Origin of the sequence: Marivita hallyeonensis (assembly GCF_900129875.1) — a bacterium.
GTDB lineage: Bacteria > Pseudomonadota > Alphaproteobacteria > Rhodobacterales > Rhodobacteraceae > Marivita > Marivita hallyeonensis.
The window spans coordinates 113438-171108 of the sequence record NZ_FQXC01000003.1; the positions used below are offsets into that span (position 1 = coordinate 113438).

The following is a 57671-nucleotide window of genomic DNA, read 5'->3' on the forward strand; positions in this document are numbered from 1 at the left end:
CGCGCAGACGTTTGATGCGCGTGGCACCGGCGGCTTCGTCGCAATCGGCCTCGGACCGGCCGGAGATGATCGCCTCGATCTGCGCGCCCGACAGCAATTCATCGTCAAGCCGCGCCTCTGCCAGAATCGAGATGGTTTCCATCATCGCATCCGTCAGCTTGAAGCCCATGGTGTTCAGATAGACCGTGTTCTCTTCTCGGCTGACGATCAGGGAATTGACCTGAATGCCGGACCGTTCGATCTGTGCCATTCGGCGATTGAGCACGACCAGCATCACAAGAAACACAAGCGCTGCGATCAGCATGGCTGTCGCAAAGACCAGCAGCACGAAGATCGTCGTGCGGTAGCCCGCCAGCGTATCTGAAAACGCCGTGCCCGACTGGGCCAGGATTTCAAGAAGTTTCACCTCGGCCTGAGAGGTCAAGTTGTCATTTTCGACGAATATCTGCTCCACCCGCATATTGAATGCGTTTGCATCCGGCAGGGTCAGAACAAGCACCACACCCGCAATGGCCAGAAGCGCCACAATGGCCACGATGCCTGCCGCGACGATCCGGGTACCCGAGCGGCGCGCGTCAGTAACGGAGGAAGTGGGGTCCGGCACTCTCTTTCCTTTCGGCAAGTCCGTTTTCGTCGAAGACCGATACCACATTCAACAGCGTCCAACCCGCCTGTTGCAAGCGGGGCTGCAATTGCTGAGTGGCGGCCGGAACGGTGCAGGGTTCGCTGATCTGCGCAACGCCATAGTGCAGACGCAGAGGCGCGTCCTGCTTGGCCTTATAGTCGGCGTAGCAGGCGGCCTGAGCCGCCATCGGCGCGCTGAGCGCAGTCAAAACCGATAGGATGAGAGCATGTTTCATGGGATCACCCTGCGCGAGACCTTCCCGCAATTCAATAACATACGGCCTGCTATCCAATAGCAGGGACCCGTTATTGCCTGACTGTCCCACGCCGCCCGAAATGGATGTCACCGGCAGCGGCCAATTCGGCCCAGCCCCAAAACATCGCCACTTACGGCGTCACAAGATACGGGAAAGGAAAATCCTCATGTCACGCAAATTCATCGCCGCCGTTCTGGCCGTTTCCACCACACTGGCCGCGTTTTCCGCCGCACCGGCGCGCGCCGCCAGCGAGGACGACATCGCGCGTCTCCTTGGAGCGGCCGCAACCCTGTTCATCATCGGCAAGGCAATCGAGAGTTCGCGCGACAAGGACAAGAAGAAAAAGAAGGCGCACAAAGAATACAAAGCGCCAAAGGCAACACACAAACCCCACGTGCAGTACCACAATCAGAACCATAAACCTTTGCCGCAAGTCGTGCCGCGCGACCGTGCCTACAATCAGAACCGTGTTGCCGCCCTGCCCGCACGCTGTGTGCGCCAGATCACCGGTGGCCATGTGCGCCGAGTGGTGATGGATCGGTGCCTGCAGCGCCATTACACCAGCGCTCGTCCATTGCCCCGGGCTTGCCGGATGAATGTCGCAACCCAACGCGGTGAACGCCGTGCCTACGCGCTGCCGTGCTTGCGCCACCGTGGATATACGCTCGCGCGGAACTGATCGCGACGAGCCGACGGAAGAGCGTATGGTCCTTCGCTCTTCCGCACCTTGCGCGCATGGCTGCCCCAAGCCGTGCGCGCTTTTTATGTCTCTGAGGAGCGCGCAATGCGGTTTTTCTCGACCGAGTGGAGGAACTCATTTGCCCTACGAATCGTTCACCTGCTAAACTCAGAAAAACGCAGCGATGAGGCACGGGGCACATGATGCGATTGATCGGCACAGTCGTCGGTGCATCATTGATGATGTCCCCAGCCTTTTTATCGGCACAAGAGCTTGACCTACAGCTCACGCGTGGCAGCGATGAGCTTCGTGAGGAACTGACAGCCGCGTTGTCTGTTGCCAGCCTTCTCGAAACCGAAAACGCCACGCCGCAGTCACTTCTGGCGGCCGCGCAAGCCGACTATGCCCGTCTGCTGGCGGCCCTCTACGATGGCGGGCGGTTCGGACCGGTGATCTCGATCCAGGTAGACGGGCGTGAAGCGGCTGGAATTTCGCCGTTCGAGGCCCCTCAATCAATCGGCGTGATCCGAGTCACGGTCGACCCTGGCCCACGCTTCCGGTTCGGGCGCGCCGAAATCGGCCCCTTAGCAGATGGTACGGTGGTGCCAGAAACCTTTCAGACAGGCGAGCGCGCAGGCACGCGTCCCGTTCGCGAGGCCGCAACCGCTGGCGTATCGGGGTGGCGCGACGTGGGCCACGCGAAGGCACGGTTGGCCGATCAGGTGATACAGGCCGACCATCCCAACCGGGAGCTTGATGTCACGCTCGAATTGGCGCCCGGTCCACGCCTGCGCTTTGGCGAGATCGTGGTCACCGGTAATGACCGCGTGCGCCGCACCCGTATTCGGGAAATCGCCGGAATTCCGCAAGGCGCTGTTTTCACGCCAGAGGAGATCACCCAGGCCGAACGACGGCTGCGTCAGACAGGCGTGTTCAGTTCGGTCGCGATTTCGGAAGAAGATACGCCCAACGCCGACGGCACGCTGGACTTGAATCTGCAAGTTGCGGAACAAAAACCCCGACGGTTCGGCTTCGGGGCTGAACTGTCGTCGCAGGAAGGTGGGAAGCTCAGTGCATTTTGGCTGCATCGGAACCTGTTCCAGGGTGCAGAGCGGTTGCGCGTGGATGCCGAGATTGCGGGGATCGGGGCGACAGACAACGGTTTGGATTATTCCCTGAGCCTCAACTACGGACGCCCGGCGACCTTTACGCCGGACACGGAATTCTTTCTCACCGCTAGCATAGAACGGTTGGACGAACCGGGCTTCATCAGCGATCAGGCGAGCGTCGCCGCAGGTTTGGCACATCGGTTTTCGGACGAGCTGGAGGGTCGGTTCAGCCTTGGCTTTCGCTACATCGACACCGAAGACGCGTTTGGGGAGCGTGAGTTCACATTGCTCACCGCGTCCGTCGGCGCAATTTACGACACGCGCGACAACGATCTGAACCCCACTGAAGGGTTCTACATTTCGGCGACCGGAACGCCATTTCTTGGCCTTGACGGATCCGAGAGCGGGATACGGTTTACATCGGATGCGCGTGCCTATCGGGGGATCGGAGAAGCGGACCGCTTTGTTCTGGCCGGTCGTGCACAGTTGGGCACGATCTGGGGGCCAAGCCTGTCCGAAACGGTGCCTGACTACCTATTCTATTCCGGCGGCGGGGGCACTGTGCGGGGACACGAGTACCAGTCTCTTGGCTTCACCACGGCCTCTGGCGAGTTCACCGGAGGTCAAAGCTTTGCAGCGCTGTCCGCCGAACTGCGCGCCAATCTCCGCGGCCCCTTCGGCGTCGTTGGCTTCTACGACGCAGGGTACATCACGGACGACAGCGGTCTCTCGGGCGAGAGCGAATGGCACGCGGGTGCTGGCGTCGGCCTCAGATACGACACAGGGATCGGTCCGATCCGGTTTGACGTGGCAACACCGGTGAATGGGGACGATGCAGGACAATCGGTCGAGTTCTACATCGGCATTGGGCAGGCATTCTAAGGTGCGGGCATTTGCGATCCTCTTGACCTGGTTGCTGTTCCCGCTCGCGGCGGCGGCGCAGGATGACGATCCGGGCTACCTTGCCGGTCTATTGCAGGACGCCCTGTCAGGCGCGGGCCGGGATGTGCAAATCCGTGGCTTCCAAGGCGCTTTGTCGAGCGAGGCGTCGATTGCGCTTCTTTCAATCTCGGACGAGCAGGGCGAATGGTTCCGCGCCGAAAACGTGGTGCTGGAATGGACCCGGTCCGCCCTTCTGCGAGGCATTGTCGATGTCGACGCCTTCACTGCAGAGCGGATTGTCGTGTCGCGTGCACCGATCAGCGAGGCCGAGGTGCCAAGCGCCGAGGCGACCCCGTTTCAAATTCCGGAATTGCCGGTTTCCATCGACATTGAAGAGATCAATGCGCAATCCGTCATTCTTGGTGAGCCTCTGATCGGCGAAGAAGCGGAGTTCTCAATCACCGGTGCCGCGAGCCTTGATGGCGGCGGCGCGGATATTCAGTTTGATCTGAGCCGTATCGACGGAGAGGATGCACAAATTCGATTGGCGGCAAGCTTTGATCCGTCATCACGCGAGTTGTCGATCGATCTCGCCGCCGAAGAACAGGCCGAAGGTATTGTTGCGCGGCTCTTGGATATTCCGGGGCAACCGGCTCTGTCCCTGACGGTGCAGGGCGCGGGTAATCTGGAAGAATTCAACGCTGATCTGGCGCTCGCTACCGACGGAGAACCGCGCGTTACGGGTAATGTGATTATCCTTGCACCGGAAGGTGACGCGAGCTGGGATCTGCAAGTGGACATCACCGGTGACCCGACACCTGTGTTGCCGGTCAATATGCGGGATTTCTTCGGCAATAACATTGGCCTGCAGGCGCGTGTCCTGCGAGAATCCTCGGGCCGGATTGACCTGCCGCAATTCACGCTCAGTGCGCGCACCTTGTCTCTGACGGGATCCGGCGCTTTGGCGGCAAATGGTTGGCCAGAAGCACTGGACGTCGAAGGGCGACTTGAGAACCCCGAAGGCGGACCGGTGGTGTTGCCGGTCGGGGACGGTGAGACACGCGTGGGCGGCATTACCTTCGATGCGACCTACGATGATGTCCTGACTTTCGACGCGCAGATCGACACCTTCGAAAATCCGGCGGCCACTTTGGAGACCTTGTCACTAACGGGACGTGGCAATATCGCTCCTGCAGGACCCGACACCGAAGGTCGATTGGACTTCACGCTGTCGCTCGACGCGGACGGGATCGATATGGCTGATCCTGCACTAGCCGCTGCGGTGGGACCTCGGGTCACTGGCGACGCGCGCATCGACTATATTGCCGGGCAGCCGGTACGCATTACAGGCATTGATCTTGCCGGTGCCGACTACGGACTTACCGGTGCCACCACCTGGGACGCGGCGCAGACAATTCCGCTGCTTCTGGACCTACGCCTGGTGGCGCAGGACATTGTACGTTTCTCCGAACTCGCGGGTCGGGACCTGAGCGGTCGGGCGGAGATGCGCATTGACGGCGCTGTCGGGCCATTGTCCGGCATGGCCGATGTGGTGATTGATGCGACCACGCTGGACATCCAGGTCGGGCAGGACGTAGCCGACCGTGTACTGTCCGGGGTTGGGTCTGTCCGACTGGATGTACGGCGCGACGAGACGGGCACGACTGTCCGGTCCGCTCGGATCGCCACCTCGGCGGCCAATATCGAAGCCGCAGGCAAAATCACCAGTGAATCGACAGCCTTCCGTTTCGGTGGTGAGCTTCGCAGCCTTGATCGACTCTATCCCGGCGAGGCCCAAGGTCGCGCGGACCTGAGCGGAACGATCGCGTTGAGCGGCGTACAACTGCAGCGCATGGAAGTGAACGCAGAGCTGTCGAACCAAACGCAACGCGTTGCTCTTCCCTTTGATGGCGGTATGACACTGCGCTCTGCGATCGTGGATGTGATCGCCACGGGTGGACCAAACGGCTCTTGGACGACGCAGGTTCAGGCGCGAGACTTGCGGTCTGGCACGCTTGGTGCTGATCTGCTCGATCTGTCGGGATCTGGTCCGCTATCGCAGGGCGAGGACGGGATGCTCGTTTCGGTGGGAGGCGATCTGGCTGCCAATGCGGCCGGTCTTCGCATGACCGATGCTCGGCTTTCGCAGGCCCTTGGAGCCGCACCGTCTGTGGTGGCGGAGTTCAACTGGACGCAGGCCAGTGAGCGTCTTGAAATCGAAACCTTCGCGCTGGACACAGGCACTTTGGACGCGACCGGAACCGCTGTCGTCAACCAGACACTGACGGCGCCGGATGCGCAGTTTTCAGCAACCATCACGGCGGAAGACCTTTCGCCCTTGTCTGGGCTTGCCGGGCAACGCCTGCAAGGTCGCGGTACCATGGATGTGACTGGCGCTTACGCGCAGGGTGGACCTTTCGAGGTGTCTGTCACAGGCCAAGCGGCAGGGTTGGGTATCGGCAACCCGACGGTCAACCGATTGCTGGCCGGTGTGACACGCTTCGATCTGGGGGCGACAGGGTCAAACGGCACGCTATCCTCTGTGCGCGCCGACGTGTCAAACCCCGAGATCAGCGCACAAATCAGTGGGCCGCTCAGCAACCTGAGCATCGCGGCGCGGTTGCAGAACGTGGGTCTTGTCGCGCCCGACTTCCAAGGACCTTTGAGCGTTGACGGAACAGTGGGGCAGCAGAACGGCGGGTATCTCGTGGACGTCAACGTCACCGCGCCCGGCAACACGACCCTTGCCGTCGACGGGACGGTTGCATCGGGATCGTCCGCCAATCTGTCCATCGTCGGGTCAGCACCTTTGGGACTGGCCAACGCATTCATCGAGCCGCGCCGGGTGAACGGGCGGGCACAACTTGACCTTGCGCTGCGGGGTCCACTCGCGCTGACCAGCCTTTCCGGCACCGTGACCCCGGTTGGCGCAGAGTTGAGTGCCCCGACATTGGGGATCGTGCTCAGCCCGATCGACGGACAGATCCAGATGCAGAACGGGGCCGCGCAGATTGGATTGACTGGCGTTGGCAACAATGGCGGATCGATCGACGTGAACGGGCGGCTTGCGCTACAGGGTTTCGATGCGAACCTCACGGCGACACTGAACCGCTTCGGCGTCCGCGATCCCGAACTCTACGATACCTCGGTTGATGGCACCGTGAGCCTCACCGGCGGGATTGGTCGCAATCTGCTGGTAAGCGGCGACCTGAGGTTGAACGAGACGGAGATCCGCGTTCCCTCCTCAGGCGCGTTCGCGTTGGGGGATATCCCGAACATAGAACATCTTGGCGCGACGCGGCCCGTCATGCGGACCATTGAAAGCGCCGGTCTGACCAACGAGGGTGAAACGCGACCCGAACCGCGACAGGCAACGACACGGCTTAATCTGACATTGAGCGCACCCAATCAGGTTTTTGTGCGAGGCCGAGGGCTGGACGCTGAACTGGGTGGGAGCCTGACGCTCACCGGGCCGACGACGGACATCATTCCGCAAGGCGGGTTCGAACTGGTGCGCGGTCGACTGGATGTACTCAACCAACGCTTCGTGCTGGATGAAGGGCGCATTCAGATGAGCGGCAGTTTCGTGCCGGTTCTTCGGTTCGTCGCGTCGACAGAAGCGAACGGCATCGTCGTGAACGTCATACTCGACGGCCCTGCGTCGTCGCCAGATATCTCGTTCACTTCTACGCCAGAACTGCCCGAGGACGAAGTGCTGGCACAGCTTCTTTTCGGGCGCAACCTGTCGAACCTGTCAGCCCTGCAAGCGCTTGAGTTGGCGAATGCGGTGGCTACGCTGGCCGGGGGCGGTTCCGGGGGCCTGTTGTCGAACCTGCGGGACGGCTTCGGGCTGGACGATCTCGATGTATCGCAAACCGCGGACGGCAACACGGCGGTACGCGCCGGGGCCTACATCTCGGAAAACATCTATACAGATGTGGTGGTCGAGGGCGGCGGCCGGACAGAAATCAATCTAAACCTTGATATCACCTCCGACATCACCGCCCGCGGCAGCGTTTCGAATGACGGCAATTCGTCATTGGGGATTTTCTTTGAGCGCGATTACTGAAGGCATGTGACAAAGCGGTCGGTCATGTCCCGCAAAAGTGCAGGATAGAATTCCGGGCCAAGCGGAATGTCCGCGCCGAGCGGGTCCAGCTCGGCCGTTTTGGCGTCGGTGCCGTCGATCACGGTCTGAACCAGACGATCGCTGAACTGTGGTTCGGAGAACACGCAAACGACGCCTTTTTCCCGGATGTCCGCCTGAACGCGCGCGACCTGTGCCGGGCTGGGCGGAACCGCATCGCTGAGGGACAGAGCACCGACGGTTTCGAGCCCGAACTGATCTTCGAAATAATGGTAGGCGTCGTGGAAGACGACGAAAGGCATGTCGGTGACAGCAGACAGCCGATTTTGTGCGGCCGCGATTTCCTTGGCGATAGCGTCGCGGGCGGCTGCGGCGTTGGCGGCGTAGGTCTCGGCATTGGCCGGATCGCGCGTGGAAAGCGTGTCGGCAATGTGGGTCAGCCAAACCTGCGCATTCTCCGGGCTGAGCCACGCATGCGGATCGGTGCCAGAATGGTCATGTGCGTGGTCGTGATCATGATCGTCGTGAGCATGATCTTCTTCATGCGCGTGCTCCTCGTCGTGCGCGTGGTCTTCAGCATGATCGTGATCGTGGCCGTGATCGTCGTGCGCATGATCGTCATGCCCGTGATCCTCTGCTCCGAAGGCATCGGTGTCCCGGAAGGCAAGCGTGGTGATGCCGTCCACACTCAAAAGGGCACTGTGCACGGCATCTTCGGACAGGGTTTCGATCGGGTTCTCGAGCCACGGGGACAGCTCTTCGCCGACCCAGAACACGATGTCGGCTTCTTGCAGCGCGGCGGCGGCCGAAGGGCGCATTGCATTGGTGTGGGGGCTGGCTGTCGGCTCGATGAGAAGCGCGGGCTCGGTGACGCCTTCGGTCACCATCGACACAAGACCATGGATTGGCGCGATGTCGGTGACGATCTTGGGCGCATCAGCGCTGGCGATTTGGGCAGTGGAGGCAAGCAGAAGCGCAATCGTCGTGGTACGGAACATGTGACACCTTTTCGAATCGAAACTGACAGATTGCCTTTTGCTATGTAATATCATAACACTTTCGTCAAACGGAGATATGAATGACCGATCTTGCCTTCGGCGATCATGACCACGCCGCCTGTATTCAAGGCACGGTGCGCGACGTGGAAGCGCGCTGCGCCGAGGAACGGTTGCAACTGACGCCAGTGCGTCGGCGCGTGCTGGAGATCTTGCTGGAACGGCACAAGGCGCTGGGGGCCTACGAAATTCTCGACGTACTACGGGCCGAGGGATTGGGTTCTCAGCCACCGGTGGTCTACCGGGCCTTGGATTTCCTGGTGACGCACGGCTTCGCGCACAAGATCGAAAAGCTGAACGCTTTTGTTGCCTGCACGCATCCCGGCGAGGACCACGCGCCTGCTTTTCTGATCTGCCGAGGCTGCAATGGCGTGGCAGAGGCGCAAGGCGCGCGGGTGGCTTTGGGCGACGAGGCGCGGGCGTCGGGGTTTGCGGTGGAAACCATGGTGATCGAATGCGAAGGTCTGTGCCCGGCCTGTCAGGAGGCGGCGTGAGCCTGATTTCCTGTCACGATTTGACCGTGCGACTTGGGGGGTCGGTGATCCTGAGCCATGTTTCGCTTTCCATCAATGAGGGCGAGATCGTCACCATTGTCGGACCAAACGGATCCGGTAAGTCGACTTTGCTCAAGACACTGCTTGGAGCAGTGACACCGGCGAAGGGGCGGGTCGAGACGGCGGATGGGCTGCGCGTCGGGTACGTGCCGCAGAAGTTGCACATCGACCCGACGCTGCCTCTGCCGGTGTTGCGGTTTCTCGGGTTGCCCAAGCCGGTCGCGCGTGATGCGGCGATGGCGGCTTTGGAACGGACCGGAGTCGCGGCTTTGGCCGGTCGACAGGCTGCGGATCTGTCAGGAGGTCAGATGCAGCGGGTACTGCTCGCACGGGCGATCCTGAACGCTCCACAGCTTCTAGTGCTGGATGAGCCGACGCAGGGGCTGGACCAACCCGGATCGGCGGATTTCTATCGGTTGATCGAAGATTTGCGGGCAGAGCTTGGCTGTGCGGTCCTGATGGTCAGTCACGAGTTGCACGTGGTCATGGCCGCGTCGGACCGGGTGATTTGTTTGAATGGCCATGTCTGCTGCGAAGGCGCGCCCGCGCACGTGGCGACGGCACCGGAGTATCGAGCGCTGTTCGGGACCGGCACGGGCGGGGCGTTGGCGCTTTACCGGCACGAGCACAATCATTCCCACGACCATGACCATGACCATGCGCACGAGGCAGCGGAGTGATGCTTGACAGTTTCCTGACCCGCGCGGCGCTGGCCGGGGTTGGTGTGGCCGTGGCAGCGGCACCTTTGGGCTGTTTCGTCGTCTGGCGGCGAATGGCGTATTTCGGTGACGCGACCGCGCATGCAGCGATTCTGGGGGTCGCACTGGCACTGTCGTTTCAGGTGCCGATATTTCTGGGTGCGCTGATCGTCGCTTTGGCCATGGCGTCGCTGGTGACATCTTTGTCCGGACGGAACGTGGCGGTGGATACTCTTTTGGGGGTGATGTCCCATTCCGCTTTGGCCGTAGGGATCGTGGCGGTGTCGTTCCTCGAAAATGTGCGGATCGATCTGATGGCGTTTCTATTCGGAGACATTCTGGCGGTGAACCGGATGGACCTGCTGGTCATCTGGGGCGGGGCCGCTGTTGTTGTCGGGCTTTTGTCGTGGCGCTGGTCGGCGCTTTTGACGGCGACATTGAACGAAGACCTTGCGCGGGCGTCAGGGATCGACCCGCAGCGTGAGAAGCTAATCTTGACGGTGACGCTGGCGCTTGTGGTGGCGGTGTCGATCAAGGTGGTGGGTGTGCTGCTGATTGCAGCGATGCTGATTGTGCCACCGGCTGCGGCACGGGTGTTTGCCCGGTCGCCCGAGCAGATGGCGGTGTTGGCAGGGTTGATCGGGGCCGCGTCAGCGCTGGGGGGTCTGGCGGCGTCGTGGCAGTTCGATACGCCCACCGGGCCGACAATTGTGTCGGTGGCGGCCGCGGCGTTCGTCGTGTGTACGGTGATTGGTCTAGTGCGACAGGTGACGGCGCGGGGGTGAGTGCAGAGCATTGGTGGGCCGCGGTGCGGCGATCTGATCAGACTTCATGAGCGCTTTATTTCAGCCAAATTCTTTCATTGGGGGGATCGGCGCAGATTGGCCTGCCATATCGCCGTGCCGGGGGGCGGCCCGGCGATGCGCGGCGGCCTTCGGCTTGAATCCGGACGACTAGGCGTTGAGACAATACCCCTTGCAGACTCACCGACCCCTCCGTATATGACGCTCAACAGCGGCGTGTTGGCCTCGGTCGGCACCCACCGAAACGTTCAACGGGCCGCGCGCCCGTTTTTTTGTGTTTGGAGCACTGCACGACATGTCTGACCTGATCGCGAAAGCTGCGATTGATCGACGTCTTGCCGAGATCGTGACCCCAGTCATCGAGGACATGGGGTTCGAACTGGTGCGCATCCGGCTCATGAGCGGGAAGAACACCACGTTGCAGATCATGGCCGAACGTCCCGAGGGCGGGATCGAGGTGGATGACTGCGCCGAAATCAGCACGGCGGTGAGCGCGACTTTGGATGTCGAAGACCCGATTCTGGATGCCTATACGTTGGAAGTGTCATCGCCCGGGATCGACCGGCCGCTGACACGCCTGAAGGATTTCGAGACCTTCGAGGGCTACGAGGCGAAGATCGAGACCTCGGACATGATCGACGGGCGCAAGCGCTTCAAGGGCGTGTTGGCCGGGGTCGAGGGCGACGAAGTGCTGATCAATATCGAGGAAGGCACCGTCGGCCTGAAGTTCGACTGGCTGATCGATGCCAAACTGGTCCTGACCGATGACCTGATCAAGGAAATGCTGAAAGCCCGCAAGGCGCAGGGCTTTGACGAGACAAAATTTGACGACGTGATTGAGGCCCGCGGGCCGGAAGAGGAGTAAGCCGATGGCAATCACATCCGCCAACCAGTTGGAACTGTTGCAGACCGCAGAGGCGGTCGCGCGCGAGAAGATGATCGACCCCGCACTGGTCGTTGAGGCGATGGAGGAAAGCCTCGCCCGCGCCGCGAAGTCGCGTTACGGGTCCGAGATGGACATCCAGGTGTCGATCGACCGCAAGACGGGCCGCGCGACGTTTACCCGCGTGCGTACGGTGGTCGAGGATGAAGAGCTTGAGAATTATCAGGCGGAGTTGACGGTCGAGACGGCGAAGCCTTATTTCGAAGCGCCCAAGCCGAACCAGAACGCTGTCTGGCTGCGCGACGGGCAGCCACTGACGGATTTCTCGGGCGCGCCACAGGTCGGCGACCAGTTCACGGAAGAAGTACCGCCGGTGGAAATGGGCCGGATCGCGGCGCAATCGGCTAAGCAGGTGATCCTACAGAAGGTCCGCGAAGCCGAGCGCGATCGTCAGTTTGAAGAGTTCAAGGACCGCGCTGGCACGATCATCAACGGTGTCGTCAAACGCGAAGAATACGGCAACGTCATTGTCGATATTGGACGGGGCGAGGGCATTCTACGCCGGAACGAGAAGATCGGCCGCGAAAGCTACCGCAATGGCGACCGCATCCGCTGCTACATCAAGGATGTGCGCCGCGAGACGCGCGGGCCGCAGATTTTCCTGTCGCGAACTGCGCCGGAATTCATGGCGGAACTGTTCAAGATGGAAGTGCCGGAAATCTATGATGGCATCATCGAGATCAAGGCGGTGGCGCGTGATCCGGGAAGCCGCGCAAAGATCGCGGTGATTTCCTATGACGGCTCGATTGACCCGGTGGGTGCCTGTGTGGGTATGCGTGGCTCCCGCGTGCAAGCGGTGGTCAATGAGCTTCAGGGCGAAAAGATCGACATTATCCCCTGGAACGAGGACATGCCGACCTTCCTCGTGAACGCATTGCAGCCTGCCGAGGTGAGCAAGGTGGTTCTGGACGAGGATGCCGAGCGGATCGAAGTGGTGGTACCGGACGAGCAGCTGTCTCTTGCTATCGGCCGTCGCGGTCAGAACGTGCGTCTGGCGTCACAGCTGACTGGGCTCGACATCGACATCATGACCGAGGAAGAGGAATCGGCGCGGCGCCAGAAAGAGTTCGAAGAGCGCACGCAACTGTTCATGGACACGCTCGATCTGGACGAGTTCTTTGCTCAGCTTCTGGTGGCCGAAGGATTCACCACGCTTGAGGAAGTGGCCTATGTCGAAGTGGACGAGCTTCTGGTGATCGACGGTGTAGACGAAGACACCGCGGCAGAACTTCAAACCCGTGCGCGGGAGTTCCTTGATGAACAGGCTCGCAAGGCGCTCGACAATGCGCGCGAACTGGGGGCCGAAGACAGCCTGATCGAATTCGAAGGCTTGACACCTCAGATGATCGAAGTGCTGGCGAAAGACGGCGTGAAAACGCTGGAAGACTTCGCAACTTGTGCCGACTGGGAACTGGCCGGAGGCTGGACAACCGTGGACGGAGAGCGCGTGAAGGATGACGGACTTCTCGAGCCGTTCGATATGTCCCTCGAAGAAGCGCAGCATCTCGTGATGACGGCGCGCGTGCTTCTGGGATGGGTCGATCCGACTGAACTTGAGGCGGAAGCCGAGGGTGAAGAAGCGGTCGAGGCCGAGGAAGAACAGGCCTGAGCACACGATGGGAGTGGCGTCTGAAATGACACGCGGCGGACGGACGAAAAACCGGGAGAGCGGACCCGAGCGCAAGTGCATTGCGACCGGTGAGGTGCGCCCGAAATCCGAGCTGATCCGCTTTGTCGTGGGGCCGGACGCCACCCTTGTTCCCGATCTTGCCGGCAAGCTGCCGGGTCGGGGTATCTGGATCACCGCCAGCAAGACGGCCCTTGAAACCGCGATGAAAAAGAACATCTTTCATCGAGCGGCCAAAACGCAGGTCAGCGTCTCTCCTACCCTTGTCAGCGACATCGAGCAGCAGCTTGCGCGCAGGGTTGTCGATCTGATAAGCCTCAGCCGGAAGTCGGGTCAGGCCGTGTCAGGCTACGAAAAAGTCAAAGACGTCCTGTTCAAGGAAACCGCAGAAGTGCTCATTCAGGCCGAAGACGGGTCGAGCCGCGGGAAATCGAAACTCAGCACACCGCATTATGGCCACTACATAGGCTGGCTGACGGCGGATGAGCTTGGAATGGCCTTCGGGCGACAAACTGTGATCCATGCAGCGCTTGGTGCTGGTGGACTCACGCAACGTGTTGTAGAGGAAGCCCAAAGATTGAAGGGCTTTCGCGTCAGACCGACTGATGCAAAGACGGTGGCAGCGGCCGCCGGGAAGGAAAAAAGAGCTAGATGAGCGATAACGACGGCAAAAAGACATTGGGTTTGCGCGGGGGTCCCCGTTCGGGGAACGTGAAGCAGAGCTTCAGCCACGGGCGCACCAAGAACGTCGTGGTGGAAACCAAGCGCAAGCGCGTTGTGGTTCCGAAACCGGGTGCCGCGAAACCGGCTGCGGGTGCAACATCCGGCACGGGTGGACCAGCCGCGGCGAGCAAACGGCCCGCTGGAATATCCGATGCGGAAATGGAGCGCCGGCTGAAGGCGTTGCAGGCGGCCAAGGCACGCGAAAGCGAAGAAGCCGCGCAGCGTGAAGCCGAGGAGAAAGCCCGCGCCGAAGAGCGTGAGCGGATGCGCGCCGAGAAAGAGGCCAAAGAGCGCGAACAGCGCGAAGCCGAAGAGCGGGCGCGGAAGAAAGCCGAAGAAGACGAACGCAAGGCGCGCGAAGCGGCCGAGGCAGCAAAAACTGCCGCAGCGGCACCAGAGGTGCAACCAGCGTCGCGTCAGCCTTCTGGCGGACCGAAGCCGTCGCAGACGCCCGCACGCAAAACCGAACGCGAGCGCGAGGATCGTGGTCGCCGCAAGGTCGATGACGGCGGTCGCCGGTCAGGCAAGTTGACGCTGAACCAGGCCCTTGGCGGAGATTCCGGCCGTCAGAAATCGCTCGCTGCGATGAAGCGCAAGCAGGAACGCCAGCGCCAAAAGGCGATGGGCGGTCAGGTTGCGCGCGAAAAGGTCGTCCGCGACGTTCAGCTTCCCGAAGCGATCACGGTTGCCGAATTGGCAAACCGGATGACCGAGAAAGTCGGCGATGTCGTGAAGGCCTTGATGACCAATGGCATCATGGCAACGCAGAACCAAACGATCGACGCGGACACGGCGGAACTCATCATCGAGGAATTCGGCCACAAGGTCACACGCGTCTCGGACGCGGACGTGGAAGACGTCATCAAAGAGGTCGAGGACTCGGAAGAAGATCTCCAGTCGCGCCCACCGGTCATCACGATCATGGGTCACGTGGACCACGGCAAGACATCTCTCTTGGACGCCATTCGCGAAACGAATGTCACCTCGGGCGAAGCTGGCGGGATCACGCAACACATCGGTGCCTACCAGGTCACGACGAAGGACGGGACAGTTCTGTCCTTCCTCGACACACCAGGCCACGCGGCGTTTACGTCGATGCGGTCGCGCGGTGCTCAGGTCACGGATATCGTTGTTCTGGTGGTCGCCGCCGACGACGCGGTGATGCCGCAGACTGTCGAAGCGATCAACCACGCGAAGGCAGCCAACGTGCCGATGATCGTGGCGATCAACAAGGTCGACAAACCCGATGCAAATCCGACCAAGGTGCGTACCGACCTTCTTCAACACGAAGTGATCGTTGAGGAAATGTCCGGTGAAGTGCAGGATGTCGAGGTGTCGGCCATCAGCGGTCAGGGATTGCCGGAACTGCTTGAGGCAATCGCACTCCAGGCCGAAATCCTTGAACTGAAAGCCAATCCCAACCGTGCAGCGCAAGGTGCAGTGATCGAAGCGCAGCTTGACGTGGGCCGCGGGCCCGTTGCCACGGTTCTGGTTCAGAACGGGACGTTGCGCCAAGGCGATATCTTTGTCGTGGGTGAGCAGTACGGTAAGGTCCGTGCGCTGATCAACGACAAGGGTGAACGCGTCAAGGAAGCTGGTCCGTCAGTTCCTGTCGAAGTTCTTGGCCTGAACGGCACGCCCGAAGCGGGTGACGTCCTGAACGTGACGGAAACCGAGGCACAGGCGCGCGAGATCGCGGAATACCGTGCCAATGTCGCGAAAGAGAAGCGCGCGGCGGCCGGTGCGGCGACGACGCTGGAACAACTTATGCAGAAGGCGAAAGACGACGAGAGCGTCTCAGAGCTTCCTGTGTTGGTAAAGGCGGACGTCCAAGGCTCTGCGGAAGCGATCGTTCAGGCTTTGGAGAAGGTGGGCAACGACGAGGTGCGCGTCCGCGTGCTGCACTCCGGTGTGGGCGCAATCACCGAGACGGATGTGGGCCTTGCCGAAGCTTCGGGTTGCCCGGTCATCGGCTTTAACGTGCGTGCCAATGCCTCTGCCCGGAACACTGCGAACCAGAAGGGCGTGGAAATCCGGTACTACAGCGTGATCTACGACCTTGTGGACGATGTAAAAGCAGCGGCCTCTGGCCTGCTGAGTGCGGAGATCAAGGAGACCTTTATCGGCTACGCCGAAATCCGGGAGGTCTTCAAGGTGTCCAATGTCGGCAAAGTGGCTGGCTGTCTGGTCACCGAAGGCGTGGCGCGGCGCAGCGCCGGTGTGCGCCTTCTGCGCGACAACGTCGTGATCCATGAAGGTACGCTGAAAACGCTCAAGCGCTTCAAGGATGAAGTGCCCGAGGTTCAGTCTGGTCAGGAATGCGGCATGGCGTTCGAGAACTACGACGACATCCGTCCGGGCGACGTTATCGAGATTTTCGAGCGCGAGGAAATCGAGCGTCAGCTCGACTAATCAGCGGCACCAAATGAACACGAAAAAGGGCAGCGAAACCGCTGCCCTTTTTTCGTTATTCCCGATGGTTGGCTACGCGGTTTGAAGAACGGGTAAACCTGTGAAGATCCGGTTGCCGACGCGAACGGCGATGCGGCCGTCCGGAAGCGTTTTTTCCAGAATGCCTTGCACAGACATACAGCTGCCGATGATGATTGTTCTGAGCATGCCAAATCTCCCCCAAGTTTTGACACACCTTAGGTAGAACGACGGATGCCACTTCGCCAGAAGAAATTATGCCCGTTTGCCTAATCTTTGGTCGAAAGTCGTATACACCTACACCCAATCGCGCAAAATCGGAACGAGCGGGATGTCGGCCGGGGGCATCGGATAGTCCCTAAGCTGGTTCGATCGCACCCATTTCAGCGCCTGCCCCTCTTTCGATTCGGGCGTCCCTTGCCATTTCCGACAGGCGAAAAGCGGCATCAGAAGGTGAAACGTCTCATAGGTATGAGAGGCAAAGGTCAGCGGCGCAAGGCAGCTTTCCCAAGTGTCGATCCCCAGTTCCTCTTGCAATTCGCGGATAAGGGCGGTTTCAGGTGTCTCATGGGGTTCGACCTTGCCACCCGGAAACTCCCAAAGCCCGGCCAGTGATTTGCCCTCGGGACGCTGCGCGAGGAGGATGCGACCGTCCGCGTCGATCAGCGCAACCGCCGAAACAAGGACGATTTTCACGAACGATAGTCCGCGTTGATCGTGATGTACCCGTGGGTCAGGTCGCAGGTCCAGACGGTCGCGGTGCCCTGCCCCATGCCAAGATCGACCGTCATATCGATCTCTTGTTGCTTCATGACGGCCGCGCCCTGTTCCTCGCGATAGCCAGGGTCGACCCAACCGTTTGTCGCGACACGCACGTCCCCGAAACGGATGCTGAGCGTGTCACGGTCGGCAGGCGCGCCCGATTTACCGATCGCCATCACGACGCGGCCCCAATTCGGGTCTTCGCCTGCAATGGCCGTTTTCACTAGCGGCGAGTTGGCAACCGAAAGCGCGTGGGTTTTCGCATCCTGATCGTTCAGTGCACCGGTTACGGTGATCTGCACGAATTTCGTGGCACCTTCGCCATCACGAACGACCTGATGCGCGAGATCCTTCATCACGCTGTGCAGCGCGTCCTCAAAAGCAGGCAGATTGCCATCGACACCGGACGCGCCCGTCGCCGCGACGAGCAAGGTGTCGGAGGTCGATGTGTCGCTGTCGACGGTGATGCAGTTGAATGTCTTGTCGTTCAGGCGTGTCACCATCGCCTGAAGATCGGCCTGCGCAAGTTTCGCATCGGTGAAGATGTAGACCAACATCGTCGCCATGTCGGGGGCAATCATGCCCGACCCCTTGGCGATGCCCGCAATGCGCACCTGACCGCCGGGAAGGTCGGCAGTGGCGGTTGCACCTTTTGGAAAGGTGTCGGTTGTCATGATGGCGCGGGCGGCGTTGGAGATTGCCGTCTCATCCAGCGCTCCGTGCAACTCTGCAATCTTGGCGGTGATACGGTCATGCGGAAGGCGTTCGCCGATGACGCCGGTCGAACTAGTGAAGACGCGGGTCGCAGGGATACCCGCGACGCTGGCCACTTCCTCGCAGATCGCTTTGACCGACTCGTCTCCGGCGCGACCAGTAAAGGCATTGGAGTTGCCCGAGTTCACAATGATCGCTGCACCAGCCTCGTCGCTCAATCCGATCTTCGCCTGGCAATCAAGCACGTTTGCAGACCGCGTTGCAGAACGGGTGAACGCGCCGGCAACCACCGATCCGGGATCAAGTATTGCAAGCATCACATCCGTTCGATCCTTGTACTTTACGCTCGCCTGCGCAGTGGCAAAGCGCGCGCCCTGAATGACGGGCAGGTCCGGAAACCGCTCTGGTGCCAGCGGCGATACAGAAGTGATCTTGGCCACGGTTTATTCCTCAAGCAGATCGATATTGCTAAGCACGGAGGTGTCGATGTCCTCTTTCACGGTCCGCGTGATGGTGGCGCTTTCCGTCAGGGTGCTGATGCGCTCTGACACGGCCAACTGGCTCAGCTGGTTTTCGATCTCGCCCCGCACGGTCTCAAGCGCAGGTGCCTCTTGGTTGCGTTTCTCATTCAGGATGATCACGTGCCAGCCAAACTGCGTCTGGACCGGAGCAGAGATCTCACCAACCTCAAGCGTTTCGACGGCGGCCTGGAATTCCGGAACCATCATGCCTGGACCGAACCAGCCCAGCTGACCACCGTTCGGACCAGACGGGCCAGTTGATTTCTCGCGCGCGACTTCTGCGAAATCCGCGCCGTTGTCCAACTCGTCGACGATGGCCACGGCGTCTTCCTGAGTTTCGACAAGGATGTGCGAAGCGTTGAACTCTTCAGTGGGCTCGCTTTGAACGAAGTTTTCTTCGTAGAACGCTTCAACGGTTTCGTCGGTCACTGTCTCACCCACGATGTCTTCGATGACCTCCGCCGCGGTCAAGGCACGACGTTCGTTTTCCATGGCAAGCGCGATGCGGCGGCTTTCCTCACCCTCGCTTTGTTGGCTCAGCACGGTTTGCTGCACAATCTGATCAAGGATACCGTCCCAAAGAACGTCATCCGGCAAACTCTGATACTGCTCGGGCAAAGACGCACGCACCATCAGCATGTGACCAAGAGTGATCTCGGTTCCGTTCACGGTCGCCACGACGCTGTCAACGGCCAGCTGATCCTGCGCCTGTGCGGGCAAAGCCAACATCAGCGCGAACGCCCCTGCAGACAGTTTGGTGATGAGTTTCGACATCCTTTGTTCCTTCCCGTGTCCCCCTTGCGCAAGGGCGACGTTGACACTGTATTTCGCGGACCTTACATCGCCCTATGGCTCTGCGAGGCCGGTCGTTCCCTTGTGACATATGGGCTGTGTGCGAGGCGGGCAAGCAGATGCCGCACACGAAGATGTCAAAGCTGAAAGAGAGTGCATGCTGGGATTAGGAAAAGTCGCGCGAAAGGTGTTCGGAACGCCGAACGACCGAAAGATCAAGACGACCCGCCCAATGGTTGACAAGATCAACGCTCTCGAACCGGAATACGAAAAGCTGTCGGACGCGCAGCTGATCGAAAAAACCGCCGAGCTCAAAGCGCGCCATGCAAACGGCGAAACCCTGGAAGATCTGTTGCCAGAGGCATTTGCAAACTGTCGCGAAGCAGCGAAGCGCGCGCTCGGCCTGCGGGCATTTGATGTGCAGCTGATGGGCGGCATTTTTCTGCATCAGGGCAACATATCGGAAATGAAAACCGGCGAGGGCAAGACACTCGTCGCGACTTTCCCGGCCTATCTCAATGCGCTGACAGGGCGCGGCGTGCACATCGTGACGGTGAACGACTACCTCGCCCGGCGTGACGCAGAGTGGATGAGCAAGGTCTACAGCGCACTTGGTCTGAGCACCGGTGTCGTTTATCCGCGCCAGCCGGATGCCGAAAAGCAGGCGGCGTATGCCAGCGACATCACCTATGCCACCAACAATGAGCTTGGCTTCGACTACCTGCGCGACAACATGAAATCCGAGCTGAGCCAGATGTACCAGCGCGATCACTACATGGCGATCGTCGACGAAGTTGACTCCATTCTCATCGACGAGGCGCGGACGCCGCTTATCATCTCCGGACCCGCACAGGACCGAAGCGAATTGTACGTGTCGATCGACAAGGTGATCCCGTCACTGGCCGAAGAGCACTTCACGATCGACGAAAAGACCCGGAACGTCACTTTCACGGACGACGGCAACGAGTTCCTCGAAGAGTTGCTGCACGAGCAGGGTATCCTTCCCGAGGATCAGTCGCTCTATGATCCGGAAAGCACAACCGTGGTTCACCACGTCAACCAGGGACTGCGTGCTCACAAGCTGTTCCAGCGTGACAAAGACTATATTGTGCGCGATGGCGAAGTGATCCTGATCGACGAATTCACCGGGCGGATGATGCCGGGTCGGCGGCTGTCAGAGGGTCTGCACCAAGCCATTGAAGCCAAGGAAAGCTGTGAAATTCGGCCCGAAAACGTGACACTCGCCAGCGTCACCTTCCAGAACTACTTCCGTCTTTACGAAAAACTGGCTGGCATGACCGGCACAGCGCTGACCGAGGCGGACGAATTCGCCGAGATCTATGGCCTTGGCGTGGTGGAGGTTCCGACCAACCGCGAAATCGCGCGGATCGACGAAGACGACAAGGTCTATCGCACGACGCAGGAAAAGTACGACGCCATCGTGCAGGAAATCAAAGACGCGCACGAGAAAGGCCAACCGGTCCTCGTGGGCACGACGTCTATCGAGAAGTCCGAATTGCTGAGCCAGCTGCTGACGAAAGCCGGTTTGACGCACAATGTCCTCAACGCGCGCCAGCACGAGCAAGAAGCCCAAATTGTGGCAGACGCCGGTAAGCTTGGCGCAATCACGATTGCCACCAACATGGCGGGCCGCGGTACCGACATCAAACTGGGCGGCAATGTCGAGTTCAAGATCATGGAAGCGATTGCCGCCGATCCGGAAGGCGACCCCGAAGAGATCCGGCAGCGGATCGAGGAGGGCCACGCCGCCGACGAACAAGCGGTGAAGGATGCGGGCGGTCTCTTTGTTCTCGCCACGGAACGGCACGAAAGCCGCCGCATCGACAACCAGTTGCGCGGGCGGTCCGGCCGACAGGGTGACCCGGGACGCTCATCATTCTTCCTGTCGCTGGACGACGACCTGATGCGCATTTTCGGCTCTGAACGGCTTGAGAAAGTGCTGTCGACTCTGGGTATGAAAGACGGCGAAGCGATCGAACACCCGTGGGTGAACAAATCGCTCGAACGCGCTCAGGCAAAAGTCGAAGGGCGTAACTTCGACATCCGCAAACAGCTTCTCAAGTTCGACGACGTGATGAACGATCAGCGTAAGGTGATCTTCAGCCAGCGTCGCGAAATCATGGAAGCGCAGGACCTTTCCGAGATTGCGCAAGATATGCGCCACCAGGTGATCGACGACCTTGTCGACATCTACATCCCGCCGAAATCTTATGCAGATCAATGGGATACCCAGGGCTTGCACGACGCAGTCAAAGAAAAGTTGGGTTTCGAGGCCGACACAGTTGCCTGGGGCGACGAAGAAGGCGTGGACGCCGATGTGATCCGCGAACGGTTAGAAGAGGCGTCCGATCAAGTGATGGCCGAAAAGGCTGAAGCCTTCGGTCCGGACACCATGCGCCAGATCGAGAAGCAGGTTCTGTTGCAGACCATCGACAGCAAATGGCGCGAGCATCTTCTGACGCTGGAACACCTGCGCTCTGTGGTCGGTTTCCGGGGATACGCGCAGCGTGACCCGCTGAATGAATACAAATCCGAAGCGTTTCAGCTGTTCGAGTCGATGCTCGACGGCCTGCGCGAAGACGTAAGCAAACAGCTCGGCCAAGTCCGCCCAATGACCGAGGAAGAGCAGAAGGCGATGATGGAGCAACTTGCCGCGCAGCAAGCCGCGATGGCAAAGGCAGCCGAAGCCGCCAATCCTCAGGTCGATGCAACACCCGCTGGAAACCCGGAAAATGCGGTCGAGGGCTTCGACGAAACCGATCCATCGACTTGGGGCAATCCTGGCCGGAATGCGCCCTGCCCTTGCGGATCGGGGAAGAAATTCAAGCAGTGCCACGGGCGCCTAGTGTAAATGCTGACGTAAACCTGTCGCAAAGTCTCCGCAATCGGGCCTTAGGCATACCAAATTCGTCGTGCAGACAGGCTGATGCAGTCAACGCATCGGGAGTCTGCAATGGACCGCAAGTATTCAATGCTCATCGCCATCGGCACGGTGGCTACAGCGCTTGGGATTGGCGCGGCCATGCAGCTTTGGCCGCTCGGTCAAACCGCGGCCAACGGCGACGCACCGTTACCGGTTTCTGACGTTCAAGAGGTATCCTCGACCCCGAAGTCTTCGCTGCCAACCGACGCGGCGATGAATGCGTTCCTGCCGGTCTCGGTCGTCTCGAACTCTGTCAAACCCGAAGACGCTCCGAAGATCGAACTTCCACAATCAACCGAAGACGCCGGATTTGACTGTACCGTCGACATGACGGCCGAACCGGCAGCTGGCGCGATGATTGCAGTCACGCTGTCCGCGCCCTGCTACGGCAGCGAGCGTGTGACGATGCACCACAATGGCATGATGTTCACCGAATTGGTGCAGCCGGACGGCACGCTATCGCTGAATATCCCCGCCCTTGCGGAAAGGGCGCTCGTGATCGCGTCGTTCCTTGATGGTGCGGGCGCGGTGGCGCATGCAGAGGTCACGTCCGTTCCCTTCTACGAACGCGTCGTTCTACAGTGGCGCGGCGACGCAGGACTGCAATTGCACGCGCGCGAATTTGACGCCGAATACTTTTCGGACGGTCACATCTGGCAAGGGTCAGAAAGCGACGCGTCGCGGGCGGCCACGGGCGAAGGCGGCTTCCTTGTGTCACTCGGGAATGCAGATGCGCCGGATGCCCTCATGGCCGAGGTCTATACCTTTCCCACGGGTATGACCGACACCTCGGGAACAGTGGCACTCACCATCGAAGCAGAGATCAGTGACGCGAACTGTAACGCCGTGGTCGAAGCCCAAACACTCGAGATGCGCAACGGCAACGGCCTGCGCGCGAAAGAAGTCACCATCGACGTGCCAAGTTGCGACACGGTCGGTGACTTCTTGTTGTTGAAAAACATCGTCGAAGACCTGACAATCGCTCTCAACTAAACGGGCGGTTCGAGGCGACCTTCATGATCAATTCGCGTGCGGCTTTGGCAGCCGCACTTTTTCTGTTCTGTGCACCGCTGATGTCGTGGGCGGAAGACGTGACCTTGCGGTCGCGCGATGGCGCCATTGAGCTTTCGGGCACACTTCTTGGGTTCGATGGCCAGTTTTATCGCGTCGAAACGCAATATGGAGAGCTGACTGTCGACGGTTCCGGTGTTCTTTGTGAAGGGCCGGGCTGTCCGTCGCTCACGGATTTCGTAGCTCAGTTGTCGATCTCTGGGTCATCGACCATTGGCGAGGTTTTGCTGCCGGCCCTCGTCGAAGGCTTCGCCCTCCAGAACGGCATGAAAGCGCAGCGAATTACTGAGGACGACACGCATTTCTCATATGAGATCCGTTCGGGCGAAACCGAGGCGCTGATCGGCCGGTTCCGATTTCGCGTATCGAGCACCGACGAAGGGTTTGCCGACCTACTGGCGGACGAGGCTGACCTCGTGATGGCGCTGCGCGAGATCAGGCCGGGGGAACTTGACTTGGCGCAAGAGGCCGGGCTGGGGTCGCTGGACGATGTGAACCGAAGCCGGGTGATCGCTTTGGATGCCATGACGGTCATCGTGTCACCCGTAAACCCGATCACCGCGATATCGGTTTCTGATCTCGCCCGGGTCCTGTCCGGCGAGATTGACAACTGGCGCACATTGGGCGGACCAGACGCGCCTATCTCGATCCATATGAGGGACGCGCAATCCGGGATATCACAAGCCGTGGAAGACCGGGTTTTGCGCCGGGCGTCGGTTTCTCTTGTCGAGACTGTCGTCCGACATGACACAAACACGGAACTCGCGAACGCGGTGGCCTCCGACCAATTGGCCATTGGCCTGGCGAGCTTTTCAGAAGTCGGAAACAGCAAGGCGCTCGCCCTGACCGGGACCTGTGGTTTTTCGCTGCGCGCCAGTCGGCTGACCATCAAAACCGAAGACTATCCTCTCACAGCGCCGATGTTCTTGTACGTGCCCGCGCGGCGGTTGCCGAAACTGGCGCGTGAGTTCCTCGCCTACACGCGCACCGCGCCTGCACAAATCATCGCGCGCCGCGCGGGCTTCGTTGACCAGTCCCCGGAAGAGATCAGGCTGAATGCGCAAGGTGATCGCTTGGCGAACGCCGTCCGGGTCGCGTCCGGGGAGGAGGGGCTTGCCGATTTGAAACGTCTGATCGACACGCTCTCGCCTTTACGGCGCTTGTCTACGTCCTTCCGTTTTGAACCCGGTCAGACACGTTTGGACGCGCAGTCACGGTCAAATGTGCAGCAGTTGGCACAGGCCATCGAAACCGGGGTTTACGATGGTCGGCGCCTGGTTTTCATCGGATTTTCAGACGGCGAAGGGCCAGCCGAGATCAACCTCAGGCTCGCGCGGGAGCGCGCGCAAGCGGTGAAGGATGCCATCGAGGCAGAAGTCGAGGGGTCGCACCTGTCTCAGGTGGTGATGTCCACCGATGCATTCGGAGAGGCGATGCCTATGGCATGTGACGACACAAGCTGGGGCCGCCAGGTGAACCGGCGGGTCGAGGTTTGGGTAAGATAGGTCGGACATTTCAGATCGGCCTAAAGGTAGCCCTCTGATTTGAAACTGGTTTCGCTCGCTTTCCCGATGATCAGATGATCATGGACGGTAATGCCGACCGCATCGCAGGCGGCGACGATGTCCTGTGTCATGGTGATGTCGGCCTGCGACGGCGTGGGATCCCCAGAGGGATGATTGTGCACCAATATCAGCGCAGACGCGTTGAGGGCAAACGCCCGTTTGATGATCTCGCGCGGGTAGACGGGCACGTGATCCACCGTGCCCTTGGACTGCATTTCGTCCGCAATCAGCACATTCTTGCGATCGAGAAAGAAGATGCGGAATTGCTCGGTGTCGCGATGGGACATCGACGCGCGGCAGTAATTTAGAAGCGCAGGCCAGCTTGAGATCACTTCCCGCTTGAGAACTTTTGTCTGGGTCATGCGATGCGCGGCCGCTTCGATGATTTTCAGATCGATAGCAACCTGCTCCCCGACCCCTTTCACTTCGGTCAATCGGTCGATTGGGGCGGAAAGCACCCCGTTAAAGTCGCCAAACGTTTCGATGAGACGGTGCGCAATCGGCTTAACGTCCCCATTGCCAAGCGTGCGAAAGAGCAGGAGTTCAAGAAGTTCATAATCCGGCAATGGCTCCGCACCGCCGATCAGGAAGCGCTTGCGCAGGCGTTTGCGATGATCTTTGAGATACGAGGGGGTTTTGGCACGCGGCTTTGGCGGTTTTTCTACCGTGGGGACGATCCGCGGCGGAGGCGCGGTCGTCTCAAAAAGCGAAAGCTGAGCGGTTGAAACACGTCGCGGCATGGAGCCGACTTTGTTGGCACGATGCTTAAGAAAATGCTAACGGCCCCAAACCGGGGCCGCTTGCCTCAACCTTTCATCGAGTCCCAAAAGCCCTTGACCGATTTGAAAAAGCTCTTGGATTCCGGGTTGTTGTCTTCGCTCAGCTCTTCGAACTCGCGCAGAAGTTCTTTCTGTCGTGAGGTCAGATTCACCGGCGTTTCAACGGCCAATTCGATGAACATGTCACCCTGCCCGGACCCGCGCAGCGCGGGCATCCCCTTGGCGCGCAGACGCATCTGACGACCCGATTGGCTTCCCTGCGGGATCGACACGCGGCTGCGACCGCCGTCGATGGTCGGCACTTCGATATTTCCGCCGAGTGCGGCCACCGTCATCGACACGGGCACACGACAGTGCAGGTGTACGCCGTCGCGCTCGAAGAGGTCGTGCTTGGCAACTTCGATAAAGATGTACAAGTCGCCCGGAGGTCCGCCACGCAGGCCTGCTTCCCCCTCGCCAGCGAGGCGAATGCGGGTGCCGGTTTCCACACCTTTCGGAATGTTCACCGACAACGCCCGGTCCTTCTGCACACGGCCCGCGCCGCTGCAATTCTTGCAGGGATTTTTGATCGTCTGACCAAGACCCGAACAGGTCGGACAGGTGCGTTCAACCGTGAAGAACCCTTGGGTCGCGCGGACCTTGCCCATGCCCGAACATGTCGGGCAGGTGGTGGGTTCCGCCCCACCTTCGGCACCGGAACCGTTACACTCGCCGCATTGAACGGAAGTGGGCACCTGGATGGTCTTCTGCATCCCCTGATAGGCGTCTTCGAGCGTGACGCGCAGGTTGTAGCGCAGGTCAGCCCCACGCGACGCGCGCTGACGTCCACCGCCACCACGTTGGCCACCCATAAAATCGCCAAACAGGTCGTCGAATACGTCTGAGAACGCACTGGCGAAATCACCCTGCCCGCCGCCGAAGCCGCCACCGGGACGACCACCGCCGCCCATGCCGCCTTCAAAAGCCGCATGACCGTAGCGATCGTAAGCCGCCTTCTTGTCCGCGTCCTTCAGGACCTCGTACGCCTCGTTGGCTTCCTTGAACTGTTCTTCGGCCTTCGGATTGTCCGCATTGCGGTCCGGGTGCAGCTCTTTCGCCTTTTGGCGATAGGCTTTCTTGATCTCGTCGGCTGACGCGCCTTTCTTGAGGCCGAGCACATCGTAATAGTCGCGTTTGGACATCATGCCCTCCTTTGCCGGAACGTCAGAGGCCGGCCCGGTATCCGGACCGGCCTCGTGATTGTTCCGCCTGAGACAAGCTTAGGCGCGCTTGTTGTCGTCGAGATCTTCGAAGTCGGCGTCGACGATCGTGTCGTCGTCGCTTGGCTCATCGGCAGCCGCCGGGGCATCGTCGCCCTCATCGGCTTGCGCCTTGTAGATCGCCTCGCCCAGCTTCATCGCAGCCTCGGTGACGTTCTGGATGCCGGACTTGATCTTGTCCGCAGTGACCTTTTCGTCTTCCAGATCATCCTTAAGCGCCGCAATGGCAAGTTCGATCGCCTCGACCGTGGTCGGGTCGACCTTGTCACCATGCTCTTCCAGCGACTTTTCGGTCGAGTGGATAAGGCTTTCGGCCTGGTTGCGGCTTTCGACCAATTCGCGACGTTCCTTGTCGGCTTCGGCGTTCTGCTCGGCATCCTGGACCATCTTTTCGATGTCCTCGTCCGACAGGCCACCGGAGGCCTGAATGGTGATCTTCTGCTCTTTGCCGGTGCCTTTGTCCTTGGCGGACACGGACACGATGCCGTTGGCGTCGATGTCGAACGTCACCTCGATCTGCGGCATCCCACGCGGTGCCGGCGGGATGTCTTCAAGGTTGAACTGACCGAGCATCTTGTTGTCGGCCGCCATTTCACGCTCACCCTGGAACACGCGGATGGTCACCGCATTCTGGTTGTCTTCGGCAGTCGAGAAGATCTGCGACTTCTTCGTCGGGATCGTCGTGTTGCGGTCGATAAGACGAGTGAAGACACCACCCAGCGTTTCGATGCCCAAGGACAATGGCGTCACGTCGAGCAAGACCACGTCTTTCACATCGCCCTGGAGAACGCCTGCCTGAATGGCGGCGCCCATCGCAACGACCTCGTCCGGGTTCACACCCTTGTGCGGCTCTTTGCCAAAGAACTTGGTCACTTCTTCCATGACCTTCGGCATCCGGGTCATACCACCGACGAGCACAACCTCGTCGATGTCACCGGTGCTCAGGCCCGCATCTTTGAGCGCAGCTTGGCACGGCTTGAGCGACGCCTTGATGAGGTCACCAACAAGGCTTTCCAGCTTGGCGCGGGTCAGCTTGAGAACAAGGTGCAGCGGCTGACCGGTCTTTCCGTCCATCGAGATGAAGGGCTGGTTGATCTCTGTCTGGCTAGACGAGCTGAGTTCGATCTTGGCTTTTTCCGCCGCTTCCTTGAGGCGCTGAAGCGCCATCTTGTCTTGCGTCAGGTCAACGCCGTTCTCTTTTTTGAACTCGTCCGCGAGGTAGTTGACGATCCGCATGTCGAAGTCTTCACCACCGAGGAACGTGTCACCGTTGGTGGATTTCACTTCGAACAGGCCATCGTCGATTTCGAGGATCGTCACGTCGAATGTACCGCCGCCAAGGTCATACACCGCGATGGTGCGGGATTCTTTCTTGTCGAGACCATAGGCCAGCGCCGCGGCTGTCGGTTCATTGATGATCCGAAGAACCTCGAGGCCCGCGATCTTGCCGGCGTCTTTGGTCGCCTGGCGCTGCGCGTCGTTGAAGTATGCCGGAACTGTGATGACGGCTTGCGTCACCTCTTCACCAAGGTACGACTCGGCGGTTTCCTTCATCTTCTGCAGAATAAAGGCGGAAATCTGGGAAGGGGAGTACTTCTCGCCCTTGGCTTCGACCCAAGCGTCGCCATTGCCACCGTCAATAACGGCGAACGGCATGTTCTTGCGGTCTTTCTGGAGATCGGCATCGTCGTTGCGGCGTCCGATGAGGCGCTTGACACCGAAGATCGTGTTCTCGGGGTTGGTGACCGCCTGGCGTTTGGCCGGCTGGCCGACAAGGCGTTCGTCGTCTGTAAACGCGACGATGGATGGGGTGGTGCGTGCACCCTCGGAGTTTTCAATCACGCGCGGCTGCGATCCGTCCATGATCGCGACGCAGCTGTTGGTGGTTCCGAGGTCAATACCAATGACTTTGGCCATGTTGTTCGATCCCTTCATTCTTCAAGGCGATGTCACGAGACGAAGACCCATTTCGGCATCCCGCCCCGCATTTCAGTCCACTGACACAAACGTGTTCAGCAGGTCGCTGGGTATATAAGGAGGCGGTTGAACACCTGCAAGCATTCGAAGCCTGTGGAAATCTCGAAAATTTTGCATGCCGCGCGGTCAGGATGCGCTTAGATTGTGCGCCATGCCTTTGAATGTGCGCGGTTTCGAAATCTATTCCGGTTACTTCGATGTGTCCGAACAGACGTTTCTGGTGGAGGAGATCCGTAGCTGCCTTCGCGCCGCACCGCTCTTTCAACCCGTGACCCCACGCGGAAACCCCATGTCGGTTCGCATGAGTTCTGCCGGACAGTTTGGGTGGGTCAGCGACCGCCAAGGCTATCGCTATGAACCAAAGCACCCCTCGGGCGTGGCGTGGCCCGCGATCCCCGAACGGTTGCTCGAAACGTGGCGTGATCTTCTTCCCACAGCACGTCCGCCAGAATGCTGTTTGATCAACTGGTACGCGTCAGACGCCAAGATGGGCATGCATCAGGACAAGGACGAAGCTGACATGGACCAGCCAGTGGTTTCGGTATCCCTGGGGGACGAGGCCCTGTTTCGCATGGGGAACCAGACGAAAGGCGGCAAGACCGAGTCGATCTGGCTCCGATCCGGTGATGTGGTCGTAATGAACGGTCCAGCGCGACGCGCTTTCCACGGGATCGATAGGGTCCGTGCAAACAGTTCGACTCTTCTGCCAAACGGGGGCCGTATCAATCTGACCCTTCGCGTTGTGACCTGATCAGCGCCGCGCGGCCCACGACACGGATGCATGTCGCCGCGTGTAGAATTCACCCATCAAACCGATCATCAAGAGAGCGAGCGTGAGATACGCAACGTACTCCCAGTTGGTGTTGCGCGGCACGTAGTTGATGAATGCGTATCCGCGCGCCTGATCGATGGTGTGGAACAACGGGTTCCAGTCGAAAAAGGCAATCATGGACCCCGGCAGCGAATTGGCGACAAACATCTTGCCCGACGCGATCATGTTTGCACGGCGGTAAATCTGAGACGCCATGCTGACGAAGACCGGGAACCAAGGCTGCAGAGCGAAAAACACCAAGCCAACAGCGCCACCCGAAACCCAGGACAAAAGAAACATGCCAATCACTGGCATCGGATCGATCACTTCGGTCAAAACGTACGGATTCACCGCCACGTCGTACACGAAGAGGATGATAATGACCGACAGGGTCTGGATATAAAGTATACCCAGCATGCTCGACACGATGGAGATGAAGGTGTTCATCGGTGCGTGCTGCATCATGGCAGATGTCGGACCTTCGGCACCCAAAACAGCGGCAACAGCCTTGTTGTGGGTCATGAACATGAAGATCCCGGTCAGCAGAAAGATGACGAAATCACCGCGCAGCGCGATGCCTTTGAGACCGAGGATAGAGAACATGACATAGAAAAAGGTCACGAACAAAAGGGATTGCAGAACGCTAATGAAGATCGAAAGAAATGCGTTTCCGTGCTTCTTGCGGATAGAGCGTACGGTCGAGTGATAGATCAACTCGAGAATATTGACGGCACCCGAGGCCCGCGTTCGTGGTGCGGTGTTTCCGAACATCGTAAATCTGCCTCTGCCTCAGCCCGCGTTTCGACGTCAGTTGATCCGACTGTTGTTGCGGACAATCGTTAACGCGATGATAAGGGACGCGTGCTTTCAAATCAATCAAGACGGGGTCCGATGACTGTTGACTATGATGCATTGATGCAAACCTTGCGCCGCCTCGCGTTGGAAGCGGGTGACCGGATCATGGAGATCTATGACTCCGACGATTTCGAAGTCCGCTCAAAGTCTGACAGCAGCCCCGTGACAGAAGCCGACGAAGCGGCGGATGCACTGATTTCGGCCGGCCTTCGTCGCGCGTTTCCCGAGATCGCTCTGGTAACGGAAGAGCAATCGGAAACCCACGACCTCGACGTACGGGATTTTCTGATTGTCGATCCTCTGGATGGCACAAAGGAATTCATCAACCGTCGTGGCGATTTCACCGTCAATATCGCGCTGGTGGAGGATGGTGTGCCGACATTTGGCGTGGTCTATGCGCCTGCGAAGCAACGGCTTTTCTACACCAATGGCGCTGGCGGCAGTGTTGAGGAAGCCGGGCCGTTTGCCAAGGACACTATTGGAGTCGCAAAACCGATCCGCGTATCGACGCCTGACACGTCGGCACTGATGGTGGTGGCGTCAAAGTCGCACCGGGATCAGGCGACCGACGACTACATCAAAAAGTACACCGTCAAAGACAGCAAAAGCGCGGGGTCGTCCCTGAAGTTTTGCCTTGTTGCGACCGGCGAGGCCGACTTCTACCCACGGCTGGGCCGGACCATGGAGTGGGATACAGCGGCCGGGCACGCCGTTCTTGCCGGAGCCGGCGGTCGCGTCCTCCGCTTGGACGATCTAACACCTCTGGTCTACGGCAAGCCGACCTTTGCCAATCCGTTCTTCGTCGCCACCGCGCCGGGGGTAGACCTTATTCCCGTGTGACCGGGCAATGACACACCGTCTGGTCAGCGTGGTCGTTGTCAGTTGGGACAGGCCCGACTGGTTGCGACGCTGTCTTTTGGCAGTTGGCCAGATGGATCACCCAAGTTTCGAGGTCGTCGTCGTCGCATGCGCCTCTGGTGTGAAGGTGGCCGAGTTGGTGCGACTGCCGGTTGCCAAAGCCATCATTCCAATCGACAAACCCAATATTTCTGTTGCGCGCAACTTGGGCATTGGCGCAGCACATGGGGAGGTCGTCGCATTCATTGACGACGACGCGGTGCCGGAACCCACATGGGTCTCGCATTTGGTGGCTGCCTTTGATGACCCGTCCGTTGTGCAGGCAGGTGGTGTCACCTTGGGTCGTAACGGCATTTCGGTACAGCACGCGGCCGCGCGGGTCTCGCTGTCAGGCGTCTCCGAGGACGTGCCAATTGAAACCGAAGCGCCTTCGGTCCTGTCTCCGTCAGCCAAAGCCTGGCCACGGCTGCACGGCACAAACATGGCGATCCGGCGAAGCGCTCTTGTGGAGCATGGAGGCTTCGACGAACGCTTTTCCTTCTACCTCGATGAGACCGACCTCACGATGCGCATCGCACAAGCGGGCGGTACGACGATGCATGTTCCGAAGGCGATCGTGCATCATGCGAGCGGGCCAAGCCGGTTTCGAAGCGCAAATCGCGTTCCTCTGCGCCTGTTCGAGATCGGGAGATCAGCCGCGGTCTTTCACGCAAAGCACGTGGCTGAAAACAACCGTTACGCGGCACGTGCAGACTTCCTGCAGGAACGAAAGTGCTGGCTATTGCGGCACATGCAAGGCGGGACACTGACGCCGGACGATGTCTTCAGTCTGATGCGCGAGCTTACGAAAGGTTATGCGCTTGGAACGACACTGACGAAAAAGACACCCTCGTTCTCGGACAAGGTGAATGTGGATTACGTCGCTCCGGAAGCGGCTTCGCCTTCCGGTGACGTGTCCTTGGTCGTTCAGAGCACCAACCGAAGGCAAATCCTCGAGAAAGCCGCACAGGTGGTGCGAGAGGGCACGCGCGTGACCGTTTTCGATTTCACTGCCACGGCGCAATACCACCGGGTGTCGTTTTCTGACGAAGGTTACTGGCATCACACTGGCGGTATCTTCGGACGCATGCGCAGAGACGAGCCGCTCATTAAATGGGCGACCCGCGCACAGCGCGTCAGCGACTCACTCGCGTCACTTGACGGGGTGCGATCCGCCGGTCCTTTGTTTGCGGAAACAGAACAATAACCCGGAAACGACCGCATTTATTCCCAAGTTATGTCATACCCCGCGTCAGATAAGTGTGCCATAATGATCACCGCGCTTTAAGACGCGAAAGACAAAGATAAGGAGCAGCCACGATGCGTAGAAAAGTGACAAAGGCCGTATTTCCCGTAGCCGGCCTTGGCACTCGGTTTTTGCCGGCAACGAAATCCGTGCCGAAGGAAATCATGACGCTGGTTGACCGTCCTCTGGTCCAATACGCGATTGACGAGGCGCGCGCCGCCGGGATCAAGGAATTCATTTTCATCACCTCGCGCGGCAAGAGCGCGCTTGAGGATTACTTTGACGAGGCACCCGTTCTTGAACGCGAGCTGCGCAAAAAGGGCAAGACAGAGCTTCTTGAGACGCTGAAGAACACCAACATGGAAAGCGGCGCGATTGCTTACATGCGCCAGCACAAGGCGCTGGGGCTTGGACATGCCGTGTGGTGCGCGCGCCGTTTGATTGGGGACGAACCCTTTGCCGTGATGCTGCCGGATGATGTCATCTCGGCCGAAAAACCCTGTCTGCAACAGATGGTCGAAGCTTACGAGGAAACCGGCGGAAACATGGTCGCCGCGATGGAAGTCCCGCATGAAAAGACATCGAGCTACGGCATTCTGGATGTGAAAGAAGACATGGGCGCAATGGTGTCCGTGCAGAACATGGTCGAAAAGCCGAACATCGACGAAGCCCCCTCGAACCTTGCAGTCATCGGGCGTTACATTCTGGATCCTGCCGTCCTGAGGAACCTGAACAAAAAGAAAACCGGCGCGGGTGGCGAGATCCAACTGACAGACGCCATCGCGCAGGAAATCGACGGCACAGGTGTTTACGGCTACCGCTTCCGTGGGCAGCGCTTCGATTGCGGGTCGAAGGCGGGATTCCTGCAGGCGACAGTTGCGTTTGGCCTCGCTCGTGACGACCTGAAAGACGATTTGCGTGGCTTCCTCGAGTCAGTCATGCAAATCGACAACGCAGCCGAGTAACGCTTCGATGAAGATCCTCGTGACGGGCGGTGCTGGCTATATCGGATCGCACGCCTGCAAGGCACTGGCGCGGTCCGGCTTCACACCCATCACGTTCGACAACTTTTCCACCGGATGGCGTGAAGCTGTGCGGTTCGGTCCGTACGTTGAGGGCGACCTTACGGACAAAGGGACGGTCGAGAACGCATTCAAAAAGCACCAGCCGGACGCCGTTCTGCATTTCGCGGCGTTAAGCCGGGTGGATGAAGCGATGGCCAATCCGGGGCTCTACTGGCGCAACAATGTGCTTGGATCTTTGAACCTTGTCGAAACGGCGGTAGAGCACGGTTGCCTCGATTTCGTGTTTTCATCGACCTGCGCCACCTACGGTGATCAGGATGGCGTCGTCCTCGACGAAGACACGGTTCAAGCCCCCCTGAACGCATATGGCGCCTCCAAACAGGCGGTTGAGCGAATCCTGCACGATTTCAGCACGACGCATGGACTGCGGCACGTCATCTTCCGCTACTTCAACGTGGCAGGGGCAGATCCCGATGCGGAAGTCGGCGAATTCCACAGACCCGAAACGCACCTTATACCGATCGTCCTCGATGCCGTTGCCGGCGCGCGCGATCAGGTGACGATCTACGGGACGGACTATCCGACCGAGGACGGAACCTGTGTGCGCGATTACGTGCATGTCTCTGACCTTGTCGATGCGCATATTCTTGGATTGCGCTGGTTATTGGACGGCAAGGAAAACCGGGTGTTCAATCTTGGCACAGGGTCGGGCTTTTCGGTGCGGGAAGTGATAGACGCAGCCCGCCGCGTAACGAACCGCGAAGTCCCGACAGAGATCGGTGACCGGCGACCGGGGGACGCAATCAAGCTTGTTTCAGGGTCAAGCCGGGCAGAGGAAGAGCTGAACTGGCAACCCACCAAATCGACCATGCCACAGATGATCGAAGACGCGTGGCGCTGGCATCAAGTTGCCGATTACAAGGAATAGCCCCGCTGCGGCACATCTTCTTGATGTGACGCGAACTGTGCGCCGCGCGGGATATCGTCCAACGGGCATAGACAGGGCGGAGCGCGCTTACATCGCTCATCTTGTGGCATGTCCAACTCCACTTTTCGGCTTGGTGCGGACCAAGCTGGGATATCTACTGCTGGACAAAAAGGGATGCGCCGCGCTGCTTGCGCACTGCGACACGCCCAAATGGCAGAACGCCGATCTTCTTTCAAAACTCAGCGGTAGCTCCGACACACCGCGGGCCGCGACGGAAAGCGGGTTGCGAAAGATCGCGGTGGACCGTGCGACAGCCGCCAGGTTGCGTCCGCTGCTGCAAAGGCATCTCCCAAGCGGAGCGGTTTATCTCAACGTCGGCCAGACGAACTTCAACGATCGTCTGATCCATGCGCTCCGCGCCTGCGACACGCTTCGGATTGCCGTGTACCTTCACGATACGATCCCGTTGGATTGGCCAGATCTGCAAACGCAAAAGTCGCGGTTAAAATTCAAACGCCTGTTCGACCGTGTCGACAGGCACGCGGATCTCGTCTTGTGCAACTCTCAGGACACCAAGATGACCGCCCTCCGACACGCGCGTGGGCTAACGGAAGACAAAGTGCATGTGATCTGGCCGGGCCTGCCCGAGATCGACCCAGGACATCCACCAAAGGGGCCTTGGACGGACAAGCCATATTTCATGGCCATCGGCACCATCGAACCTCGCAAGAACATCGGCTTCCTTCTCGATATGTGGGAAGACTTCAGAGAACCCGACAGTCCACACCTGCTGATTTGCGGACGGCGTGGATGGCTGAGCGAAGATGTTTTTGCTCGACTGGACAACCAACCAGGACATGTTCACGAACTTCCCGATCTGCCAGACCCGGCGATGTGGGCACTCTTGAAAAACAGTTGCGGCTTGTTGTTCCCGAGCATCGTCGAAGGGTTCGGCTATCCAGCGATGGAAGCGGCACATCTGGGGGTGCCAGTCATCTGCAATGCGTTACCCAGCGTCAAAGAAGTGCTGGATGATTACCCTATTTACGCAGACTCCTCCGACAGCTACCTTTGGATGCATAATATCAAGCAACTGGCGCAAGGACGTCGGGGTCAAAGTGGTGAGCAGTTGAGTACTGAAGTAGTTGAGACGCCGGATTGGCAGGCGCATTTCAATCGGCTGTTTACCATCCTTTGATACCGCGCGTTACGAGCGACCACTGGCAGAGAAAGCTGTTCATTGGGCTTGGTGCAAAGATATGGGCTCAGGCTCCAGCGCAAGCGCTGGCGCATACGCGCGTTTCGTAAACGCCGCGAACTGAAGCCTGTTGCCAATCGCACCGATCAAATCCGCAAGAGCGATATTCTGCTGTTCTGCACGTCTCGGAACGAAGGTGTCCGACTACCGTATTTCCTGAAGTACTACCGCGACATGGGCGTGTCGCATTTTCTGTTCGTCGACAACGACAGCACCGATGGCAGCCTGGAGATGCTGTCCGAACAACCGGACGTGTCCGTCTGGCACACACGCAAAAGCTACAAGCGGTCGCGCTTTGGCATGGACTGGATGAACTGGCTTTTGCGTCGTTATGGACACGATCACTGGTGTCTGACCGTCGACCCGGATGAGCTATTCGTTTATCCGTTTTGTGACTCGCGACCACTGCCCGCGTTGACGGATTGGCTGGAAGCGTCATCCATCCGCTCGTTCAGCGCGATGCTTCTGGATATGTATCCGAAGGGCCGGATCGATGCGGTTCCCTATCAGGCAGGTCAGAACCCTTTGGACATCGCCTGCTGGTTCGACTCCGGTAACTACACTCTGAAGCGCAACCACCTTTTGGGGAACCTGTGGATTCAGGGCGGCCCTAGGGCGCGCATCTTTTTCCCGGACAAACCGGAACAAGCCCCGGCATTAAACAAGATCCCGCTGGTGAAGTGGCATCACCGCTATGCCTACGCGAGTTCGACCCACATGCTTCTGCCGCGGGGCCTGAACTACGTCTATGACGAATGGGGTGGAGAAAAAGCCTCGGGCGCGCTTTTGCACACCAAATTCCTGAGCACCTTTAGCGAAAAAGCTGTGGAAGAGCTGAAGCGTCGGGAGCACTACGCCGGCAGTCAGGAATACGTGGCCTACGCAAGCGCGCTTCAGGACAATCCCGAGCTGTGGTGCAAATGGTCAGAAAAGTACATCAACTGGCGCCAGCTTGAGATCCTCGGTCTCATGTCCATGGGCAACTGGGCATGAGCATCGGGATCGTCATGCTGACCCACACCGCGCTGCATCGGGCAGAGCAAGTGGCGCGGCATTGGACAAAGGCGGGATGCCCTGTTGTCATTCACGTCGACCAGATCGTGTCCAACAAGCGCTACAAGGTTTTCAAGGAGCGGTTGAGCGACGATCCTCTGATCCGCTTCTCAAAGCGTCACCGATGCGATTGGGGCACATGGGGTCTTGTCGCGGCAAGTCAGGACGCAAGCGAATTGATGCTCGCCGAGTTCGAAGAAGTGAGCCATGTCTACCTTGCCTCGGGGTCTTGCCTGCCGCTGCGCCCTGTGCAGGAGCTGATCGACTATCTCAAGGCAAGACCGCGCACAGACCACATCGAAAGCGCAACCACGGCGGATGTGCCGTGGACCATCGGTGGTCTTGACGAAGAACGCTTCACGATGCGCTTTCCGTTTTCCTGGCGGCGCAACCGCTACTTGTTCGACCGCTTTGTCGAGTTCCAGCGCAAGTTCGGGTACAAGCGCAAGGTTCCCGATGGCCTTACACCTCACATGGGCAGCCAGTGGTGGTGCCTGACGCGGCAGACCTTGTCTTCGATACTGCAAGACCCGAAACGCAAGGAATACGATCGATACTTCCGACATGTCTGGATTCCCGATGAGAGCTATTTTCAAACGCTCTCACGGTTGTATTCGACCAATATCGTCAGCCGGTCCCTGACCCTGTCGAAGTTCGATTTTCAGGGCAAGCCACACATCTTCTATGACGATCACCTACAGCTTTTGCGGCGGTCGGATTGTTTTGTCGCGCGCAAAATCTGGCCAAATGCCGAACGTCTGTACGAAACCTTTTTGAACCCCAAACCCGGGGAATTGAACCTTCAGGAACCTAACCCGGGGAAAATTGACCGGATTTTCGCCAAGGCCGTGGATCGCAGAACGCGCGGGCGACCGGGCCTTTACATGCAAAGCCGGTTTCCGAACGAGGATTGGGAAAACGGCGTAACCGCGGCCAAGTACTCGGTGTTTCAGGGGTTTACCGAACTGTTCACAAATTTCGAACATTGGCTGTCCACGGTGACCGGAGCGCAGGTGCACGGACATCTGTTCGCACCTGACCGTGCACATTTCGCTGATGGTCAAACTGTGATGAACGGTGCGCTGTCCGACAACGCCACACTACGGGACTATGATCCAAAGATGTTCCTGACGAACCTGCTTTGGAACACGCGGGGCGAACGCCAGTGTTTTCAACTAGGTCCGAACAGCACGCGGCATGTGATCTGGGACATCTGCAAGGATGCAAATGCGCAGGTGTCAGTTATCAGCGGGGCCTGGGCGATCCCGCTGTTCCAGTCGAACCGGACCTTTGCGGAACTGCGCCGCGAGGCGGCCCATCTTCAGAAAATTGAAACTGAAATGCTCGACGCTTTGCGGTCGCCCTATTCCAAGTGCCGCAGGCGTATCTGGACCATGGCGGAATTCATTGAAAGCCCGATGGAAGCAACACAGGTCATCGTGGATGAAATCGGTGTCCTTCCGAACCGCCGTCTGACCGAAGCCCCGAAGATGGTTGATCTCACTGGCTTTGGGCAGTTCCTGCAGAACCTCAAGAACCAGGGCATGCACCCCTATCTCATGGGGGACTTCCCTGCAGATCCGGTTGTGCAGACACCACGGCGCCATACGCCACCGCGTCCCTATCTGGTGAAAAAGTAAAGCATGGACCGTTTTGACCACTTCGTCGTTTTCGCTGAGATGCGAACCGGGTCGAACCTGCTTGAGGATTACATCAATCAGGTAGACGGCCTGCTCTGCCATGGCGAGGCGTTCAACCCAAATTTTATCGGCTACCCGAACCGAACCGACATTCTCGGCGTCAGCCAGGCACAGCGCGAAGACAACCCCGAGCGGCTTTTGAAAGCGATCAAATCCGGGACAGATTGGCTGGGCGGGTTCCGGTATTTCCACGATCACGACCCGCGTATCCTGCCCGCGATCCTTTCCGATCCCCGCTGCGCGAAAATCATTCTCACGCGGAACCCACTGGACAGTTACATCAGCCTCAAAATCGCGCGGGCGACAGACCAGTGGAAACTGACAAACGTGCGCAACCGCAAAGACGCGAAGGCGTATTTCGATTTGCACGAGTTCGAGAGCCATCTGGCACAGACACAAGGCTTTCAGCTGCAAATCCTGCGCGCTCTGCAGGTGACCGGCCAGACGGCGTACTACATCGGCTACGACGACCTGCATAATCCGGAAGTGCTCAGTGGACTTGCAACATGGCTTGGTGCCAAGGCGATGCCGGACAGCTTTGAAAGCAATCTGAAGCCGCAAAACCCGCAATCTCTGTCAGAGAAGGTGGCGAATTTTGACCAGATGGATGTGGCGTTGCGCGGATTGGATCGGTTTGATCTGACACGGACGCCGAACTTCGAACCAAGACGTGGTCCGGTGGTGCCGGCATACATGGCTTGCAACTCGGTGCCGCTTTTGTTCATGCCTATCCGATCCGGGCCTGAACATCAGGTGACCGAATGGATGCAACAACTTGACGGGACCGGAAAAGGTTTGGTCGCCAAGTTCAACCAGAAGTCCCTGCGACAGTGGATGCAGGACAATCCGGGTCATCAGCGTTTCACGGTATTGCGGCACCCGCTGGCCCGCGCCCACGCTGCGTTCTGCGATTTCATCCTGAATACAGGACCGGGCAGCTTTGCCATGATCCGCAATCAATTGATGCGGTTCTACGATCTGGAACTGCCGGACGACATGGCCGACGCCGGATACGACGACCGGGCGCATGCACGCGCGTTCGACGGCTTTCTTGGATTCCTCAAGGCCAATCTCAACGGGCAGACGAGTGTTCGTGTCGACGCTAACTGGGCAAGCCAGGTCACCTGTCTTCAAGGCATGTCTGAATTCTGCCTGCCCGATCAGGTGGTTCGGGAAGATGAAATTGCGACAGCACTACCAACGTTGGCTCAAAAGCTTGGCGTGACCAATCTATCCCAACCTCCTCGATCTGGTCACGAACAGCAAGACAGGCTTTTCCGCATCTACACCCCGCAGCTCGAGAAGCTGTGCCGAGATGTGTACCCGCGCGATTACATGATGTTTGGATTTGGTGATCTGGACATGAAAAACCCCGCCTGAGCGGGGCTTGATCAGGCTGCCTGGGTCGCCGCGGATTCCGTTATGATCGTGTGCAGAGTGTTCGCATCACGATTTGCCCGCAGCTTGCTGCAAAAATTCGCATCCCGGAGCGTCCGCGACACCAAGGCGAGCGCTTTCAGATGTTCGACACCGGCATCGACCGGCGCCAGCAAAGCGAAAATGATATCCACCGGCTGGCGATCGATCGAATCAAAGTCGATGGGTTTTTCAAGACGAATGAAAACGCCCACAACTTCGTCCAGCCCATTGAGCCGCGCATGAGGCAAGGCCACGCCATGGCCCACGCCTGTTGGGCCTAGGCTTTCGCGTTCCATCAGAGCCTCGACCGTGTCTTGCGCCGAAATGCCGTAGGCGGATTCGGCCAATTCAGAGAGATCGTGCATCAATCGCTTCTTGCTGGAAGCCGCAGTCACGACCTTGACGGCCTTGGAACTCAAAAGGTCTGCAAATTTCATGTGCTGCTCTTGTTATGGACTTGCGCCGTTGTCCGTTTACGGATCAATCCAGCCGATGTTCCCATCATCCCGGCGGTATACGACGTTCACCCCGTCCTTTTTGTCATTGCGGAATACCAAGACCGGTAGACCCGCCAACTCCATCTGCATCACAGCTTCGCCCACTGTCAGAGACGGGATTTTCGTCTCCATCTCAGCCACGATAATCGGCTGAAGCGACTCAGGCTCGTCGTCATGCGTCTCCGCTTCGCTCGCGAGGATATATGAAGATGCTCCGATGAGTTCAACTGGTTCCGTACGGTCCTTGTGATGATCTTTTAGGCGTCGCTTGTAGCGGCGAAGCTGCTTGTCCATCTTCTCGCAAGCGCCGTCGAAAGCTGCATAAATCTCGTTCGCATGCGCCTTCGCAGTCGCGTTCAAACCGGTCGACAGGTGAACCACTGTCTCGCAAACAAATTCGTGGCCGCTCTTGGAGAATATGACGGTCGCGTCCGTAGGGCGGCCTGCATATTTGCCAAGCATCTCGCCCAGCTCCGTTTGCACGTGCGTCTGGAGCGCTTCACCAACGTCAATTTGTTTGCCGGTTATCTGGTAACGCATAGGGTATCCTTTTTATTGTTTTACCCCTGCACACAAACGCGTCCGGTCGGGCCGGAGCGCGCTTTGCGGGCTAAGGAGAGGCATCGCCGTGACCGTTGTGTTTGACCGTCCGGCGTTCTTGGCCGGTTGGTTCGAAACGGACGATCAGATGGATCAAACGCCATGTCTCTATTTCAATCGCAGGTGGATCATGTGTCAATCATTTCCGATAGGCGCAGCCGGATTTAGCTGATGCGGAAATTGTCGCCGAGATAGACCCGGCGGACATTCTCGTTGCGCACCACCTCGTCCGGAGAACCCGACATGAGGACCTTGCCGTCATGCAGAATGTAGGCACGGTCGACGATTTCGAGCGTTTCGCGCACGTTGTGATCGGTAATGAGAACACCGATCCCGCGCTTCTTGAGGTCTGCCACAAGGTGGCGGATGTCGCCGACGCTGATCGGGTCCACACCGGCAAAGGGTTCGTCGAGCAGCAGGTACTTCGGATCGGCCGCCAGACAGCGGGCGATTTCGACCCGTCGACGTTCCCCACCCGACAGCGCCAACGCAGGTGCACGGCGCAGATGTTCAATCGAAAATTCGCCCAAAAGTTCTTCGAGCCGTTCGCGCCGCTTGTGGCGATCCGGCTGGCTGATATCGAGGATCGCACTGATGTTGTCCTCGACAGTCATGCCGCGAAAGATCGACATCTCCTGCGGAAGGTATCCGATCCCCATGCGCGCACGGCGGTACATCGGCAGATAGGTCACGTCCTCGCCATCGATGAGAACCTGCCCGCCTTCGGGGTTTACCAGTCCGGCGATTGCGTAGAAGGACGTGGTTTTGCCGCTGCCGTTGGGGCCGAGCAAGGCGACTACTTCGCCGCGCTGCACTTCGAGAGAGACGTCGCGGATGACGACGCGCTTTTTGTAACTCTTGCGCAAGTGGCGCACGACAAGCCCGCTATCGCCCTCGGTCACGGAAAGATCAGGCTGCACCATCAGTTTTCCTCTGACTGGAATACGGTGCGCACGCGTCCGTTCATGCGCGCTGTGCCGGCTTCGAGATCGACATCCATTTCGTCGGACACAAGCGTATTGGCCCCTTGGGTCAGAAGCACGCTACCGGTCATACGGATCGTTCCGTCGTTGACGCGGTAATCCGCGCGTTCAGCCTCTGCCGCCTGATCTCCGTTCACCAGGGTCACGCCGCCGGTCGCTTCAAGGCGCTCCACACCGGATTGGTCGTCGGTATAAAAGACCAGAACACGCGGCGCTGACAGACGCATCTCACCCTGACCGATTACCACATTGCCGGTGAACAACGCCGTTCCGTCGTTCTGTGACACCGATAGAGTATCCGCGCTCACTTCCACGGGGAGAGATGTGTCCTGCTGGACCGTTCCGAAAGCAACCTCTGTGCCCTGCGCCATGGCAGACGCCGCAAAGCCCAGCGAACAGAGCACTGACAGGATTCGGATCATTCTTGGGCCTCTGCGTTTTGAGGAGTGTATACCAGTTTCACACCGTCGGTGAACAACAACTGAATGTCAGAGGTCTCAGCAATTTCTTCAACCCGCAGCCTGCCTGCAGTCAGAACCAGCCCGGGACCATCCGCATCCACCGGTCCGGTGCTGTCGATCTCGACCCGGTCAATGGCGGCATCCAGCCCGTCCGTCCGAACCGTGTATCCTGAACTGCTTTGCAGAACGACACCGTCGCGCAGCAACAATCGATCTGTGTCGTCCATCCTCCCAAGCGTGGCATCTATGGTGATCCTGCTGCCGTCTTCGGTATCCAAGGTTGCGCGCAAGTCATCGGCGACCATCCCCTCTTGACCCGGCGCGACCACGCGAGCTTGCCGCGCTGCCAGTGTCAAAGCATGCCCTCCGTCCGTCGTGCCCGCATAGAAAGGACTGCCGACCTGTTCGTTCTGGCTCGGATCAACGCCATTGGCGAGAACCGGGATGGTAGAGATTGGGTCAGGGCTGCGTGAATACAGGAATATCGTCGACAACAAGGCCAAAGCGCCCAGCGGCAGCAGGATCTTCAGCCATGCGATCAGCCGCGAATACACACGCTTACCCCCGGTCGGTCAGGAATGCGCGAAGATGTCGGTCTCCGGCCAGCCCATGAGATCAAGGCGCGCGCGCGTAGGAAGGAAGTCAAAGCACGTCTGTGCAATCTCCGCCCGTCCCTCACGCTCCAACATGGCCTGCAAGGCGTCCCGCAGTTTGTGCAGGTAGAGAACGTCCGAAGCGGCATACTCGACCTGCGCCTGACTGAGCGTCTCTGCACCCCAATCGCTTGACTGCTGCTGTTTCGAGATGTCGACACTCAGGAGTTCCTGCAAAAGCACTTTGAGACCGTGACGGTCCGTATAGGTCCGTACGAGGCGGCTGGCGATCTTGGTACAGTAGACCGGGGCAGTCAGGACACCAAACGCGTTGTACAGCGCCGCAATGTCGAACCGCCCGAAATGAAACAGCTTGAGCACCTTTCGATCAGCCAATAGCTTTTCCAGATTTGGCGCCGAAGTTTGGCCTTTCTCGATCTGGACCAAATGCGCGGTCCCGTCCCCATTGGAGAGCTGAACTACACACAGACGGTCGCGGTGCGGATGAAGCCCCATCGTCTCGCAATCGATGGCGACCTCGGGACCCAGATCAAGGTCGTCGGGAAGATCGCGCGCGTAGACTTGATGAGACATGGTAAGCCCTTCTTTTCCATCAACGGACTGGGGATAGACCCTCAGCCAATGTGGTGCAAGCTGCCCCCCTTTCGCCCCAGTTTGACCCGATTCTCGAAATTTGGTCTTGATTCGGCCCAAATTAGGGCAAAAATCATCTTAATTGAGACCAACTTCCGCCTAATATATGTCAGTTTATTACAGCCCGTGATCGGCGGATTTTCGCAGACGCACCAAGGAATTTACGTCAATTTTCGGCTAGCTTGAGGCTCTGACCAATCCCCGACTGTTGCCTCAAACTGAACAATCAGGTCCGGCGTGAAACGGAAGTATTCTCCGCAATATCGTTTTTGATTTGTGAACAGCGGCAGAAAAGACGGCAAATTGTTTCCGATACATGCAAGAATTGGCACCCAATCTTCACTTACCTGCAGGATTGGCACATCTCACGCGACAAAAGCCCAAAAGCTGGCTTGTCAGCGCGTTACGTCGAACCAGGCATGCCATCGGCGGAATCCGCTCGTTCGGCGAAAGATTGCCCACAAATCGTAAAAAGTGATTTTCTTCCATACCTTTGCGAATTCATGCCGGTTGACGGATCGCGTTTTTGGAGAACGTAGGAGGGGAGTTCACACAAAACTTTCCCCGCCCCCCAAAAGTTGACGGAAATAAGGCGCATTGCCATAAACTAGTCATGTTTTGGCAGGCCACATTCCTGCCATGTTTTGAGTTGGCACTTGGGGGTTGGTGCTTCCATTAGGGAGTTGCGAAAGGTTCGTCTGCTGAAGTCTGCCACATAGCCTGAAAGCCTGAATATCCGGTTTCCTGAACCGACGTCCTGTTTGTCGTGCTGCGCGGCAAGCAACCAGTCTTTGCACGCCTTTGTCAGCTTCGCCGCGGACCCCGCTCAAAGGGTCAAGGGGTGTTCAAATGACACTGCACGTTCGCCAGCCGCTGCCAGGCACAGAAATCGAAACATTGGTCAACGCGGCCTTTGTCCAAACCGAACCGAAAAGCCTCTATCGCAATTACATCAAGCGCTTGCTTGATGTGATGCTTGTCCTGATCGCCGCTGTGCCAGTCGTTCTGGTTCTTGGAGTTTGCGCGCTTCTGGTGTCTCGAGATGGCGGCTCGCCCTTCTACAGCCAGACCCGCGTCGGGCAATTCGGCAAGACGTTCAAGATGTGGAAGCTGCGGAGCATGGTCGCCAATGCGGACGAAGCACTGGAACGCCACCTCTCCCAGAACCCCCAAGCGCGCGCTGAGTGGAACCGGAACCAGAAGCTTCGCAATGATCCGCGGATCACAAAGGTCGGCCGCATCCTGCGCAAAACGTCACTTGATGAGTTGCCGCAACTCTGGAACGTCCTGAAGGGGGAAATGTCTCTTGTCGGGCCGCGTCCGATGATGGTGGATCAGCAAGACCTGTATCCCGGCTCCGCTTACTACGCCCTGCGTCCAGGTCTGACCGGCTTCTGGCAGGTCTCGGTACGTCACGAGAGCAGCTTTGCGGAACGTGCGCATTACGATGCCGAGTACCTGAGCAAAGTGAACCTTGCTCAGGATATCGCGGTGATGTGGAAGACGCTGAGCGTCGTGACCAAAGGCACAGGCTGCTGATCAGCCTTTATTGACCTCCGCAGCGGTGCGCAGCTTCTGCATCAGGTCATCCAACGCCTTAAGATTGATCTCGTTGGTGAGCCGGCCATCCTCGTCGAACTGCTTGGAACTTGCGGCCACCAAGACTTCCGGTCCTTGAAGAAGATGCGGCTGGAATGTGAACAAACACAGACGCAGCATGTTCTGGGCGCGTTCACCACCGGCCCGGCCCGCGGCCGCCGACATGATCGCAACGGGTTTGTCTTTCCACGGATTTCCGTCCGTGCGGCTGACCCAGTCGAGCGCGTTCTTCAACACGCCAGGGATGCCTTTGTTGTATTCCGGCGTTGAGATCACGACTGCGTCTGCGTGTGCAATCTGATCTGACAGCGTCTGAACCTCGGCCGGAATACCTGTATCCGATTCCATGTCCCCGTCGTACAACGGAAAGCGCAAATTGCCCTCCGCGAAGTCCGCGTCACCGAACAACCGGGCTGCCTCATTCATAAGCAGTCGATTGGTTGAAGCGCTGCGCAAAGAACCGCAAAGGCCAATTAGTTTCAGGTCTGCCACAGGGTCGTCTCCTTTTCCTTCGACGAGCAATCTGTTGCGGAAGACCGCGCTGACAACCGCGAAAGACCGTTTACCACGAAAAAAGCCCGCGCATTGCGCGGGCTTTTCCTGATACTGAGCCGTCGCTTACGCGTTTGGCAGGATCACGATTTCCACCCGACGGTTCTGCGCGCGCCCTTCCGGCGTCAGGTTGCTTGCAATCGGTTGGTCCTCGCCGCGACCGATGCTTTGGATGCGGAAGGACGGAACGCCTTCACCCATCAGGATGTTCGCAACCGACCGCGCGCGGCGCTGCGACAGATCGAGGTTGTATCCGGCATCACCGGTGTTGTCGGTGTGCCCGATGACCTGAACTGTGGTGTTCGGATAGGCGAGCAGGCTTTGCCCCACTGTCCGCAAGTCACGCTGCAGATCGGGGCGCAGGTTCGCGCTGTCCGTTGCAAACAGGATATCCTGCGGCAACGTAACGATCAGGCGGTCCCCGGTGTTGCGGATGCTGACATTGTCATTGCCAAGCTGTGCCCGCAGGTCGGCCTCTTGACGGTCAAGCTGGTTGCCGATGATCGCGCCACCTGCCCCACCGACAACAGCACCGATCACCGCGCCGCGCCGGCGCTCCTCGGGATCATCACCGGCAAGGACACCGGCCAACGCGCCGACACCAGCACCGATGGCGGCACCTTGCTTGGCTTGGCGATTGGGATCATTCGGATCGCTGAATCCACCTTCGGTACAGGCGGACAGAACCAGTGCACCGCAGAGCGCGGGGATCACAAAAAGTTTGGAGAGAGTCATAAGTCATTTGCCTCGTTTAACTGTGCCCAAGTGTACGGGTCTCGTTTCTGCTATGCGATAACATACCCACGCAGACGGCAAATGTCGTGACAAAATCGGCGTCTTTCCGCGCATCCCGACGATATCAGGCCCCGGCCTCCTGCCGAGCGGCCTCCCAGGCCAGGATGCTGCGTTTGACCGGTAGGCCCCAATGGTAGCCGCCCAATCCACCCGACTTGCGCAAAGCGCGATGGCAGGGGATCAGGTAGCTGATCGGGTTGCGCCCGACCGCGGTTCCGACGGCGCGCACCGCCTTTGGATGACCGATGAATTCGGCGATCTCGGAATAGGTGGTCACATGCCCGGACGGGATGCGCATGAGCGCCTCCCAAACCTTGATCTGAAACGGGGCGCCGATCATGAACAACGGTGTTGGCTCCAATGCACCCTCGGCGCCGAAGGCCGAATTCACCCACGGGTGCAGGCGCGTCGGGTCTTCGACATAGGTGGCCTTGGGCCAGCGGCTGACCAGATCCTCCCACGCATGATCTTCGCCGGTTTCAGAAGCAAATCCGATCCCACACAGGCCCTTGTCGGTACCCATTACCAGGGCCGGACCAAAGGGGCTTTGGAACCAGCCCCAGTAGATCGTCAAGCCGCCCCCTTTGCGGGCGAAATCGCCCGGACTCATTGCTTCCCACCGCACGAACAAGTCATGCAAACGGCCGGATCCGGACAACCCGGTCGAATGCGCCGTTTCCAATGTCGTGAAGCGTTCTGCCAACAGGGCCTTCGCGTGGCCAAGGGTCAGGTACTGCTGATACCGCTTGGGACTCACGCCCACCCACCGCGAGAAGACACGTTGGAAATGCGCCGGGCTCATATTCATCTCTAACGCCAGTTCGTCCAGTGACACGGACGGACCCTGCGCATCGATGACGTCAAGCGCCCGGCGCATGACGTTGAAGTGGTAACCTTGTGTGTCTTCGGCGAGGTTCTGCATCGGATCGGCCCTTCATGTCTTGCACCTGATGTAGCGCAGGCACGGCCTGTCCTTCGACCCGAAACCTGCGCATCCGACGCTTGCCCCTCCTGATCTCGCGCGGCATACGGGGGCGATATGGCCAAGCAACTCGATTATCACACGATCCGAGAGATTTTCACGCGCTTTCAGGCGGCTGAGGCCGAACCGAAGGGCGAACTCGAACATGTGAACGCGTACACGCTGGTGGTCGCTGTGGCGCTGTCCGCTCAGGCGACGGATGCTGGTGTCAACAAGGCTACACGCGGTCTTTTCGCAGTCGCCGACACGCCCGAAAAGATGCTTGCTCTGGGCGAAGAAGGTGTCATTGAACACATCAAGACGATCGGGCTTTACCGGAACAAGGCCAAAAACGTCATCAAGCTGAGCCGTATCCTCGTGGACGAATACGGCGGCGAGGTGCCGAATTCACGCGCGGCTTTGGAAAGTCTCCCGGGTGTCGGACGCAAGACCGCGAACGTAGTGCTCAACATCGGGTGGGGGCATCCGTCGCAAGCCGTCGACACCCATATTTTCCGGGTCGGCAATCGCACGGGAATCTGCCCCGGCAAAGACGTGGTCGCCGTAGAGCGCGCCATCGAGGATCACATCCCGGTCGATTTTCAGCACCACGCGCATCACTGGCTGATCTTGCACGGGCGGTATGTCTGCGTTGCGCGCAAACCGAAATGTGGCGCGTGCCTGATCCGTGATCTTTGCCAGTTCGAGGACAAGACCCAATGACCCGGCGCAATGTGCCATCGGGGTCGTATCTGGAGCCGAAGATCGGCTTCAGTCGTGCGGTAAGGATCGGCGCTCATGTCGCCGTCGCAGGCACGGCACCAATCGGACCGGATGGCGCAACGGTGGGCATCGGCGATGTTGCCGCACAAACCCGCCGTTGCTTTGATATCGGCCTCGCAGCCCTGCGCGAGGCCGGCGCGCGACACGAAGATGTCATACGCACACGCATCATGCTGACCGATGCAAGGCGGTGGGCCGAAGCGGCAGAGGTCCACGGAGAGATATTCGCTGACATCCGACCCGCCTGCACGTTTGTGGAGGTCAAAGGCTTCGTCGATCCCGATTGGCTCGTGGAGACAGAGATCGATGCTATCGTTTCAGAGGACAAAACCGAATGAGCAAAACGTACCAGGTGGTTGGCATCGGCAATGCCGTTGTCGACGTCATCGCGCGCGCGGAGGACACCTTTCTTGATCTGATGGGCATCCAGAAGGGCATCATGCAACTGGTCGAGCGTGAGCGGGGCGAGACTCTGTACGCTGCAATGAAGGACCGCGTGGAAACGCCCGGCGGGTCGGTGGCGAACACGCTCGCGGGGCTTGGCAATCTGGGTCTGCGCACCGGGTTCATTGGTCGGGTGCATGACGACGCTCTCGGCCGGTTTTATGCGGATGCAATGAAGAAAGACGGCACCGACTTCGTGAACCCACCCGTCCCGGGGGGTGAGTTGCCGACGTCCCGGTCGATGATCTTTGTCTCACCCGATGGCGAACGGTCGATGAACACGTATCTTGGCATTTCCGCCGAGCTGGGGCCGGAAGACGTGTCCGAGGACGTTGCCGCCGAGGCGGAGGTGGTCTTCCTCGAAGGCTATCTATTCGACAAGGACAAAGGGAAAGATGCGTTCATCCGGACCGCGCGCACCTGTCGGAGTGCCGGTGGCAAAGCGGGGATCGCAATCTCTGACCCCTTCTGCGTAGAGCGTCACCGCGACGACTTCTTGAACCTGATCGAGCACGAGATGGACTATGTCATCGGCAACGAAGCAGAGATCATGTCGCTGTACCAAAACCACGATCTGGAAGCCGATCTCGAAGCGGTTTCGGCGATCTGCCCTCTGGTGGTCTGTACGCGGTCCGGCGACGGTGTGTCGATCATCCACGAAGGTCAAAGAACCGATATTCCCGTAGAGAAGGTCGTGCCAGTCGATGCGACAGGCGCCGGCGACCAATTTGCTGCGGGCTTCCTTTACGGTCTGGCGACAGGGCGGGACATGGAAACCTGCGGCCGGATGGGGTGTGTAGCGGCAGCGGAGGTCATCTCGCATATCGGGCCGCGACCCGAGGCGAACTTGCAGGCATTGTTCCGTGAGAAATCACTGATTTAAGCGCGGTTTCTACCCATCTCCAGTCACCGTCGAAATGGACTTGGGCGCAGGTCGGCCTTGGCGGAGGTCACCACATCGGCGATGCGTTTGGCGCGGGTGGGTGCAGTTTTGGCCGTTTTGATCCACTCCAATGTGCCGCGTTTGACGGATTTCGGATAGTCTTCCCAGACCTGCCGCAGATCACCTAGTGCATCGAGCAGATCCTGCGGCGCTTCAAGGCGTTCGACGTCATCGAGAAAGGTCCACATCCCGTTTTCCTTTGCCGCCGAGATCAGCGCTTCGCCCGCCGGGGTCATCAAACCCGCCGCGCGGGCCTCTTCCACCTTGTCCTTGTTGACGGCGGACCAGGCCGATTTCGGATTTCGCGGCGCGATGCGGTACGACGTGCGGTCGGCGTCGACCTTGCGCGTCACGCTGTCGATCCAGCCCCAGCAGAGAAGTTCGGTCACGGCGTCCCCCCACGGCAGGTAGTGATCGGTGTGTTTCTTGTAGACGACCAGCCAGACGCTTTCTGTGCGCGTGTGATTTTCAGCCAACCACGCACGCAGTTCGGAGCGGGATTTGACTTCGATTTCTGTCACGAATGAAAGGCTCCCTGAAAAGCCGTGAGACAAGATTTCGAAGTCTCTTCCAACGTCAGTGCGCCTCGGCCCAATTTGCGCCTTGCCCGGCGTCGGCAACCAGCGGGACGGTAAGGTGCACAACCGGGTCTGCGGCGCCCTCCATCACGTCGCGCGCCGTGGCAATCAGATCATCCTCTGCGCCTTTTTCAACCTCGAAGAGCAACTCGTCATGCACCTGGAGCAACATCTTTGCGGGCAGGTTCTTGATGGCATCCGGCATGCGGATCATCGCGCGGCGGATGATGTCGGCAGCAGTCCCCTGAATGGGCGCGTTGATCGCAGCGCGTTTGGCAAAGCCCGCGCGAGGGCCCTTGGCGTTAATCTCGGGCGTGTGAATAACTCGGCCAAAGAGCGTCTCGACCCGGTTATGCTTCTTCGCGAATTCGGTCGTCTCGTCCATATACGCCTTGATGCCGGGGAAGCGTTCGAAATAGCGGTCGATGAACCCCTGCGCCTCAGATCGAGGAATACGCAGATTGCGCGCGAGGCCGAAACCGCTGATGCCGTAGATCACACCGAAATTGATCGCCTTGGCCTGTCGGCGCACGTCCGGCGTCATCTCGTCGAGCGGCACGTTGAACATCTCGGACGCAGTGGCGGCGTGGATATCCTGCCCGTCTTTGAACGCGTCTTTGAGCGCCTGAATGTCGGCGATATGCGCAAGAATGCGCAACTCGATCTGGCTGTAGTCGAGCGCGACAAGGGTTTTGCCTTCCTCCGCGACAAACGCCTCTCGGATGCGACGGCCCTCTTCAGTGCGGATCGGGATGTTTTGAAGGTTTGGATCGGTCGAGGCGAGGCGACCCGTATTCGCGCCAGCGATAGAGTAGGAGGTATGGACGCGCCCGGTGTCTCGGTTGATATGGTTCTGCAGCGCGTCGGTATAGGTCGATTTCAGTTTGTCGAGTTGCCGCCAGTCCAGAATACGGCGCGGCAGGTCGTGCACTGTGGCCAGGTCTTCGAGGATGTCCGCGCCGGTGCTCCAGTTGCCGGACTTCCCACGGCTGGGTTTCTTGCCATCGGGTAAGTTCAAATCAAGCTCATCAAACAGGATTTCACCGATTTGCTTCGGCGATCCGACGGCGAATTTGCGTCCTGCCAGCTCGTAGATCTCGTCTTCCAGCCCCGCCATCTTCTGGCTGAACGCGTTGGACATTCGGCTGAGCGTGTCGCGGTCAACCTTGATCCCTGCCATTTCCATTTCGGCCAGCACCGGGACAAGAGGGCGCTCCATGGTCTCGTAGACGCGGGTGACTTTCACCTGATGCAATTGCGGTTTGAACATCTGCCACAGCCGCAATGTGACTTCCGCATCTTCGGCGGCGTAAGGCGTGGCCTTGTCGATAGGCACACGGTCGAAGGTGATCTGGCTCTTTCCGCTGCCCAGCAGCTCTTTGATCGGGATCGGCGTGTGACCGAGGTAGCGCTCGGACAACGTGTCCATCCCATGGCTGTGCTGCCCCGCGTTCATGGCGTAAGACATGAGCATCGTGTCATCGATCGGAGCAACACTGACCCCGTAGCGCGCCATGATCTTGGCGTCGTATTTCATGTTCTGGCCGATCTTCATCACGGCCGGATCTTCAAGCAGCGGCTTGAGCGCGGCCAGAGCATCTTCCAGCGGGATCTGGCCCTCTGCCAGATCGTCCGAACCGAAAAGACCCTCACCGCCCTCTGCTTTGTGCGTCAAAGGGATGTAGCAGGCTGTCCCAGGTTCGACGCAGAGCGAGATACCGACAAGATCGGCAGTCATTTCATTAAGGCTTGTCGTTTCGGTATCGAACGCCACCCAGCCTTTTTCATTTGCCGCATCGATCCAAGACTGCAGCGCCTCAAGATCCCGCACGCACTCGTAGGTCGAGGCATCCATGCCGGGCAGATCGGGCGCATCCCCAGCCGGCGGGTTGGCCCCCTCGGGTGTCGTATCCGGGATCGCGGGCGGTTCGACATCGAGCGCTTCGGCAATGCGTTTTGTGAGCGTGCGAAACTCCATCTCGGCAAGGAATGGCATCAGCTTGTCCGGGTCCGGGTCACGCACTTCGAGGTCGTCCAGCGTGAAATCGAGCGGTGTCTTGTCGTCCAGCACGACGAGCTTCTTCGACAGCTCGATCTGGTCGCGCTTCTCGATCAGCGTTTCACGGCGCTTGGGCTGCTTGATCTCTTCCGCGCGGTCGAGAAGTTCTTCCAGCGAGCCGAATTCGTTGATCAGAAGCGCCGCAGTCTTGATCCCGATGCCTGGCGCACCTGGTACATTGTCAACACTGTCGCCCGCCAAGGCCTGCACATCGACGACGCGCTCAGGGTACACTCCGAATTTCTCGAATACGCCGTCACGGTCGATGACGCGATTGCCTTTCATCGCGTCCATCATCACCACCCCATCCCCGACAAGCTGCATGAGATCCTTGTCGGACGAAATGATGGTCACCTGCCCCCCGGCATCACGCGCCTGAACTGCAAGCGTCGCAATAATGTCGTCGGCCTCGTAGCCTTCCTTTTCCTTGCAGGCGATGTTGAACGCCTCGGTCGCACGGCGGGTCAGCGGGATTTGCGGTCGCAAGTCCTCGGGCATCTCATCCCGATTGGCCTTGTACTGGTCATACATTTCATTGCGGAAGGTATGGCTGCCTTTGTCAAAGATCACCGCCACGTGGGTCGGGGCATCCGGGCCGTGGTTTCCTTCCACATACTTTTGCAACATGTTGCAAAACCCCGAAACCGCACCGATTGGCAATCCGTCCGATTTGCGGGTGAGCGGTGGCAACGCGTGGTAGGCGCGGAATATAAAGGCCGAGCCGTCGATAAGGTGAAGGTGATGTCCTTTGCCGAATGCCATGTCGCCCCCCGTTTTGGTTGTCTTTGGTGTGCCACGGACAGCGGCCTGTTGCCAGCCGCTATCGGTTCGCGATCCGTACGATCCAGCAAGTGTTCCGTACAGAGCTTTCGTCAACGAACTGATATCGGCTCGAACGAGACGCGAGTGCGGACGGGTTGAAATGTCATCGGCAGAAATGTTGCGCCGCGGCCACAGACGGTGCGTCGTGCTCCGCCCGTTCGGTACGGCCTCTCCCGGTATCACATGAGGTGTCGGCTTTGCCACGCTTCATCCCACGATAGATCAACATCTGTGCATTTCTACTTCTGCTTCGCGATTTTTTGCCAACCAGGCGGGGTTCGCGCGACCCTAAGGACGCGGATTGGGTGGTTCGCGCGGACACGGAGACTATGTTTTTTTCGTACTGGTTGGAGGATCTCACATGCGCTTTGTGATCATTTTTGCGGGTGCTCTTACGATGGCAGGGCAGACACTTGCCAGTGACCGCTTAGAGCTAGAGGGCCTCACCCCGGAAACAAATCCCCAAACGGCGATGCCGGTCTGCGAGAACATTCCCTTCGACAAAGCAAACTGCGTTCGAGCGTTGGCCTGTCTCGGGTCTGACGGTGTCTATTTCGACGGGCAGGCGCATGGCTGGGATACCGGAATCGTGATCGGGTATTTGAATGACGGCACCGCCTGTGAGGGCAACTGGGTTGCCGGTGGGACAGACACACCCGGGCGCGCGAGTTTGCAGTGTGGCGCAGATCTCGAGGCGAACGTTCTTTACCACACGCTCGACAATGAGACCGGGACTGTGATCGGCAGCGGGACAGATTCACTTGGCCGCGAGATTACGGTTTGGTCGGGCGAAAAGGTGCTGCAGTTTTTGACCGGGCCTGACGATGACAGCCCGGCTCTGCCTTGTGGACCCGCGCCGATCCCGATCAGCTGAGCGTCTGTTCAGACGTTCGTTCCGAGAACCGGCCAAGGCGACGCGCCACTAAGACGATCAAAGCGCCTATGACTGCAAAGGCGATGAGAAGACCGACGATGTTCACGCCGGTCCGGATTGCGCCGAGATCTGCAAGGTTCAGGAAGAAATAGGGATACACCCCGTCCACCTGCGCGCGCGCCATGGCGTAAAGACAATACACAAGCGGCAATCCCAACCACGGCAGGATATCCGTATAACGGTGCGTGTCTTTCGGAACGAAGATCAGCCAGAACACGACGAATGCTGTTGGGATCACCGTGTGCAACATCGCGTCGATGACCCAATCGAGTCCAGTGAAGTCGTTCAGATGCGCAAGCAGCGCATGGTAAACGACTGCGACGATGATGATCGACAATAACAGGTTGCTGAGCCTTTGCGGCGCGATGGCGCGGCCGAACGCGACGCCGACGCAGACAAATCCGATGAGGGTGTTGGTCCAGATTGTATAAAAGCGATAGATGGCCCAAACAGCTTCGCCAAAGGTTTCGCCGTCGTCGACAATCCGCAACCAAACGCGCGTGGCCAGCGTCAGGAACACGCCCAGCGCGATGAAAAAAGCCGCCGCGCGCTGGATCGTCACGTGTCGACGCTGTCCGCGTGATCTTTGTGAATATATTTGGCGTCGCAATACGGGCATTCGACCCAACCGTGTTCATTGGAAATTTGCAGCCAGACGCGCGGATGCCCCAACGCCCCTTCGCCCCCGTCACAGGAGATGCGATAGCTGTCCACGATCTTGGTTTCGGGCGCTTGCGTCGTCATCGGGTGCGTTTCCTTTGCTGGCGTAATCCACTAGGTGCGGTGTAAGCGGACACGGGGCATGGGGCAAGAGACAGCGATGACACAGGACGCCATTCGGATCGAGGGCCTGCGCAAGGTTTATGCGGGCGGCAAGGAAGCGTTGAAAGGCGTGGATTTGACGGTGCCACGTGGATCTGTGTTCGGTCTTCTGGGTCCGAACGGGGCAGGCAAATCCACCTTGATCAATATCCTCGCCGGTCTGGTGACGAAAACCTCCGGAAAGGTAACGATCTGGGGTTGGGATCAGGACGTGAATCCGCGCCAATCGCGGGCCGCTATCGGGGTAATGCCGCAAGAACTGAACCTTGATCCGTTCTTCACCCCGCGCGGCGCGCTGGAGGTGCAAGCGGGGCTTTATGGCGTGCCGAAAGCGCAGCGGCGGTCGGACGAGATTTTGGAGTTGGTGGGCCTGACGGATAAAGCAGAGGCTTATGCGCGCACCCTGTCCGGCGGCATGCGCCGGCGTCTGTTGTTGGGAAAGGCGCTCGTACATGCGCCGAACGTGCTGGTCCTCGACGAACCAACCGCCGGCGTGGACATAGAGTTGCGGCAGATGCTTTGGACCAATGTGCGAAAGCTCAACAAAGAACGCGGGATGACTATTATCCTGACGACGCATTACCTCGAAGAAGCCGAGGAAATGTGCGACGAGATCGCTATCATCAACCACGGTGAAGTTGTGGCGCGGGACAGTACGCAAAACCTCTTGGGTCAGCTGGACGCAAAAACCATGGTCATCCAGCCCGAGGATGGGCTTGACGCTTTGCCGAAGGCAGAAGGGATCACCGCAGAGCGCCGTCCCGATGGCACCATCGCCCTGTCATACCGGGCGCATCAAACGTCGGCCGAAGATGTTCTGTCGCTCCTCCGCGATCAGGGCGTGCGCATCCGCGACGTGCGAACCGAACAAGCTGACCTAGAAGACGTTTTTCTTTCGTTGACCCGCAAAAACTGAACTTGGGCAGGTCATTACCGGTTGGCTTAGGACGCGGTTTTGATGCCGCGTCTATCGCGCGGGCTGCAGCATACGTCCGAGACCCCGACCTCCCAATACGTGGATGTGCAAATGCGGCACTTCCTGAACCCCGGCTTCTCCGGCGTTTGAGATGATGCGATACCCGCCGTCTTGCACGCCCTCTTGTTTACAGACCTCTCCCACGGCGCGTGTGAAATCCGCGATCTCGGCATCGCTCGCTTCGAGCGCGAAATGGTCGTAGCAAACATACGGCCCCTTGGGGATGACCAGCACATGCACCGGGGCTTGCGGTTGGATATCTCGAAAAGCCAGGCTGTGTTCCGTCTCCAGCACGGTATCGTTCGGGATTTCGCCGCGCAGGATTTTGGCAAAGATGTTCTGATCGTCATAGACATAGGCCATGGCGGGGTCCTCTAATCTGCAAACAGGTGGTCTGTACGCGCAATTTCAAGCGCTTGCTCGCGGGATGCCGAAAGGAAGGTCGCAAGCGCTTTTGCGTTCACTTCGGCGCTGTTTTCTTCGTGTATACACAGATAGTTTTCGAACTCCGCATCACGGATCCGGTCGCTTTCATGGACGATGTCGTTCCGGATCGTGGGCAGCAGACGCATGAGCGTCTCGACCGGCGTGCGATCGCCAGCCAGCCCCACACGTGTGGCGTGGCCGATGAGATAGTCGTCCGAAAAATTGCACTGCACTTCCAATAGCCGGGTCGTGGCGCGGTCACGGCAGAAATCCTCAAGCAGATCAAGGTTGCCGGGGTCCATACACACCACCATGCGATCACTGTCGTAGTAGTCGAACATCATCCGCATGAGCGACCGCCGGTGGCGATGACGTTTGCCAAGCGTGGTCTGAATACCGCCCATATCAGGCAATTCGGTGTGTTCTTCGTTGAACAGGTATTCGATGCAGGGAATGTTCGTCAGTTTTCGGATGCGAGACACAAGCCGCTTGGCCACGTGCCACTTCTTGCAAACGACGATGAGCAATTCCCGTTCGCGCCCCAGCGTGCTTTCTTTTTCCCAGAACCGCGCCGCAAAGCGGCGACCGATCCGGCCTTTGCCGCTCAGGAACTTGTAGAGCGACCGGCCTTCGTTCGAGATTTCGAAATTCACACCTTTGGCAGAGTAGAGCGAGCCCAGCCGTTCCTTGAGTTCGAGCGCTTCGGGGCTGATCTTGCGAGCGAACAGGAAGTCCTGGCTTAGCAGGAGGTCGAAATGGTCGTTGTAGAAGGTGACCGGCATCCCGTAGTCCGAGAACATGAGGAATGTCAGCGTCCGGCACTCGATTTCTTGCTCAGGCACCAGATGACGGACGAGGGTCTGAAAGAATGTCTCGTCGGGAATCCAGGTTGTGCTGAAGAACCGTTTTACATCTGGGCGCTGCTTGATGAAGTCGAGTATCGCTTCAACTGTGCGTCTGCGCAGGCACCACCATTGGCTGCCGATCTGGATCTCGAGATCTTCCGGCACTTTGCGCGACAAACCCAGTTTTTTCTGCAATTCGAGACTTTTGTAGAACAACCACTTGTTGTTGCGTTCGTTCAGGAAGTGCCGATAGATCAGCCGTTCTTCCTTCATGCCGGTCTTGATCCAGTCCGAGGC

General features: G+C 59.0%; 54 protein-coding genes (2 of these 54 running past the window's edge). 28 read left to right on the top strand and 26 right to left on the bottom strand.

Features of this window, described 5'->3' with window-relative positions; genetic code table 11:
* Together BUA42_RS10035 and BUA42_RS10040 are read right to left on the bottom strand one after the other, a co-directional pair.
* Positions 1–604 carry the 5' portion of a winged helix-turn-helix domain-containing protein gene (locus BUA42_RS10035; protein ID WP_072777617.1) on the bottom strand. 101 nt of this gene lie to the left of the window's left edge, so only the first 604 of its 705 coding nucleotides appear in the window; the start codon lies at positions 602–604; its stop codon lies beyond the left edge, outside the window.
* Positions 576–860 carry a hypothetical protein gene (locus tag BUA42_RS10040; RefSeq protein ID WP_072777618.1) on the bottom strand — a complete coding sequence of 95 codons (285 nt, stop codon included), beginning with the start codon at positions 858–860 and terminating at the stop codon, positions 576–578. The genes BUA42_RS10035 and BUA42_RS10040 overlap by 29 nt, the downstream gene beginning before the upstream one ends.
* A 187-nt stretch (positions 861–1047) precedes the next feature.
* Here BUA42_RS10040 and BUA42_RS10045 point away from each other — a divergent pair, with 187 nt between their 5' ends.
* The 3 genes from BUA42_RS10045 (at position 1048) to BUA42_RS10055 (ending at position 7620) form a co-directional block, all read left to right on the top strand.
* On the top strand, positions 1048–1560 hold the full coding sequence (locus BUA42_RS10045) for a hypothetical protein (RefSeq protein WP_072777619.1): 513 nt from the start codon (positions 1048–1050) through the stop codon (positions 1558–1560).
* 200 nt (positions 1561–1760) lie between these two features.
* On the top strand, positions 1761–3551 hold the full coding sequence (locus BUA42_RS10050; RefSeq protein WP_072777620.1) for an autotransporter assembly complex protein TamA: 1791 nt from the start codon (positions 1761–1763) through the stop codon (positions 3549–3551).
* Between the two features lie 22 nt (positions 3552–3573).
* On the top strand, positions 3574–7620 hold the full coding sequence (locus tag BUA42_RS10055) for a translocation/assembly module TamB domain-containing protein (protein ID WP_178346891.1): 4047 nt from the start codon (positions 3574–3576) through the stop codon (positions 7618–7620).
* On the opposite strand, the gene BUA42_RS10060 is transcribed toward BUA42_RS10055, so the two are convergent.
* A complete protein-coding gene (locus BUA42_RS10060) occupies positions 7614–8636 on the bottom strand; it encodes a zinc ABC transporter substrate-binding protein (RefSeq protein WP_072777622.1) in 1023 nt (340 codons plus the stop codon). The two genes, BUA42_RS10055 and BUA42_RS10060, sit on opposite strands and share 7 nt — an antisense overlap.
* Positions 8637–8716: 80 nt before the next feature.
* Between BUA42_RS10060 and BUA42_RS10065 the strand changes: the two genes are divergently transcribed.
* From BUA42_RS10065 to infB, 7 genes are all read left to right on the top strand, one after another.
* Complete coding sequence (locus BUA42_RS10065; protein WP_072777623.1) at positions 8717–9187, top strand: transcriptional repressor; 471 nt, start codon at positions 8717–8719, stop codon at positions 9185–9187.
* Positions 9184–9927, top strand: a complete 744-nt coding sequence (locus BUA42_RS10070; RefSeq protein ID WP_072777624.1) for a metal ABC transporter ATP-binding protein — start codon at positions 9184–9186, stop codon at positions 9925–9927. Before BUA42_RS10065 ends, BUA42_RS10070 begins: the two co-directional genes overlap by 4 nt.
* Entirely contained in the window at positions 9927–10730 is an 804-nt protein-coding gene (locus tag BUA42_RS10075) for an iron chelate uptake ABC transporter family permease subunit (protein ID WP_072777625.1), read from the top strand. Before BUA42_RS10070 ends, BUA42_RS10075 begins: the two co-directional genes overlap by 1 nt.
* A 313-nt stretch (positions 10731–11043) precedes the next feature.
* Entirely contained in the window at positions 11044–11613 is a 570-nt protein-coding gene (rimP, locus tag BUA42_RS10080) for a ribosome maturation factor RimP (RefSeq protein WP_072777626.1), read from the top strand.
* 4 nt (positions 11614–11617) lie between these two features.
* Positions 11618–13300: a transcription termination factor NusA gene (gene nusA / locus BUA42_RS10085; RefSeq protein WP_072777627.1), complete on the top strand. Its 1683-nt coding sequence runs from the start codon at positions 11618–11620 to the stop codon at positions 13298–13300.
* A gap of 25 nt (positions 13301–13325) precedes the next feature.
* Positions 13326–13973, top strand: a complete 648-nt coding sequence (locus BUA42_RS10090; RefSeq protein ID WP_072778395.1) for an RNA-binding protein — start codon at positions 13326–13328, stop codon at positions 13971–13973.
* Positions 13970–16453, top strand: coding sequence for a translation initiation factor IF-2 (gene infB, locus BUA42_RS10095; protein WP_072777628.1), 2484 nt, complete (start codon positions 13970–13972; stop codon positions 16451–16453). Before BUA42_RS10090 ends, infB begins: the two co-directional genes overlap by 4 nt.
* 72 nt (positions 16454–16525) lie before the next feature.
* On the opposite strand, the gene BUA42_RS21440 is transcribed toward infB, so the two are convergent.
* From BUA42_RS21440 to BUA42_RS10110, 4 genes are all read right to left on the bottom strand, one after another.
* Positions 16526–16660, bottom strand: coding sequence for a hypothetical protein (locus BUA42_RS21440; protein WP_281249784.1), 135 nt, complete (start codon positions 16658–16660; stop codon positions 16526–16528).
* Between the two features lie 108 nt (positions 16661–16768).
* Positions 16769–17167: a (deoxy)nucleoside triphosphate pyrophosphohydrolase gene (locus BUA42_RS10100; RefSeq protein WP_072777629.1), complete on the bottom strand. Its 399-nt coding sequence runs from the start codon at positions 17165–17167 to the stop codon at positions 16769–16771.
* Complete coding sequence (gene argJ / locus BUA42_RS10105) at positions 17164–18387, bottom strand: bifunctional glutamate N-acetyltransferase/amino-acid acetyltransferase ArgJ (protein WP_072777630.1); 1224 nt, start codon at positions 18385–18387, stop codon at positions 17164–17166. The genes BUA42_RS10100 and argJ overlap by 4 nt, the downstream gene beginning before the upstream one ends.
* Positions 18388–18390: 3 nt before the next feature.
* Positions 18391–19242 (bottom strand): peptidylprolyl isomerase, encoded by an 852-nt coding sequence (locus BUA42_RS10110; RefSeq protein ID WP_072777631.1) that lies wholly within the window; start codon positions 19240–19242, stop codon positions 18391–18393.
* A gap of 175 nt (positions 19243–19417) precedes the next feature.
* Here BUA42_RS10110 and secA point away from each other — a divergent pair, with 175 nt between their 5' ends.
* The 3 genes from secA (at position 19418) to BUA42_RS10125 (ending at position 24780) form a co-directional block, all read left to right on the top strand.
* Positions 19418–22132, top strand: a complete 2715-nt coding sequence (secA, locus tag BUA42_RS10115; protein ID WP_072777632.1) for a preprotein translocase subunit SecA — start codon at positions 19418–19420, stop codon at positions 22130–22132.
* Positions 22133–22234: 102 nt separating this feature from the next.
* A complete protein-coding gene (locus BUA42_RS10120) occupies positions 22235–23197 on the top strand; it encodes a translocase (protein WP_072777633.1) in 963 nt (320 codons plus the stop codon).
* 23 nt (positions 23198–23220) lie between these two features.
* The gene (locus BUA42_RS10125) at positions 23221–24780 is read left to right on the top strand and encodes a substrate-binding domain-containing protein (protein ID WP_072777634.1); all 1560 of its coding nucleotides are present in this window, start codon (positions 23221–23223) and stop codon (positions 24778–24780) included.
* 20 nt (positions 24781–24800) lie between these two features.
* Here the strand turns inward: BUA42_RS10125 and radC are convergent, their stop codons facing one another.
* From radC to dnaK, 3 genes are all read right to left on the bottom strand, one after another.
* Entirely contained in the window at positions 24801–25580 is a 780-nt protein-coding gene (gene radC, locus BUA42_RS10130; RefSeq protein WP_072777635.1) for a RadC family protein, read from the bottom strand.
* Positions 25581–25645: 65 nt separating this feature from the next.
* Positions 25646–26800 (bottom strand): molecular chaperone DnaJ, encoded by a 1155-nt coding sequence (gene dnaJ / locus BUA42_RS10135; protein WP_072778397.1) that lies wholly within the window; start codon positions 26798–26800, stop codon positions 25646–25648.
* A gap of 78 nt (positions 26801–26878) precedes the next feature.
* Positions 26879–28795, bottom strand: a complete 1917-nt coding sequence (gene dnaK / locus BUA42_RS10140; RefSeq protein WP_072778399.1) for a molecular chaperone DnaK — start codon at positions 28793–28795, stop codon at positions 26879–26881.
* Between the two features lie 175 nt (positions 28796–28970).
* On the opposite strand from dnaK, the gene BUA42_RS10145 reads away from it, so the two are divergent.
* Positions 28971–29606, top strand: coding sequence for an alpha-ketoglutarate-dependent dioxygenase AlkB family protein (locus tag BUA42_RS10145; RefSeq protein WP_245818993.1), 636 nt, complete (start codon positions 28971–28973; stop codon positions 29604–29606).
* Here the strand turns inward: BUA42_RS10145 and BUA42_RS10150 are convergent, their stop codons facing one another.
* The gene (locus BUA42_RS10150) at positions 29607–30437 is read right to left on the bottom strand and encodes an ABC transporter permease (RefSeq protein ID WP_072777636.1); all 831 of its coding nucleotides are present in this window, start codon (positions 30435–30437) and stop codon (positions 29607–29609) included. It lies immediately after the preceding gene.
* 120 nt (positions 30438–30557) lie between these two features.
* Here BUA42_RS10150 and cysQ point away from each other — a divergent pair, with 120 nt between their 5' ends.
* The 8 genes from cysQ (at position 30558) to BUA42_RS10190 (ending at position 40008) form a co-directional block, all read left to right on the top strand.
* Complete coding sequence (cysQ, locus tag BUA42_RS10155) at positions 30558–31361, top strand: 3'(2'),5'-bisphosphate nucleotidase CysQ (RefSeq protein ID WP_072777637.1); 804 nt, start codon at positions 30558–30560, stop codon at positions 31359–31361.
* 7 nt (positions 31362–31368) lie between these two features.
* Positions 31369–32625 (top strand): glycosyltransferase family 2 protein, encoded by a 1257-nt coding sequence (locus BUA42_RS10160; RefSeq protein WP_072777638.1) that lies wholly within the window; start codon positions 31369–31371, stop codon positions 32623–32625.
* Positions 32626–32738: 113 nt separating this feature from the next.
* A complete protein-coding gene (gene galU, locus BUA42_RS10165; protein WP_072777639.1) occupies positions 32739–33629 on the top strand; it encodes a UTP--glucose-1-phosphate uridylyltransferase GalU in 891 nt (296 codons plus the stop codon).
* A gap of 7 nt (positions 33630–33636) precedes the next feature.
* Positions 33637–34617, top strand: coding sequence for a UDP-glucose 4-epimerase GalE (gene galE / locus BUA42_RS10170; RefSeq protein ID WP_072777640.1), 981 nt, complete (start codon positions 33637–33639; stop codon positions 34615–34617).
* 133 nt (positions 34618–34750) lie between these two features.
* Positions 34751–35815: a glycosyltransferase gene (locus tag BUA42_RS10175; protein ID WP_245819008.1), complete on the top strand. Its 1065-nt coding sequence runs from the start codon at positions 34751–34753 to the stop codon at positions 35813–35815.
* Between the two features lie 42 nt (positions 35816–35857).
* Complete coding sequence (locus BUA42_RS10180; RefSeq protein WP_072777642.1) at positions 35858–36868, top strand: glycosyltransferase family 2 protein; 1011 nt, start codon at positions 35858–35860, stop codon at positions 36866–36868.
* Positions 36865–38568 (top strand): DUF5927 domain-containing protein, encoded by a 1704-nt coding sequence (locus tag BUA42_RS10185; protein WP_072777643.1) that lies wholly within the window; start codon positions 36865–36867, stop codon positions 38566–38568. The genes BUA42_RS10180 and BUA42_RS10185 overlap by 4 nt, the downstream gene beginning before the upstream one ends.
* Before the next feature lie 3 nt (positions 38569–38571).
* Positions 38572–40008 (top strand): sulfotransferase family 2 domain-containing protein, encoded by a 1437-nt coding sequence (locus BUA42_RS10190; RefSeq protein ID WP_072777644.1) that lies wholly within the window; start codon positions 38572–38574, stop codon positions 40006–40008.
* Between the two features lie 11 nt (positions 40009–40019).
* Here the strand turns inward: BUA42_RS10190 and BUA42_RS10195 are convergent, their stop codons facing one another.
* From BUA42_RS10195 to BUA42_RS10220, 6 genes are all read right to left on the bottom strand, one after another.
* Entirely contained in the window at positions 40020–40484 is a 465-nt protein-coding gene (locus BUA42_RS10195) for a PTS sugar transporter subunit IIA (protein ID WP_072777645.1), read from the bottom strand.
* 36 nt (positions 40485–40520) lie between these two features.
* Positions 40521–41084: a ribosome hibernation-promoting factor, HPF/YfiA family gene (gene hpf / locus BUA42_RS10200; RefSeq protein WP_072777646.1), complete on the bottom strand. Its 564-nt coding sequence runs from the start codon at positions 41082–41084 to the stop codon at positions 40521–40523.
* Positions 41085–41308: 224 nt separating this feature from the next.
* Positions 41309–42067 carry an LPS export ABC transporter ATP-binding protein gene (gene lptB / locus BUA42_RS10205; RefSeq protein WP_072777647.1) on the bottom strand — a complete coding sequence of 253 codons (759 nt, stop codon included), beginning with the start codon at positions 42065–42067 and terminating at the stop codon, positions 41309–41311.
* The gene (lptA, locus tag BUA42_RS10210) at positions 42067–42549 is read right to left on the bottom strand and encodes a lipopolysaccharide transport periplasmic protein LptA (RefSeq protein WP_072777648.1); all 483 of its coding nucleotides are present in this window, start codon (positions 42547–42549) and stop codon (positions 42067–42069) included. The genes lptB and lptA overlap by 1 nt, the downstream gene beginning before the upstream one ends.
* Positions 42546–43142, bottom strand: a complete 597-nt coding sequence (locus BUA42_RS10215; RefSeq protein WP_072777649.1) for an LPS export ABC transporter periplasmic protein LptC — start codon at positions 43140–43142, stop codon at positions 42546–42548. Before BUA42_RS10215 ends, lptA begins: the two co-directional genes overlap by 4 nt.
* An 18-nt stretch (positions 43143–43160) precedes the next feature.
* Positions 43161–43775 (bottom strand): ribonuclease D, encoded by a 615-nt coding sequence (locus BUA42_RS10220; protein ID WP_072777650.1) that lies wholly within the window; start codon positions 43773–43775, stop codon positions 43161–43163.
* 909 nt (positions 43776–44684) lie between these two features.
* Here BUA42_RS10220 and BUA42_RS10225 point away from each other — a divergent pair.
* Positions 44685–45374, top strand: a complete 690-nt coding sequence (locus BUA42_RS10225; RefSeq protein ID WP_072777651.1) for a sugar transferase — start codon at positions 44685–44687, stop codon at positions 45372–45374.
* On the opposite strand, the gene BUA42_RS10230 is transcribed toward BUA42_RS10225, so the two are convergent.
* From BUA42_RS10230 to BUA42_RS10240, 3 genes are all read right to left on the bottom strand, one after another.
* On the bottom strand, positions 45375–45926 hold the full coding sequence (locus tag BUA42_RS10230; protein WP_072777652.1) for an NADPH-dependent FMN reductase: 552 nt from the start codon (positions 45924–45926) through the stop codon (positions 45375–45377).
* A 126-nt stretch (positions 45927–46052) separates the two neighbouring features.
* Positions 46053–46721 carry a YiaD family glycine zipper/OmpA-like lipoprotein gene (locus BUA42_RS10235; protein WP_072777653.1) on the bottom strand — a complete coding sequence of 223 codons (669 nt, stop codon included), beginning with the start codon at positions 46719–46721 and terminating at the stop codon, positions 46053–46055.
* Positions 46722–46845: 124 nt separating this feature from the next.
* On the bottom strand, positions 46846–47703 hold the full coding sequence (locus tag BUA42_RS10240) for a methylated-DNA--[protein]-cysteine S-methyltransferase (protein ID WP_072777654.1): 858 nt from the start codon (positions 47701–47703) through the stop codon (positions 46846–46848).
* 117 nt (positions 47704–47820) lie between these two features.
* On the opposite strand from BUA42_RS10240, the gene nth reads away from it, so the two are divergent.
* Genes nth through BUA42_RS10255 form a run of 3 tightly spaced genes read left to right on the top strand, consistent with a single transcriptional unit; the run spans position 47821 to position 49852 of the window.
* A complete protein-coding gene (gene nth, locus BUA42_RS10245; RefSeq protein ID WP_072777655.1) occupies positions 47821–48465 on the top strand; it encodes an endonuclease III in 645 nt (214 codons plus the stop codon).
* Positions 48462–48863, top strand: coding sequence for a RidA family protein (locus BUA42_RS10250; protein ID WP_072777656.1), 402 nt, complete (start codon positions 48462–48464; stop codon positions 48861–48863). Before nth ends, BUA42_RS10250 begins: the two co-directional genes overlap by 4 nt.
* Entirely contained in the window at positions 48860–49852 is a 993-nt protein-coding gene (locus BUA42_RS10255) for an adenosine kinase (RefSeq protein ID WP_072777657.1), read from the top strand. Before BUA42_RS10250 ends, BUA42_RS10255 begins: the two co-directional genes overlap by 4 nt.
* Before the next feature lie 23 nt (positions 49853–49875).
* Here BUA42_RS10255 and BUA42_RS10260 read toward each other — a convergent pair whose 3' ends face one another.
* Both BUA42_RS10260 and polA read right to left on the bottom strand, forming a co-directional pair.
* Complete coding sequence (locus BUA42_RS10260) at positions 49876–50433, bottom strand: YdeI/OmpD-associated family protein (protein ID WP_143152674.1); 558 nt, start codon at positions 50431–50433, stop codon at positions 49876–49878.
* 55 nt (positions 50434–50488) lie between these two features.
* Complete coding sequence (polA, locus tag BUA42_RS10265) at positions 50489–53311, bottom strand: DNA polymerase I (protein ID WP_072777659.1); 2823 nt, start codon at positions 53309–53311, stop codon at positions 50489–50491.
* Between the two features lie 421 nt (positions 53312–53732).
* On the opposite strand from polA, the gene BUA42_RS10270 reads away from it, so the two are divergent.
* Entirely contained in the window at positions 53733–54245 is a 513-nt protein-coding gene (locus BUA42_RS10270; protein ID WP_072777660.1) for a hypothetical protein, read from the top strand.
* Here the strand turns inward: BUA42_RS10270 and BUA42_RS10275 are convergent.
* Positions 54238–54867 (bottom strand): Pr6Pr family membrane protein, encoded by a 630-nt coding sequence (locus BUA42_RS10275; RefSeq protein ID WP_072777661.1) that lies wholly within the window; start codon positions 54865–54867, stop codon positions 54238–54240. The two genes, BUA42_RS10270 and BUA42_RS10275, sit on opposite strands and share 8 nt — an antisense overlap.
* Positions 54864–55049 (bottom strand): zinc-finger domain-containing protein, encoded by a 186-nt coding sequence (locus tag BUA42_RS10280; RefSeq protein WP_072777662.1) that lies wholly within the window; start codon positions 55047–55049, stop codon positions 54864–54866. Before BUA42_RS10280 ends, BUA42_RS10275 begins: the two co-directional genes overlap by 4 nt.
* Positions 55050–55125: 76 nt before the next feature.
* Between BUA42_RS10280 and BUA42_RS10285 the strand changes: the two genes are divergently transcribed.
* Positions 55126–56043, top strand: a complete 918-nt coding sequence (locus tag BUA42_RS10285) for an ABC transporter ATP-binding protein (RefSeq protein ID WP_072777663.1) — start codon at positions 55126–55128, stop codon at positions 56041–56043.
* A gap of 51 nt (positions 56044–56094) precedes the next feature.
* Here BUA42_RS10285 and BUA42_RS10290 read toward each other — a convergent pair whose 3' ends face one another.
* Positions 56095–56466, bottom strand: a complete 372-nt coding sequence (locus tag BUA42_RS10290; protein WP_072777664.1) for a histidine triad nucleotide-binding protein — start codon at positions 56464–56466, stop codon at positions 56095–56097.
* Between the two features lie 11 nt (positions 56467–56477).
* Positions 56478–57671 carry the 3' portion of a DUF5928 domain-containing protein gene (locus tag BUA42_RS10295; protein WP_072777665.1) on the bottom strand. Its footprint extends 384 nt past the window's final position, so 1194 of the gene's 1578 nt are visible here — the last part of the coding sequence; its start codon lies beyond the right edge, outside the window; its stop codon occupies positions 56478–56480.

Excerpts from the sequence above, each read along its gene's own strand:
- BUA42_RS10040 (WP_072777618.1), bottom strand. The coding sequence starts at position 860 with ATGAAACATGCTCTCATCCTATCGGTTTTGACTGCGCTCAGCGCGCCG.
- BUA42_RS10045 (WP_072777619.1), top strand. The coding sequence starts at position 1,048 with ATGTCACGCAAATTCATCGCCGCCGTTCTGGCCGTTTCCACCACACTG.
- BUA42_RS10050 (WP_072777620.1), top strand. The coding sequence starts at position 1,761 with ATGATGCGATTGATCGGCACAGTCGTCGGTGCATCATTGATGATGTCC.
- BUA42_RS10060 (WP_072777622.1), bottom strand. The coding sequence starts at position 8,636 with ATGTTCCGTACCACGACGATTGCGCTTCTGCTTGCCTCCACTGCCCAA.
- BUA42_RS10065 (WP_072777623.1), top strand. The coding sequence starts at position 8,717 with ATGACCGATCTTGCCTTCGGCGATCATGACCACGCCGCCTGTATTCAA.
- BUA42_RS10075 (WP_072777625.1), top strand. The coding sequence starts at position 9,927 with ATGCTTGACAGTTTCCTGACCCGCGCGGCGCTGGCCGGGGTTGGTGTG.
- rimP (WP_072777626.1), top strand. The coding sequence starts at position 11,044 with ATGTCTGACCTGATCGCGAAAGCTGCGATTGATCGACGTCTTGCCGAG.
- nusA (WP_072777627.1), top strand. The coding sequence starts at position 11,618 with ATGGCAATCACATCCGCCAACCAGTTGGAACTGTTGCAGACCGCAGAG.
- BUA42_RS10090 (WP_072778395.1), top strand. The coding sequence starts at position 13,326 with ATGACACGCGGCGGACGGACGAAAAACCGGGAGAGCGGACCCGAGCGC.
- infB (WP_072777628.1), top strand. The coding sequence starts at position 13,970 with ATGAGCGATAACGACGGCAAAAAGACATTGGGTTTGCGCGGGGGTCCC.
- BUA42_RS21440 (WP_281249784.1), bottom strand. The coding sequence starts at position 16,660 with ATGCTCAGAACAATCATCATCGGCAGCTGTATGTCTGTGCAAGGCATT.
- BUA42_RS10110 (WP_072777631.1), bottom strand. The coding sequence starts at position 19,242 with ATGTCGAAACTCATCACCAAACTGTCTGCAGGGGCGTTCGCGCTGATG.
- secA (WP_072777632.1), top strand. The coding sequence starts at position 19,418 with ATGCTGGGATTAGGAAAAGTCGCGCGAAAGGTGTTCGGAACGCCGAAC.
- BUA42_RS10120 (WP_072777633.1), top strand. The coding sequence starts at position 22,235 with ATGGACCGCAAGTATTCAATGCTCATCGCCATCGGCACGGTGGCTACA.
- BUA42_RS10125 (WP_072777634.1), top strand. The coding sequence starts at position 23,221 with ATGATCAATTCGCGTGCGGCTTTGGCAGCCGCACTTTTTCTGTTCTGT.
- radC (WP_072777635.1), bottom strand. The coding sequence starts at position 25,580 with ATGCCGCGACGTGTTTCAACCGCTCAGCTTTCGCTTTTTGAGACGACC.
- dnaJ (WP_072778397.1), bottom strand. The coding sequence starts at position 26,800 with ATGTCCAAACGCGACTATTACGATGTGCTCGGCCTCAAGAAAGGCGCG.
- dnaK (WP_072778399.1), bottom strand. The coding sequence starts at position 28,795 with ATGGCCAAAGTCATTGGTATTGACCTCGGAACCACCAACAGCTGCGTC.
- BUA42_RS10145 (WP_245818993.1), top strand. The coding sequence starts at position 28,971 with ATGCCGCGCGGTCAGGATGCGCTTAGATTGTGCGCCATGCCTTTGAAT.
- BUA42_RS10150 (WP_072777636.1), bottom strand. The coding sequence starts at position 30,437 with ATGTTCGGAAACACCGCACCACGAACGCGGGCCTCGGGTGCCGTCAAT.
- cysQ (WP_072777637.1), top strand. The coding sequence starts at position 30,558 with ATGACTGTTGACTATGATGCATTGATGCAAACCTTGCGCCGCCTCGCG.
- BUA42_RS10160 (WP_072777638.1), top strand. The coding sequence starts at position 31,369 with ATGACACACCGTCTGGTCAGCGTGGTCGTTGTCAGTTGGGACAGGCCC.
- galU (WP_072777639.1), top strand. The coding sequence starts at position 32,739 with ATGCGTAGAAAAGTGACAAAGGCCGTATTTCCCGTAGCCGGCCTTGGC.
- galE (WP_072777640.1), top strand. The coding sequence starts at position 33,637 with ATGAAGATCCTCGTGACGGGCGGTGCTGGCTATATCGGATCGCACGCC.
- BUA42_RS10185 (WP_072777643.1), top strand. The coding sequence starts at position 36,865 with ATGAGCATCGGGATCGTCATGCTGACCCACACCGCGCTGCATCGGGCA.
- BUA42_RS10190 (WP_072777644.1), top strand. The coding sequence starts at position 38,572 with ATGGACCGTTTTGACCACTTCGTCGTTTTCGCTGAGATGCGAACCGGG.
- BUA42_RS10195 (WP_072777645.1), bottom strand. The coding sequence starts at position 40,484 with ATGAAATTTGCAGACCTTTTGAGTTCCAAGGCCGTCAAGGTCGTGACT.
- hpf (WP_072777646.1), bottom strand. The coding sequence starts at position 41,084 with ATGCGTTACCAGATAACCGGCAAACAAATTGACGTTGGTGAAGCGCTC.
- lptB (WP_072777647.1), bottom strand. The coding sequence starts at position 42,067 with ATGGTGCAGCCTGATCTTTCCGTGACCGAGGGCGATAGCGGGCTTGTC.
- lptA (WP_072777648.1), bottom strand. The coding sequence starts at position 42,549 with ATGATCCGAATCCTGTCAGTGCTCTGTTCGCTGGGCTTTGCGGCGTCT.
- BUA42_RS10220 (WP_072777650.1), bottom strand. The coding sequence starts at position 43,775 with ATGTCTCATCAAGTCTACGCGCGCGATCTTCCCGACGACCTTGATCTG.
- BUA42_RS10225 (WP_072777651.1), top strand. The coding sequence starts at position 44,685 with ATGACACTGCACGTTCGCCAGCCGCTGCCAGGCACAGAAATCGAAACA.
- BUA42_RS10235 (WP_072777653.1), bottom strand. The coding sequence starts at position 46,721 with ATGACTCTCTCCAAACTTTTTGTGATCCCCGCGCTCTGCGGTGCACTG.
- BUA42_RS10240 (WP_072777654.1), bottom strand. The coding sequence starts at position 47,703 with ATGCAGAACCTCGCCGAAGACACACAAGGTTACCACTTCAACGTCATG.
- nth (WP_072777655.1), top strand. The coding sequence starts at position 47,821 with ATGGCCAAGCAACTCGATTATCACACGATCCGAGAGATTTTCACGCGC.
- BUA42_RS10250 (WP_072777656.1), top strand. The coding sequence starts at position 48,462 with ATGACCCGGCGCAATGTGCCATCGGGGTCGTATCTGGAGCCGAAGATC.
- BUA42_RS10255 (WP_072777657.1), top strand. The coding sequence starts at position 48,860 with ATGAGCAAAACGTACCAGGTGGTTGGCATCGGCAATGCCGTTGTCGAC.
- polA (WP_072777659.1), bottom strand. The coding sequence starts at position 53,311 with ATGGCATTCGGCAAAGGACATCACCTTCACCTTATCGACGGCTCGGCC.
- BUA42_RS10270 (WP_072777660.1), top strand. The coding sequence starts at position 53,733 with ATGCGCTTTGTGATCATTTTTGCGGGTGCTCTTACGATGGCAGGGCAG.
- BUA42_RS10280 (WP_072777662.1), bottom strand. The coding sequence starts at position 55,049 with ATGACGACGCAAGCGCCCGAAACCAAGATCGTGGACAGCTATCGCATC.
- BUA42_RS10285 (WP_072777663.1), top strand. The coding sequence starts at position 55,126 with ATGACACAGGACGCCATTCGGATCGAGGGCCTGCGCAAGGTTTATGCG.
- BUA42_RS10290 (WP_072777664.1), bottom strand. The coding sequence starts at position 56,466 with ATGGCCTATGTCTATGACGATCAGAACATCTTTGCCAAAATCCTGCGC.